40 protein-coding genes and 1 tRNA gene (2 of these 41 running past the window's edge) are annotated in these 57,671 nt (G+C 58.0%); 31 read left to right on the top strand and 10 right to left on the bottom strand.

Translation table 11 applies throughout. The features are described from left to right. From AC13DD_RS07925 to AC13DD_RS07890, 8 genes are all read left to right on the top strand, one after another. Positions 1-4,345: the 3' end of a DUF6603 domain-containing protein gene (locus AC13DD_RS07925; protein ID WP_286803148.1), read on the top strand. It extends 5,483 nt beyond the left edge of the window; 4,345 of the gene's 9,828 nt are visible here — the last part of the coding sequence; its start codon lies beyond the left edge, outside the window; the stop codon is at positions 4,343-4,345. 57 nt (positions 4,346-4,402) lie between these two features. Further along, positions 4,403-6,439, top strand: coding sequence for a hypothetical protein (locus tag AC13DD_RS07920; protein WP_039881920.1), 2,037 nt, complete (start codon positions 4,403-4,405; stop codon positions 6,437-6,439). Continuing rightward, on the top strand, positions 6,436-7,398 hold the full coding sequence (locus tag AC13DD_RS07915) for a hypothetical protein (protein WP_039881919.1): 963 nt from the start codon (positions 6,436-6,438) through the stop codon (positions 7,396-7,398). Before AC13DD_RS07920 ends, AC13DD_RS07915 begins: the two co-directional genes overlap by 4 nt. Positions 7,399-7,407: 9 nt before the next feature. Beyond that, positions 7,408-11,202 carry a hypothetical protein gene (locus AC13DD_RS07910; RefSeq protein ID WP_008172098.1) on the top strand — a complete coding sequence of 1,265 codons (3,795 nt, stop codon included), beginning with the start codon at positions 7,408-7,410 and terminating at the stop codon, positions 11,200-11,202. Continuing rightward, on the top strand, positions 11,199-15,044 hold the full coding sequence (locus AC13DD_RS07905) for a hypothetical protein (RefSeq protein WP_008172097.1): 3,846 nt from the start codon (positions 11,199-11,201) through the stop codon (positions 15,042-15,044). The genes AC13DD_RS07910 and AC13DD_RS07905 overlap by 4 nt, the downstream gene beginning before the upstream one ends. A gap of 14 nt (positions 15,045-15,058) precedes the next feature. Then, positions 15,059-15,775 carry a sulfite exporter TauE/SafE family protein gene (locus AC13DD_RS07900; protein ID WP_008172096.1) on the top strand — a complete coding sequence of 239 codons (717 nt, stop codon included), beginning with the start codon at positions 15,059-15,061 and terminating at the stop codon, positions 15,773-15,775. 311 nt (positions 15,776-16,086) lie between these two features. Then, the gene (locus AC13DD_RS07895; protein WP_008172094.1) at positions 16,087-17,316 is read left to right on the top strand and encodes a hypothetical protein; all 1,230 of its coding nucleotides are present in this window, start codon (positions 16,087-16,089) and stop codon (positions 17,314-17,316) included. A gap of 183 nt (positions 17,317-17,499) precedes the next feature. After that, positions 17,500-17,772 carry a hypothetical protein gene (locus AC13DD_RS07890; RefSeq protein WP_199185522.1) on the top strand — a complete coding sequence of 91 codons (273 nt, stop codon included), beginning with the start codon at positions 17,500-17,502 and terminating at the stop codon, positions 17,770-17,772. Positions 17,773-17,852: 80 nt separating this feature from the next. Here AC13DD_RS07890 and AC13DD_RS07885 read toward each other — a convergent pair whose 3' ends face one another. Together AC13DD_RS07885 and AC13DD_RS07880 are read right to left on the bottom strand one after the other, a co-directional pair. Further along, positions 17,853-18,893 carry a M14 family metallopeptidase gene (locus AC13DD_RS07885; RefSeq protein WP_227497787.1) on the bottom strand — a complete coding sequence of 347 codons (1,041 nt, stop codon included), beginning with the start codon at positions 18,891-18,893 and terminating at the stop codon, positions 17,853-17,855. Further along, on the bottom strand, positions 18,890-20,374 hold the full coding sequence (locus AC13DD_RS07880) for a glutamate-cysteine ligase family protein (RefSeq protein WP_008172091.1): 1,485 nt from the start codon (positions 20,372-20,374) through the stop codon (positions 18,890-18,892). The genes AC13DD_RS07885 and AC13DD_RS07880 overlap by 4 nt, the downstream gene beginning before the upstream one ends. Before the next feature lie 256 nt (positions 20,375-20,630). Between AC13DD_RS07880 and cysP the strand changes: the two genes are divergently transcribed. The 7 genes from cysP to AC13DD_RS07845 all read left to right on the top strand — a co-directional run bounded on the left by cysP (position 20,631) and on the right by AC13DD_RS07845 (position 28,635). Continuing rightward, the gene (cysP, locus tag AC13DD_RS07875; protein WP_008172090.1) at positions 20,631-21,665 is read left to right on the top strand and encodes a thiosulfate ABC transporter substrate-binding protein CysP; all 1,035 of its coding nucleotides are present in this window, start codon (positions 20,631-20,633) and stop codon (positions 21,663-21,665) included. An 18-nt stretch (positions 21,666-21,683) separates the two neighbouring features. Next, a complete protein-coding gene (gene cysT / locus AC13DD_RS07870) occupies positions 21,684-22,556 on the top strand; it encodes a sulfate/thiosulfate ABC transporter permease CysT (protein WP_482931045.1) in 873 nt (290 codons plus the stop codon). Positions 22,557-22,559: 3 nt separating this feature from the next. After that, on the top strand, positions 22,560-23,390 hold the full coding sequence (gene cysW, locus AC13DD_RS07865) for a sulfate ABC transporter permease subunit CysW (protein WP_053114946.1): 831 nt from the start codon (positions 22,560-22,562) through the stop codon (positions 23,388-23,390). Between the two features lie 9 nt (positions 23,391-23,399). Next, positions 23,400-24,491, top strand: coding sequence for a sulfate/molybdate ABC transporter ATP-binding protein (locus AC13DD_RS07860; protein WP_405419213.1), 1,092 nt, complete (start codon positions 23,400-23,402; stop codon positions 24,489-24,491). Between the two features lie 130 nt (positions 24,492-24,621). Further along, positions 24,622-27,021, top strand: coding sequence for a Lon protease family protein (locus AC13DD_RS07855; RefSeq protein WP_482931044.1), 2,400 nt, complete (start codon positions 24,622-24,624; stop codon positions 27,019-27,021). Continuing rightward, positions 27,014-27,880 (top strand): universal stress protein, encoded by an 867-nt coding sequence (locus AC13DD_RS07850; RefSeq protein WP_482931043.1) that lies wholly within the window; start codon positions 27,014-27,016, stop codon positions 27,878-27,880. The genes AC13DD_RS07855 and AC13DD_RS07850 overlap by 8 nt, the downstream gene beginning before the upstream one ends. A 35-nt stretch (positions 27,881-27,915) precedes the next feature. After that, positions 27,916-28,635, top strand: a complete 720-nt coding sequence (locus AC13DD_RS07845; RefSeq protein ID WP_062784806.1) for a ZIP family metal transporter — start codon at positions 27,916-27,918, stop codon at positions 28,633-28,635. Positions 28,636-28,650: 15 nt separating this feature from the next. Here the strand turns inward: AC13DD_RS07845 and ftsH are convergent, their stop codons facing one another. Genes ftsH through ggt form a run of 3 tightly spaced genes read right to left on the bottom strand, consistent with a single transcriptional unit; the run spans position 28,651 to position 32,613 of the window. Then, positions 28,651-30,564, bottom strand: a complete 1,914-nt coding sequence (ftsH, locus tag AC13DD_RS07840; RefSeq protein ID WP_104271406.1) for an ATP-dependent zinc metalloprotease FtsH — start codon at positions 30,562-30,564, stop codon at positions 28,651-28,653. Beyond that, a complete protein-coding gene (locus AC13DD_RS07835; protein WP_014576785.1) occupies positions 30,561-30,809 on the bottom strand; it encodes a thiamine-binding protein in 249 nt (82 codons plus the stop codon). Before AC13DD_RS07835 ends, ftsH begins: the two co-directional genes overlap by 4 nt. A gap of 40 nt (positions 30,810-30,849) precedes the next feature. Next, positions 30,850-32,613, bottom strand: a complete 1,764-nt coding sequence (gene ggt, locus AC13DD_RS07830; protein ID WP_008172072.1) for a gamma-glutamyltransferase — start codon at positions 32,611-32,613, stop codon at positions 30,850-30,852. Positions 32,614-32,756: 143 nt separating this feature from the next. Between ggt and purU the strand changes: the two genes are divergently transcribed. The 12 genes from purU to pyrF all read left to right on the top strand — a co-directional run bounded on the left by purU (position 32,757) and on the right by pyrF (position 47,212). Further along, on the top strand, positions 32,757-33,611 hold the full coding sequence (gene purU / locus AC13DD_RS07825) for a formyltetrahydrofolate deformylase (protein ID WP_008172070.1): 855 nt from the start codon (positions 32,757-32,759) through the stop codon (positions 33,609-33,611). Positions 33,612-33,737: 126 nt separating this feature from the next. Next, entirely contained in the window at positions 33,738-36,368 is a 2,631-nt protein-coding gene (gene gyrA, locus AC13DD_RS07820) for a DNA gyrase subunit A (protein WP_008172069.1), read from the top strand. Between the two features lie 51 nt (positions 36,369-36,419). Continuing rightward, positions 36,420-37,502, top strand: coding sequence for a 3-phosphoserine/phosphohydroxythreonine transaminase (serC, locus tag AC13DD_RS07815; RefSeq protein ID WP_008172068.1), 1,083 nt, complete (start codon positions 36,420-36,422; stop codon positions 37,500-37,502). 2 nt (positions 37,503-37,504) lie between these two features. Beyond that, complete coding sequence (gene pheA / locus AC13DD_RS07810; RefSeq protein WP_008172067.1) at positions 37,505-38,602, top strand: prephenate dehydratase; 1,098 nt, start codon at positions 37,505-37,507, stop codon at positions 38,600-38,602. Positions 38,603-38,647: 45 nt separating this feature from the next. Continuing rightward, positions 38,648-39,772 carry a histidinol-phosphate transaminase gene (gene hisC, locus AC13DD_RS07805; RefSeq protein WP_008172066.1) on the top strand — a complete coding sequence of 375 codons (1,125 nt, stop codon included), beginning with the start codon at positions 38,648-38,650 and terminating at the stop codon, positions 39,770-39,772. Between the two features lies 1 nt (position 39,773). Then, on the top strand, positions 39,774-42,002 hold the full coding sequence (locus AC13DD_RS07800; RefSeq protein WP_286801289.1) for a bifunctional prephenate dehydrogenase/3-phosphoshikimate 1-carboxyvinyltransferase: 2,229 nt from the start codon (positions 39,774-39,776) through the stop codon (positions 42,000-42,002). After that, a complete protein-coding gene (gene cmk / locus AC13DD_RS07795; RefSeq protein ID WP_014576793.1) occupies positions 42,002-42,682 on the top strand; it encodes a (d)CMP kinase in 681 nt (226 codons plus the stop codon). The genes AC13DD_RS07800 and cmk overlap by 1 nt, the downstream gene beginning before the upstream one ends. Positions 42,683-42,812: 130 nt before the next feature. After that, positions 42,813-44,507 carry a 30S ribosomal protein S1 gene (gene rpsA, locus AC13DD_RS07790; protein WP_014576794.1) on the top strand — a complete coding sequence of 565 codons (1,695 nt, stop codon included), beginning with the start codon at positions 42,813-42,815 and terminating at the stop codon, positions 44,505-44,507. Positions 44,508-44,641: 134 nt separating this feature from the next. After that, on the top strand, positions 44,642-44,938 hold the full coding sequence (locus AC13DD_RS07785) for an integration host factor subunit beta (protein WP_008172061.1): 297 nt from the start codon (positions 44,642-44,644) through the stop codon (positions 44,936-44,938). 59 nt (positions 44,939-44,997) lie between these two features. Then, positions 44,998-45,300, top strand: a complete 303-nt coding sequence (locus AC13DD_RS07780) for a LapA family protein (RefSeq protein WP_008172060.1) — start codon at positions 44,998-45,000, stop codon at positions 45,298-45,300. Beyond that, on the top strand, positions 45,300-46,469 hold the full coding sequence (lapB, locus tag AC13DD_RS07775) for a lipopolysaccharide assembly protein LapB (RefSeq protein ID WP_008172059.1): 1,170 nt from the start codon (positions 45,300-45,302) through the stop codon (positions 46,467-46,469). Before AC13DD_RS07780 ends, lapB begins: the two co-directional genes overlap by 1 nt. Before the next feature lie 32 nt (positions 46,470-46,501). Beyond that, complete coding sequence (gene pyrF / locus AC13DD_RS07770) at positions 46,502-47,212, top strand: orotidine-5'-phosphate decarboxylase (protein ID WP_053114953.1); 711 nt, start codon at positions 46,502-46,504, stop codon at positions 47,210-47,212. 498 nt (positions 47,213-47,710) lie between these two features. Here the strand turns inward: pyrF and AC13DD_RS07765 are convergent. Then, a tRNA-Asn gene (locus AC13DD_RS07765) sits at positions 47,711-47,786 on the bottom strand. 70 nt (positions 47,787-47,856) lie between these two features. Beyond that, positions 47,857-49,041 carry a pyridoxal phosphate-dependent aminotransferase gene (locus tag AC13DD_RS07760; protein WP_008172055.1) on the bottom strand — a complete coding sequence of 395 codons (1,185 nt, stop codon included), beginning with the start codon at positions 49,039-49,041 and terminating at the stop codon, positions 47,857-47,859. A 183-nt stretch (positions 49,042-49,224) separates the two neighbouring features. Here AC13DD_RS07760 and uvrB point away from each other — a divergent pair, with 183 nt between their 5' ends. Further along, the gene (uvrB, locus tag AC13DD_RS07755) at positions 49,225-51,285 is read left to right on the top strand and encodes an excinuclease ABC subunit UvrB (protein WP_053114954.1); all 2,061 of its coding nucleotides are present in this window, start codon (positions 49,225-49,227) and stop codon (positions 51,283-51,285) included. On the opposite strand, the gene rimI is transcribed toward uvrB, so the two are convergent. Continuing rightward, the gene (gene rimI, locus AC13DD_RS07750; RefSeq protein WP_053114955.1) at positions 51,286-52,404 is read right to left on the bottom strand and encodes a ribosomal protein S18-alanine N-acetyltransferase; all 1,119 of its coding nucleotides are present in this window, start codon (positions 52,402-52,404) and stop codon (positions 51,286-51,288) included. A 201-nt stretch (positions 52,405-52,605) separates the two neighbouring features. Here rimI and AC13DD_RS07745 point away from each other — a divergent pair, with 201 nt between their 5' ends. Next, positions 52,606-54,105, top strand: coding sequence for a RimK family protein (locus AC13DD_RS07745; protein ID WP_053114956.1), 1,500 nt, complete (start codon positions 52,606-52,608; stop codon positions 54,103-54,105). A 19-nt stretch (positions 54,106-54,124) separates the two neighbouring features. Here the strand turns inward: AC13DD_RS07745 and AC13DD_RS07740 are convergent, their stop codons facing one another. After that, a complete protein-coding gene (locus AC13DD_RS07740; protein ID WP_053114957.1) occupies positions 54,125-55,285 on the bottom strand; it encodes a cation diffusion facilitator family transporter in 1,161 nt (386 codons plus the stop codon). 409 nt (positions 55,286-55,694) lie between these two features. Between AC13DD_RS07740 and AC13DD_RS07735 the strand changes: the two genes are divergently transcribed. After that, entirely contained in the window at positions 55,695-56,714 is a 1,020-nt protein-coding gene (locus tag AC13DD_RS07735; protein ID WP_053114958.1) for a quinone-dependent dihydroorotate dehydrogenase, read from the top strand. Between the two features lie 172 nt (positions 56,715-56,886). Here the strand turns inward: AC13DD_RS07735 and rmf are convergent, their stop codons facing one another. Continuing rightward, positions 56,887-57,099 (bottom strand): ribosome modulation factor, encoded by a 213-nt coding sequence (gene rmf / locus AC13DD_RS07730; RefSeq protein WP_008172042.1) that lies wholly within the window; start codon positions 57,097-57,099, stop codon positions 56,887-56,889. Positions 57,100-57,418: 319 nt separating this feature from the next. On the opposite strand from rmf, the gene rlmKL reads away from it, so the two are divergent. Then, positions 57,419-57,671, top strand: partial view of a bifunctional 23S rRNA (guanine(2069)-N(7))-methyltransferase RlmK/23S rRNA (guanine(2445)-N(2))-methyltransferase RlmL gene (gene rlmKL / locus AC13DD_RS07725; RefSeq protein ID WP_273073072.1) — the 5' portion only. 1,922 nt of this gene lie beyond the right edge of the window; only the first 253 of its 2,175 coding nucleotides appear in the window; it begins with the start codon at positions 57,419-57,421; the stop codon falls past the right edge of the window.

Below are 57,671 nucleotides of genomic sequence, written 5' to 3'. Positions count from 1 at the left end.
CGGTTTCTCCCGAATGGCCGCCCTTGGTCTCGTCACCGATGGTGCGGGTGACCAGTCCGTTCAGTTCCGGTGGGCTTTGAATCAGACGCCGCCGCGGGTGGTTGTTGTTGAAGAGTCGCCGTCCGGTGAAACAGAAGACAGCGAGCCCGCAGCTGTGGCCCTGGCGCTCCTGTCCCAGGCTGTTTCCATGGCAGCGGGTGTCACCTTGGAAGCACTTGGTACATTGGGAGCGGATGCGGTTGATGCCCTGCAGGATGTCCTGTTCACCGGTGGCACACCAACTCTTGATCCCACTTTGTTTGACGACATCGTCGACCCGGAAGCATTGTTGAAGCGCCTGTTCCAGCTCGGCTTCAACCTGGCCGACCACAACCTGAAAATTACCATTGATGGCAAAGTGGATGTCGGCTTCACCCGCAACGGCGATCTTGCAGGCATCTTCGTGTCTTTGCCCCCGGGCGAGCGTATTTCGCTCGGCGGCAGCGACCCGACGGTGGATCTCGAAGTGGTCGCCAACTGGGTGACGTCGCCCGGAATCGCGCCGGGTTTGTCGATCTTGCTCGTTGAAAAGGTCGGCAGCGATTTTCAACTGAATGCGGGTTTCTCCATCGCTGGTCTGGGCGTTCGCGTTGGCAAAAATGCAGGGCCTTTGCTGAACCTGGGTATTATGAGTATCGACGCCATCGGCGTTCATTTATACGGCGAGGCGGTGCCGGCAGGGTTAGGTGGCGGCGTTCAGGTTCAGCTTGATGGGCTGGCCATCGTGCCCTCGGCGGCTGGCGGCGACAATGCGGTTGCCAATAACATCATGAGCGACGCCGGAAACGATGCGTCGCCCTCGGCCCGTCCTGCCTTCAGCCCGGCGTTGGCGATTCAGAAGAACCCGGGCGGCGACCTTGGCATTTCATTGCGGGCAGGGGATCCGCCTGGCCCCTGGTGGCTGGCGATCCAGAGACAGTTAGGCCCGCTTTATCTCGAGCAATTCGGTTTTGATGTCACCGAAGTTGATGGGTCCGTTACCGGGATTTCGCTGCTGTTCGATGCGCGCGTCTCACTGTTCGGGCTAACGGCATCGGTTGAGGAGCTTGGCCTGCACTGGCTCGGTGGGGACGTTTTCGAGTTGACCAACTGGGCGGTCGATTTGAAAGGCCTGGGTGTTTCCGGGGACTTCAGTGGTCTGTCTATCGCTGGTGGTCTTCTGAAAACAGACCTGGAGGGACAGATCGGCTACGTCGGAATGCTGATGGGTCGCTTCGGGGTGTATGGACTCTCCTTGTTCGGCGGATACAGCGACGACAAAGGGCTGCCTTCGTTCTTTGTATTCGGTGCCATTCAAGGCCCCATTGGTGGTCCTCCCGCCTTCTTCCTGACTGGTATTGGGGGCGGTCTGGGTATCAAACGGGGGCTACGCGTTCCGGATGACCTGTCAAAGTTTGGCGAATACCCCTTCATCAAGGCTCTGGATCCCGCGGCGAGCGTGTCCTCCGATCCATTGGAGGAGTTGCGAAAGCTTGCCGAATACTTCCCTCCGGAGCCGGGTAACTTCTGGTTTGCCGCCGGCATCAGTTTTACCAGCTTTTCTCTGGTGGACGGTGTCGCGGTGTTGTCGGTTTCCGTGGGCAACGGGTTGGAACTCAATCTCTTTGGTCTGGCTCGAATGGCTTTGCCCAGGCCCCAGGCCGCACTGGTATCCATTGAGCTGGGGTTGCTAGCCCGGTTCTCGTCCTCGGAGGGGCTGTTCCTGATTCAGGCGCAGCTTACCGACAATAGCTGGCTGTTGTACCCCGAAGTCCGACTGACGGGGGGCTTTGCTTTTGCTACCTGGTGGCTCGGCCCCAATGCGGGCCAGTTTGTTCTGACCTTGGGTGGCTATCATCCCAGCTTTCAGCGTGACGGGTATCCGATTGTTGCCAGGTTGGGCCTGCAATGGCGGGTGTCCAACGCCATTGTGATCAAGGGTGTCTCTTACTTTGCCCTCACATCAGAAGCCTTGATGGCAGGGGTGGCAGTGGAGGTCAGTGCCGACTTTGGCTTCGCCTGGGCCCGCATAGCCTTTGGTGCGAATGCCATTGTCTATTTCGATCCGTTCTACTTCATGGCGGACGCCTACGCCCGCATTTCCGCCGGTGTGAAGATAAAAACCTTCCTGGGTACCATTCGAATCAGCATCAGTCTTGGTGCTCGCATTGAGGTCGAGGGGCCTGATTTCCTGGGCAAGGCGACCATCGAAGTAGGTCCTTGCGACATCAAGGTGAAGTTCGGCAGTTCCCGCGAGATTCGCGGCATATTCGTGGGTTGGGATGAGTTCGTACCCAAGTATCTGGAAGAAACCTCGCCGGGCCGGGCGCGGACGCTCTCGGGGGCAGCGGGTAAGGGGGCATTGCCCGCGTCCACGGAGGGTGAAACCTCGGCACCCTCCAGTGACGGTAGTTATGAGCGGCCCTTCGAAGTCTTCGCAGAGTTCGAAGTGTCGGTTGTCGCAACCGGCCCGGTCACCCGGTTTGACTTCAACAACCCGGCCATCGACAAGGACATTACGCCCAAATTGCCGAGTGGCGCCGCGGTAGCGATGGGGCTGAGCCCAATGAACGCCGCCGGGTTGAAGGGTGAGTTGGAAATTCGCCTTGAGCGCAGGGTTGGAAACACATGGACGGATCGCACCTCGGACCTGCGCCCCTTGGTGGAGGGCATGAAGGACGAAAAGACTGCCGAGGAAGGTCCTACCTATGGCCTGGAAGCCTTCCCGATCGGTGTTTGGGGGCCGCCAGAAGATCCCGAGCAACCCTCCAGTCCCATTCCGAAAGGCGAGGTTATTTTCGCTGGCAGCCGGTTAAAGATGGTTGCCGAGGCGGACATGAGTTCGCAAACCGGCCCGGAAATCGATTACTACCGGGTTGAAGCAGGCCGGCGCCCACTTCCGTTGTCTGCCGCCGGTACGTTGCGGGCCGACAACCTGAACCGGGCCACCGCTTTGGGAGTTGTTGCCGAGAGCGCGAGCATTGATGAAGCCTTTATTGAAGCCCGGAAGTATCTGTTTGCGGACGGCACCGGCGCGTTACCCGAGGGGCTTCTGGCCACAGGGCAGCGCAGTGCCAAAGCGCAGGCTATCTACGAGAGCTCCCGCACCGCGCCACCCATGTTTGGCACACTGATGGATGGCCTGGAGGCGTCGAATGCCAGCAACGGATCGACCGCCTTCATGTCTCTGGATGAGAGCCCCCGGGTCATCAAACCAACGAAGCCGTTCGTGACCGGATTCATGAGCAACGGGGCGGGCGTAGCCTTGCGGGATGCGACCACAACCGTTGCGGATAAACGCATCAAGCGCCGTCCGGCACCGTCCACCGAATCCGTTCGCGGCCGACTGGGCCGCAGTCTGCCGATCAAACTAAACACAACCCATGCTCCGTCCAGCTTCAACGATCTGACGGTCGTTGTTCGTGGCTCTGTACCTCGCACCAGCGTTACCAGCGCCAGCCAGACGTATCTCGGCGGCCGGGTTGGCTCGGGTGCGGGGGCCGCCTATGTGAAGGGCCTCGGAACAGGAGCTGGACCGGTCCCCCAGGCGCCCGGTAGCAAACTGCGCCCGGGAGATATAGTCACCATGCGATCTCCGGATGCCGCAATTGATGGGGAAGATACCCGGCCTGAACTCAAGATCACCGGCGCGGCACGAGTGGTCATGTTATTGGGCAATGGTGCTGTGGTTGCCGATGAGCAGGTTCAGGATCGTCAGATCGCCGTTCCGAAACACACTGCGACAATTGCCGTGCAGGCCAGTGGTGGAGGCGATGGTCGCGCCACTGGTCTGAGAATTGTGGGCTGGCACGATCAATCCAGACTGGTTCGCCTGACCGGTCGATCAGCGCTGGGGGCCGGATGCGTTCTGTCGCTGAACGGCACAGCCGGAAGAGCCTCCGTGGGGTGGCATCTGGCCCAGAATGTGGTGCGTGGTGCGGCTGCCGTGTCTACCCGGTTTGATCACACGGTTACCTGTGTTGGTGTGATTCTGAAAGCCGGTGAGGGTCGGTCTGCCAGTGATGTGGAAATAGAGCTGCACGGTGCACGGCACCTCAGGCAGCCGGTTCAGCCGGTGGTTGTTCAGGCAGGGGCGCGCTCGGTGCTGCTGTTTGAAATCAATTCCCTTGCCGGTTATTCCGGTGTTTCCGTTCGGGCCCTGCAGGGCGGCGCCCGTGAAATTGCGGGAATGATTGGGGCGGTCGCCTCGGCTGAGGCGATGGCCGAATTGATTGCGGAAAAGGGATTGCCCGCAACGGTTTCAAGGCTGCGCGCCGTTGGCGGCAGCAACTGTGAGATCGAATGGGTGCCGGCACAGGACGATTAACGCCGGGCAGATCCACGCAGAGACCGGCGAAAGAGGATAGCAAGAAGGAAGCAAGCGATGCCTGTTGGTGAAGGAAAATTCAAGCTCTACGCCAAACTGAATCCGCCTCTTGAGGCGGGACTGTGGCGTATAAGGGCCAACCAGAAATTCTCAGCGCAAACGCCGGAGGCCAGTCTGGATGCCAGTGCGCTGAAGGTGGACGAGGAGAATATCCACCTCAGGATTCGGTCGCCGCGCTACATTCTGCCGCCTGATCAGATTCTGTCGACCTATCCACCGGCCAATTCTTTTGGTAGCTATGGCAGCCGCCTGCCACAGGTGGTCATCAAAAGGCGGACTCTGCCATGGGAGCGCCGCCTTGACGGTGCACCCGCCAATACACCCTGGTTGGCACTTGTGCTCATCGCCGAAGGGGAAGCCAGGCTGGAAACCGGCGTTGATGTCGCGAATTGCGTAACCGAGGGCGTTGAACTCGACGGATTAAAAGAAGCCGCCAAGGGCAACTGTCTGGCCATCAGAAAATCAATCATCGATAAGGTTTTTCCCACCAAAAACGACGTGGACCTGCTGGCTCATGCCCGGGAAGTAGACATCCACGATACCGAACTGATGATGGGTGATGATGACGGGTTTCTTGCCGTTGTCATCAGCAACCGACTGCCTGTGCCGGGTAAGGACGAAGACGGCAATGATGCCCCGGTGAAGTATCTGGCCTGCCTGGTGAATCTTGAGGGCCAATACGATGTGCTGTTGGATCGGTCCCCGGATCCGGTGCCGTCGTTCGTTACACCTTTCATGGTCAAGAGTACCGTTCACCAGAGTATGGCCAGTTACGACGACCATCAGGTGATGGGCACGGCTCTGGCTCCACGGGCCGCGGGAATCAATGCCGGTGACCTTCAGAATCTGACTCAGCCGGTGCCTCTGGCGCCGGGCGTCAAAGGCTCCCGATCGACACAATTCAAGTCCGGTGCTGCGGCAACTGCCGGCGCGGTCCCATATTCCGGCTCCGGTACCTGGGCCATCAAAAAGTCCAAAGGCTCCACTTCGGCAGACATTGCTCTCAATATGGCCGAGCCCTTTCGGGTGATTCAAACCTTCGAGGTCCTGCCTTTGGACCCCGAATATCGGTTCCCGGTTTTACTGCACTGGAGTTTCACCACGACCGGCGACACCACCTTCCGATCATTGATGGAAAACCTGGACTCCCGTCTGCTTGGCGATGTTGGGCCAGGTCAGAAATCCGTGAGTGGCCGCCTGCCTCTGGAGGTTGCCGAAAGTGGGCATGTCGGTCTGGGCCACCAAACCCGTGAGGGTGACAAGGTACGGTCCTGGTACAGAGGACCGCTGGTGCCGCATCCCACCCGAAATTCCAGTGCTGATCGACTGAAGCTGGCACACAGTTCAGACCAGCTACGAGTGGTTATACCGGATGGCCGGGAAGATCTGTCACTGGCCACTGCCTTTGAAACGGGCCGTCTTCTCACACTGTCTCAACCGTCCATCATCGCTTCGTTGATGCGGTGGCGACAAAACGACTATCACGCTGCCCGACTGAAGTCCCTGCTCATAAAAAACAGAACTCTCTGGGAGGAGGTGCTCGGGGCAAGCATTGATCAAATCGACATCCGCCATCTGGGCCGGCTTTCAGGGCGTTTCTTTGCCGATGCTGTTGTGAGAACCCCTGAAAAGTTTCTGGGAAATCCAATGCCCCAAGTCGGACCGGGACGGCCTCTGGAATTCAATGGTCAGCCCACCACCGTGCTTGCTCGGGGGTTGGGGCTGCCGCCGGCCTTATTCGTCGGCGACCTGAACAAAGTTTTCGAGGGTTTGCGGGGTGTCCAAGTGCCCAAAGAAGACCTGCTTACACGTGAACTGGGCAAAGTCGATTTGCGGGACACCCTGGAGGCGGATCTGGACCGGCAGCGTGTCGATCTGGTGTCCAGCACGCTGTCGAATGAACTGATCAACGAACACCTGACCGGCCCTGCATTTCCGGTCACAGATCGCCTGATCAGAGAGGGCTTGAATGACAATCTGGATGTGATCCTGCGGGACCGCCCCAGAGATTTCACGGATGAGGACGAGTCATGATCAACAAAAACCAGGACATCCTCGAAAACCTCGGCCAGGAGCTGGAAAAAACCGCACGGGCTCCGCTCAGCGAATTCAGGATTGACCAAAACACCGCGATGCCCGCGGAGCTGAGGAACTGGTTAGTCAGCTTGCGGCTGCTCAACGGGGTTCCATTTGCCAATCTGGTGGCGGACTCCGAACTACTCCCGCAAGAATCGATTCGCTGGTTTTACATGGATCGGCGTTGGACGGATGCGTTGGTCCAGGGCGCGCTCAGCGTTGGCACGGTGAATAGTGACGACCGCATCCAACTGGATGCCCAATACAACGCCATCCGCGCCGAACTGGATACCGAAGAGCGCAACGTACGTCGTCGCACGCTCGCCCCACGTCTGACTGGGCAAACGGGTCCCATTACCGGATTTCTGCTTCGCTCCGCCGCCGTATCCGGGTGGCCGGGCATGCATGTTCGGGCTTTTGATGTAGACCCGGAGGAGGGCGACGAAGCCCGGTTCGAAGAGGACGATCCCCGACGAATCCGGCTGCTGCGTCTGGAAAGGTTGGCCCCCGCCGTTTTGCTCTGCCTGTTTGATGGTGTTCCCAAAGTTGTTCACCTGGAGGAACCGCGCCAGGGCGTCCAGTTTGGCTTCAAACACGAGGATAACGGTAACCAACGCTCAGCAACGCTGACTCCCCGCAGGAAGAGCGACTTCAGCTACCTCGACGTGGAGGACATAGATGTGCCGTTTCGCGTGGGGTCATCCGGTGTTGTTGATATTCGGCGGCTATCCGCGGCTCTGGCTGAGCATGATGAAACCGGCGCGGGCGATGGTCTGGATAGCGCGGAGTACGCCTTGCAGTTAATTCGATTCCCATGGCGGCAGGTGTTTGGGGAGGTTCAGGTTCCACCGATATCTGCCATGTTCCGGGCGACCGTGGCTTATGAGCCCATGGTTAACGCCACATTCAAGCTGTGAGGGGGCGCTATGTTCAAACACCTGTTGAAGAAAAAGACCCTCACGAAAGCGGTCTATGACGAACGATGGGCCTGGCTGGTTCGAGCGGATACTGACCTGGCCGCCGTCAATACCTGGGACCCGGATTTGCGGCGGAACAAACGCATCCTGGTTCCCATCGATGTTCAGGCCTATGTTGCAAAAGAATCCAACCCGGAGCCGTTGGTGTCCGTGACCGGTGGGCCTGGCGACCCTGCGCCTTTTGCTGAAGGGCAGGTGCCGGAAAATGGTGTTCACCTGCACTGGGCACTTCCCGATGCGCTCCTGAGGGGGGGCGAATCAGCTGCAGGCGGCGAGCTGGAAATGACAGAGCTTCCCAACCACTGGGTTGTGGTGCGAGCGCTTTTCCCCGTCGGGATTAAACGGCCCATGATAAGAGGCTGGGTGATCGATGCAAAAACCGCGAGCATTCGGCCTCTGGGCTCCTTTAACGGATCGAATTTCGGTACCTCGGAACAGCCTACCTATGAACCTCTGGACGGGACCGTAGGCGGATCGCCCCTCTGGACCGCGTCTTATCATGCCAGTGCCAATCGTTTCGCTTTCCATGATGCCCTGGAAGATCTGCCAGAACTTCGAAAGACCGCGAAAGACGGTTTTGAGAAAGATGCCGGTACCTACACCGTTGCGGGCTGGTATACGGACATGGACAAAGATCCGCTGGCGGTGGTTAGCAAAAAAGACTTGCTGGATGTGATGGCCGACCTTGGATGGTATCTGGATCCGGAAGCCGAGCCGCCCAGCAACGAACCGGATCTGGCCGTGTTGGAACGTCTGTTATCGAAAGGGGAGATGAAGCAGCCAGCTGAGGCAACTCCAACCAGTTTTGTGGCAAAAGGTCGCGTTGAATCTTTCACATACGCCGACATGACTCCGGAAATGGGCCTGCCGGTTGATAAAGCCTCCAAGTTGTTTATTGCCCAGAAATCTCCCACCTTCATGTCGCTTTTTCACGGCATGATTTCAGGCGTCCCCATCGGAGAGAACATGCCTGTCATTGACGAGCGCCCATCCTCAGAGGCGCTGTCGGTCGCGGCCGGGTTTGATACGGATGATCTGGTTACCGCGCTCGGCGCAGATGCCATTGGCGATAGCGTTTCCCAGAGGCGTGCCGCTGAAATGCTGGCCGCTGCCTTCACCAGCGATTTGATGGACCGTATGGGCACTCAGGACGGCCTGCGGGATATTGCCGAGCGAGAGCACGACGACATGTTCAGCTCTCGTCCGGGCAAACCCTTGCCTGCAGCCAAACTCGATCATCTGCGCGTTGAGGACTCCGCGTCGGTTAACGCAACTTCGGTCGGGCGAAAAGGGCGAGCCAGGATGAGCAAGGAGAGCACCGCCGAACGGGTGTCGCCGCTGCCTCGTTGGCGTGACAAAGTTGTCTTCAGCGAGGAAATGCAAGCGCCCAAAGCTCCACCAATCGAGCTCAAATCCGATGCGATTCGGGGTGCGCTCAAAGACCGGCGCACCGTTGAACGACCCGCACCCCGTCTTTTCATGCCCCAGCCCCCGTCGCTGGCCATAAAAGGTGCCAAGCCAAGCCTGCGCCATCATTATGACGGGCTCCACGATGATAATGGCCGTTTACGGTGCCGTTACCCCAATGAGGCGGTGAAAGGCATCAAAGGCGTGGTCAAGGCGAAAGACCTGGTGCCCACGCTGGGATCGGGCGCAATCCCGCCCGAAGTGTTGACCATCGTACGTGAAGCTCTGGTTCTGAATCCCTACTGCAGCCGCTGGCTGGCCAACGCTGCCACCGACAAGGACGAGGTTCGCCCGAAGTATCAGAGCCGCATTGAAGGAGAGATGCTCCGGCTCTACTCCGCAGATGGTCGCTACGACGGCAGCGGGGCGTACACCTTGTCTGGCAGCCTTGCGGATCCGCAAGCGCCGGGAAAGGAAACCTGGCAGCAATTCTCTTTCCGGGAGACGTCCCTGAAAAAGCAAATCACGGCTGAGCTGGCTGTTGCCTCTTACCTTGAGGGGCTGAGCCCGAGCCCACTGGGGGTTACCGCCTGGCGACAGCCCTGGGTGCCGCTTTGGCTGGAATGGCGGATTGAATTGGAGGGCTCGACTTCTTTGACTGATTGGCAGCTCGATGAACTGGACATGGTTCGAAAAACCGACGCCAATGATGTCCAGATGATTGAGATTGTTGGCCGTAGCCCGCTGCATCGGGGCCTGGGGACGGCTCTTCAGGCAGGTATCAGCCGCTGGATTGCGGCGGAGCAGGAGAGGGAGGCCACAGGCGATACGCTGACGGCATCCCAGGAAAACACATTGAATACCCTGGCGGATTTCATCAAACCCCAGGATCTGGCGTCGGCCTCTCTGGATGGGGTCAGGGAACAACTCCTGGGCCTGAACTATCTGGGCGGATTCTTCTCCACGCCTGGCGCCGATGACCGGCCAGAGGTTATTGCCGATCCTTTGACCTTGTTCGGGGGAACCATCTCCTTTAAGGCGCTTCGTTTGGTGGATGCATTTGGCCGTGTCCTTGACGTGCCTACCACGGACATTCAAACCACCACACCCCTGGAAATACCGGATGATACCTCTGCCATGAAGATGCCACTGCGCATCCAGGGGGGCGGGCGCTGGCTTTTTCGGTTGGTCGATCCGGCCTACCAGGGCGACCCGGCACTGGCTCCTGAAGCCTTTGTGAATCAATTGGAGCCAACCCTGGCGGTTAACCCTGTTGCCGGCTTTCTGTTACCTGACCACATTGATGAATCTCTCGAAGCTTTCGATAAGAGGGGTAATCCATTGGGCCAGATCAGTCATCATGAGCTGACCGGAGCGGTCCGCTGGGAGCCAGCTCCGGGGAGGCCCTTGCCCCCGGGCGCTGGGCCTATGGCCGATCTGCCGCCCGATGCAACGCCCGTGGGCAATCTTGTTTCCGGGGTGATCAGAACGGATGTGCAGCATCGGAAGGGGGAGCTACCGACTACCGAAAGCTCGCTGACAGGTTTGCTGAGGGCAATCGACACCACACTCTGGACAGTGGATACCTTCAGTACCTTGGGGTCATCATCGATTGCCGGCCTGGTGGGGCGTCCCATCGCTGTGGTCAAGGCGACACTGAGGTTGGATGTACCCGACGATCTTGACGATGTGCGAGTGGATTCAATTGAAACGGCGAATACCCGCAAGGCCGCGTTCGAGGCGCTCCGGGATCAGGCGTTTCCGGTACGGCTGGGCGATCTCCAGCGCAGCGACGATTCACTGCTCGGATATTTTATTGATGACAACTACGACCAGTTCCATCTCGTCGACAAGTCCATCGGTGCGCTGGCTAGGGAGAGCGGTCGTCGCCGAGGGCAGTTGGGTTTGCTGGGCAAGGTTCATGTTCCGGATGTCCAGCCACTGGACCATCCTTATCTGGTTGACGAGGATCTTTTCTACGTCCGGCCCGGTACCTGCCATACGCTGACGCTGTTGATGCTGCCTGCTGGCAAGGTTCACCTTACCTCCGGCGTTCTGCCGAGAAAGTCACTGGCTCTCAATGACGCCTGGATCAATGATGGCCTAAAGCGGGTTATCCCTTCTGTTCGGGTAGGTCCGGTGCTTGTTGATCCTGAGGAGATTCGGTTACCCAAGGTCAATCTTCTGGGCGAGAAGCAACAGTTCACCCGTCGGACCGGCCCCTTGACCTGGCGAGACGACCCCATCGTTGCCGCGACGCAGTCAGCACTTCTGCCAAGAACGCCTCACGAATTCCAGGAGGGCTGGATTCGGATCATTGAGGAGGATCAGTCATGAGTGATGTACCGGTTGATCCTACTCTCGCTCAGGAACGAGCGCTTGCACGGCGCCGCAAGAGGAAAGCCGAGAAGCGAAAAAACGCGGTCGCGAGGGATAGCTTCTTAACATCAATTTCGGGTTCACCCGACAAACAGGCGTTGGCGGCCTCCATGAAGGCGTTAATGGAGCGCGAGGGTATTGGTCCATTCGGCGAACCTCCGGCCCGAACGTCTGCCCGTTCTTCGGCTGGCCTGGGGCCCGCCCCCATGGCGTTTCCCGCCAACAATACCAATCGGTGGGTGCCGATCGGGCCCTCGGTGGTTCGTCAGGGGCAGGCTGAGGGTAGGCCGCGAGTGTCTGGCCGGGTTCGTGATCTGGCCGTAAGCCCTGATGGCCAACGCGCCTACGCAGGCACGGCCAAAGGTGGCGTCTGGTATACCGGCGACGGTGGCGCTACCTGGGAACCCCTGGGGGGCTGGGCCAACGAGCCCAGGCGGTTCGGTGGCAACACCAGCGCATTCGCCTGTGGGTGTTTACTGGTGAACTTCGGTGCCAACGCCGGTGCTGATTTTGTGATGGTGGGTACCGGTGAATTCGACGCGATGCAGGGTGTTGATGGCGCTGATGCAATTCGCGGGGTTGGCATTCTCGCCGCATCAGGACCCGCCGCCGGTGCGGTCAGTTCGGACCCCTGGGAAACTGCGACGGGCATTGCCGCTCTGGAGGGCGTGTCGATAACACGCATGGTACGCGTTCCCGGCTCCGCACCCGGAGCTGCCGGAGATCGTGTGATCGCAGCCACTTCAGGTGGTCGGGATCTTGGCTGGAACATCCAGGGCGGCGGACTTTATCTGGGCACTCGATCCATGGTTGGCGGTAACCTCTCGTTTACCTGGTCAGCCCTGCCGTTGCCTGCCCCCGCGCCATCGCCGCCCGCAAACGGGGCCGCCATGGCCCCGGTCAATCGTGCGCCGACCGATTTGTGTTATGTCGGAAATCGTCTGTTTGTGTGTTTTCGAAGCTCAGGCATTGCGTTCTCAGACGATCACGGCAACACCTTCAACTGGATTACGCAGAACTTTCTTCCGGCACCGACTGTCCCGGCCACGGGAAGGTTGGATGGAAGAATGAGCATGGCGGTGAATGATGACAACACCGCTTTGTATATTCTCGGTGAGGTGACCACTAATCCCGCCGGTGGGAATCCTGTGCCCCATATCTGGCAAATAGCAAATCCGGGTGATGCTGCGCCCATTGCCAACCCATTGAATAACATTCCATCCGCCGCCAATCTCTGGCCCGGGCAGCGTGACTATGATCAGGCCATCGTCGTTACGACCCGGAATACGGCTCTGGTTCCACCGCCGGTACGGACAGACCGGGTCTATATCGGCGGGTCGCTCATTCAGGTCAATAACTGGAACGCGTCCATTTGGGCTTTCGACGTGAATGGCAACAACCTCGTACCGTCTCCGGGCGTTTCCGATCAGCCAGTCGGCACGAACTCAGGAGCCACACAGCCTGGTCTGATCGGCGATGCAGTTCACCCGGACGTTCATTCTCTCAGGAAAGCCACCAATGCAGATGGATCCCGGCAAATCTGGGTGGGTTGCGATGGCGGCGTGTTCGTTTCCCTGCGCGATGGCCAAACCAATACCTTCAGCAGCCGAAACGTGGGTCTTGCGTCCATCGAATCTATCTTCAGTGCCAGTCATCCCACCTCCAGCCATTTTTCGATGCTCGGTTGTCAGGACAATGGCCGACAGGTCCGGGTGGGAAGCACCGTCTGGGAGATGAAGACGTCGATGCAGGGCGACGGTGGTGGGGTAACGTTTCACCCGGTTCAGTCCCACTACGTGATGGGGCAATTTGCCAATGCGGATTGGGCCTGTGACCCGGCGGGCCGATACCGAGCGCCGTGTAATCTGATCAACAACGATCCGGAGTCCAATGCCAGTAACTTCTATTCGGGTATCGATACTGTTCGACGTGCGGCAGGGAACCTGGGAAGGGTAGCGCTGGGGACCAACAGGGTTTGGGTGACCGACAATCTGGGTACCAGCAACCCGAACACGTGGAGAGTATTACCCATAACCGCCGCTGGCACCTTTGTGCAGTGGCGGGATGGCCGTCCGGGCAACCGAACCCCGAGCACTGCAGCCAACATGGCCTTTGGGGTACCGCCAGCAGGTTTTGGGCCGGTGGTCACGGTGAAATGGGTCGATGAGCGCACCCTGTTGGCCTTATTTAATCAGGGGGTTATCCGTTACAGCGAGGATCCCGGTAATGCGGGGCGTTGGACGTCAACCGCGTTGATCGGCCCGGGCGTTGCGGCGCCGGCTGCGCCACTGGTAACACCGCAGGCTACGTTTTTCACAGATATTGCTCCAGTTCCGGGAACCAGCGATTTCTATCTCGTGACAACCGGCCAGACCAATACCTGGACACCGGCGGTTCCAGCTACGCCAACATCCGCAGCGGTGGCGGCCGTTTCGCCAACCGCTGCTGCAGACTCCTGTTTTTATTACGATGACGCTGCTGGCGGTTGTCGGCTGACAGGCCTGGGTCAGGCCCTGCCACCCATGCCCCCTCTCGCAACCAGTCCGATCGACCCGGCGTATTCGGTTACGGTTGACCCGGCGAATCCCAATACCGTGTACGTTGGAACTTCGACTGCGGTGTGGACGGCAACCAGAATTGCGGGTAACGCCCACGGACCGTGGCAGCTGTTCGTGAACGGTCTGCCGGAAGCGGTCGTGCAGGACCTTCACATCTGGCAAGATCCGTCCGGCGCGGGCACGTCGCCGAGGTTGATGAGGGCCACCTTGCAGTCCCGAGGCGTTTGGGAGGTCAACCTCGCTGCAGCTGAGCCCGCCCGAACCTATGTGCGCGTGCACCCGAGGGATGACCGTCGCATGTTCCCGACCCCCATGCAAAATCCGCGTCTTCGTCCCGGGGCAGCGGCAGAGCCTTTCTTCTCAAGTCCGGATATCGTCGTGCGGCCCGAGGCCCCAGTAGGGACAACGCCATCGTTCCGGGGAACCAACATCTGGAACGGAAACCTGCGCTACCAACTCTGGACGTTCCAGACCGCCTTCCGGTGGATTTACCCCAGCGTCATCCCAAATGGTGAGTGGAGTGATCAAATGGGTGATCTCGTTGAGCGCCACCGCCGCTTGAGAGGCATCGCAAACCCGGGCGCAAGACGAATAGATGCAGCCTTGTGGGCTGACGTCATGGCCAACGCACTTGACGAGAACGGCTCGCCGGGTGTTTACAGGGCACCCTGGCAAAACGCAGCCGTACCAGCGTTACCCGGTTCGGAGATTGACCTGATGGAAACAGTGGTACCCCGGCGAGTCAGGAACTCAGTCTGGCAGGTATACCGCGAGCGAAGCACCGTTGATGTGTTGCTGCACCATCGAGACACCCGGCCGGTGGCAGCAAACGGAGCGTTTGTGGTGCTGTTATGGCGTTCCGGAGCCTCTCAAAACACATTGCTGGGAACCGATTGCACAAACCTCGTGCCCTTTGTCCGCAGCCTGACCGGCGGAGCGCCGCAGCCAACACCTCCGGGATGGAACGTGGCGCTGGCGGCTGACGGCACGCCATTGAACCGTTTGTCGGTTGACCTGGCTGCTCGAATGCCACGAGCCGTGTCAATCAACGTGGACCTTTCCGGCGTTTCGACCGGTCATCGGATACTGCTCCTGGCTGTTGTCGGCTCAACAAACGATGTCTTTTCGGCAGTACCAACGGGTCCGGTTACCTCCGTGGAAAATCTGGTGCGCAACTGGCCCCATGCTGCGGCCCGGGTTGTCAGCGTCTGGCCTCGACCCGGCAATCAACTTTTCCCTTAAGCAAGGACGCACCGATGGAACTTGATGCGATATCTCTGATCCTTCTGGCCCTGGCCATCCCGGCGTCGTTTATTGTCTCCGCTGCAGCGGGCCTCGGCGGTTCCCTGATTCTGGTGCCCGCCATGATGATGGCCATCGGTACCAAAGAGGGGATCGCCGTGGCTGCTTTGTTGTTGGCCTGCAACAACGTTGCGAAGGTGACGGTTTACCGGAAAACCCTGCCCTGGAGGGCCTCCGGCGCCGTCATCATCGCAGTTCTGCTGGGCACCGCACTGGGCGCGACTCTGATGCTCAAACTGCCAGAGCTATGGATTCGGTATGCCGTTGCGCTGGTGATTGTTGTCACCCTCGTGTGGGAGTTTTCGCCCTATCATCGCGCGAAAAAAGCCTGGGGGGTTGGGCTAGCGTTCTGTTCTGGCGCTACCTCAGGTATTTCAGGTACTTCGGGGCCGCTGAAGGGCGTTGCACTTCGCAGCCTGCAGCTTGAGCGTTTTTACTTTGTGGGCGCCGCCTCTCTGGTGTCCCTGGTCGGCGACACGACCAAGGCCGTGGTGTTCAGTCAGTCCGGCTTGCTGCAAATCGAGCATCTGGTTCTGGCAGGTACTCTGGTCCTTGTTATGGCGGGTTGTACCTTGCTGGGAAGAACCATCAACAGGAAACTGGGAGAACGCTGGTATAGCGTTCTGTTCTGGACCGTAATGGGCGGCTATATCTTGCGACTGGTGACATAAATGGCGGACCCAAAAGAGAAGAAGGGAGTGGGAAAACACCATTCCTTGACTGACCAGGCACCTGAAAAGCAACCTGCACGAGACGCAGCCGAAAAGGTGGCCTCCGGACAACCGGCAGAAAAACCTGATTTCGATCAGAAAGATCAAAACATTTCGCCGCGTCGAAAGGCGCCGGGGCCCGGCAAAATCTCTCGTCCGTCATCGGAAAGCCAGCCGGAGCCGGAAGCCGAGGGAGGACCGGGTGAGCAAACATCGGCACTGCCTGAGGCCGTCATCGACGAGGGTTCAAAAGGCCGGAAAGGCAAAAAGCCATGACAGCTATCGTCGATACCAAGCGGTTGAACAGTGGCGACACCGGGGGACAGGCAGCTACAATCCTGGAACCTGCTCTTGCATGCTCCGGCAAACGCATTATCGTCACGGGCAACTGGTTCTGTTCCCGAACCACCGACGGTGGCGACAACTGGGTGTTTGTAGACCCCTACACGGAATTGCCTCCCGCAGGCGCTGGATTCTGTTGCGATCAGCTCATTCACTACTGCTCTGCCAGACGGCTCTGGATCTGGCTTCTGCAGTTTTCCAAGACCACCCAAGGAAACCTGATTCGTGTCGCTGTCAGTTCATCCGGCGCGCCTGGTACATGGACCTGGTGGGATACAACTCCGACGGACATTGACGAACAGTGGTCGGGGACCTGGCTGGATTACCCCGATCTGGCCGAATCAGATAACCACCTCTTGCTGTCGTTCAACGTTTTCAGCACAACCACAGACCGCTGGCAAAGAGCGGTGGTGTTACGACTGTCCCTGGATCAATTGAAGGCGCGTGAAGCGATCTCCCGGGAAGCCTGGTCAACGGAAGAATTCGGATCTCTCCGTTTTTGTCGTGGCATGGGAAGTACGGCGATCTTTGCCAGCCTGAGCTATTTTCAGCCATCTATCGAGGTGTTCCGATGGCCTGACGACGAAGAGGATGTCTCGCAAGTTTCCGTCGCTGTGAGGCATTGGCGCGACGGCCCTTACGCAAAACCTGATGATGCGACAAGTCAATGGATGAATCGCATGGATGATCGCGTTCTCGGAGCGTGGGAGTCAGGCGGTGTTCTTGGTTTCGTCTGGGTGGCCTCGGCGGATGTTCAGCACCCTTTTCCCTTCGTACGCGTGGTGAGAATCAGGAAGAGTTCGAATGAGCTGATTGATGAGCCCGATCTGTGGAATTCGGACCGGGCCTGGGCTTATCCGTCAGTTTGCCCGAACCAACGGGGCGATGTGGGCATAGTCGCGGTGTGCGGTGCCGGAGGCCGCCACCCAACGCTGGGGGTCGGGTGGCTGGATGACAGAGAGTCGAATGCTTTGCCAAACTGGCAGATGGCCCTGGGCGATGCCTCTAGCCACCAGCCCCACGCTCGAGCATGGGGAGACTACCTCGATATCCAGCCAGACCCACGCCGTAAAACCTACTGGATGGCGTCCGCCTTTACTCTTCAGGGAGGTGCGGGAAGGGCAAATATTGTTCCGCAGGTTCTTACATTCAAGCCATAAAACCATTGGCTGTCTGAACGTTATTTTTGTGGGAGGAGCAATGCCATGTATCGCTGCGAGTATTTTGCTATTCACGAGTTGGTGCCACCCAAGGTCTTCCAAGAATGGGGGGAGAAAGCCTGGGAACTGTTGGACGAACGGCTCCTTATAACCCTTGACCGTCTGAGGCGGAGATACGGCCCCATGACGGTTAACAACTACTACTGGGGCAAAGAAAGAGAGTGGAGCGGGCTGCGTACCAAAGACAGCCCATTTTACTCACGCTACAGCCAACATACTTTCGGTCGTGCGGCAGACTGTCTCTTTGCTGAACGAGCCGCTGAAGAAGTACGCCAGGACATTTTGAGCCATTCAACAGACCCTGATTTTGAGATGATTGGAAGCGTTGAGTTAAACGTATCGTGGCTTCACTTTGATGTTCGAAATTGTCACAGGATAAAGACGTATCAGCCATAGATAACGAACGGTTTGTGCTTAATGGGCGAGTCCATGCCATATTGGAGGGACGAAAGGGTCGCTTGCCTTATTGTTTCTTGTCAGAAAATGGGCTCACCAGTCGCCTTGACCGCGTAGAAGAGGCAATCACTCTTCGCAATCACCGGATTGGTGGTGATCATAAAGGCTTTGATGGCCTGCGCGGGGAAGATTTGCCCCTCTCTGACCTGAAAAACCTGCCCCATGTTCTCGGTCCGGTTATGGCCGATGGCGTTGAGTACGCTGAGGCCTTTTTTTCCAATCCATCCCAGCGGCTCATTTGGCGATACGATCCCGAAATTTCGGTGTTCGATGTCTGGTGGTAAAGTGAGGTCAGCCCGGCCGGAGGGTTCAGGAAGATATTCTATGGTTGCTTCCGGAACCAGCTCCACCCGAATCGGATTTCTTAGTACCTCCACGTCCCACTCCGCCTTTTCGAGTGATAACACGTCTGGCCTTGAGGCATACCGCACGAGGCCCTCATACGCCAATTGATGGGCCTGATCATCTTGGGACCCACCACATTCGATGGTTACCGTTGGGACTTCCTGCTCGGAGTATTCCATCAGGGCGCCGAGGCGAAGATCTGTCATTATGAGGCGGTCTGTGAACAGAGAGGTCAACGCCTGGTGGGCCGCATCATTGGTGATGGTCACCGCGAAGGAGGGGCCCGTGCCTGAGGTGTTGTGTACGTCCAGCAGGCACTCTGGTTTCACTTTGTGCAACTCTGCCAGCATGGCCTTTGCGATCGCACCTTCTTCTCCCTCAAACGGCTCTTTGAAACACCGGTTCAGATCACGTCCTTCCGACAACTGGCGCAGTGAGAGCATGGGTGGGATCTTCGCCGGGTAGACGCCTCCCAGCAGAAACAGCATGTTGACATCGGGGGTATGCTGCTCAAGTAGCCACCTGTGAAGGGCAAACAGACCTGAAGGCTCATTGCCGTGAAGCAGCGTTGCCATGGCTCGGGTCCGGGAGCGATCACGACCGGCAACACGAATAATCGTGGGCTTTTGTAGCTGGTCCAACCACTCAAGGGCGGAGCGGCCCAGGGTCCGGGGCGAGGGATCATTCAAATAATCAAGGACGTTCGAGTTACTCACGGCGACAATGTCCATTCATGGAGCGGCGTATTTGTCTTCTGGTTGGCCATGTACAGGGAGAGCATGGTCTGGAAGGCCTCGTCGGGGCTCAGGGATTTGAACAGGGATTCGGTGATTTGGCGTTGCCACCGGGCGCCCGACATGGCGGTTTCAATGCGGCCTTCGATAATTCCCAGCAAGCGGTGAATTTCTGACTCGTCCACGGCTGTTTGTGCCAGTGCGTCCCGGGCGCGGGGTAGCAGATCCCGGGCCACGTTTAACAGGGGCGTATCCTGCAACTGAACCTGATTCTTGTGTGGCCATATGATTTCTGCGCCAACGCCATATTTCGCGGCGCGGTAGAAGTTGTGTTCCGTGTAATGGAAGGGAAGTATCGACGTCAGATGATGAATATCATCAAGGACTGCCAGCGCAGCGCCAATTATGAACAGCCCGTTCGCACACATATCAGCAGCCGTAGGGCCTGCGGGCATTGAGCGAATCTCGATGCGCAGGTGGCCGCCTTCGGTATGGTCGTAGATGGCACGGTTCCAGGGCCAGGTGGTTCCCTGGTGCAGTCGCAGTTCAGCCAGTTTCGGCACATCACCGCGATCAATCACCGCCATCGGGTCTTCCTCCGACATCAGTGGAATGATGGGCGGATAGAGCGATGCCGAGGCGGCAAAGAGTTCCCAGGCGCTGCGTGTCCAGCCATTGCCGTAGTATACCCGTGGCGGATGGCGCCAGGTTTTATGGTTGGGCGATCGGCTGTCGATGGATTGCTTGAACAGGGCAATGCGGGTTTCGTCCCACAGGTGGTGGCCGAACAGGCTGGGTGAATTGCTGGCCAGAGCGAGGACAACCGGCGTGACCAGTTGGACCGCATTGAAGTAATCGGCAAAACGGTGTGCGGGCACCCGCCAGTGAAGCTGGAAGGACGTGTTTGCTCCTTCCATATAGACGTCGTCAGCTTCCAGATTGATAACGTCGTTACCACCAATATGGATGCTGAATGGCTCTCCCCGTTGCTGGATCAGCGCTTTGGATAACGCATGATAGCGGGGCTCGTCTGTCATTGCCTTCGCACCCATATCAGACTGGCGAAGCGTGGGCAGAATGCCGATCGGCACCAGTTCTCCATCCAGTGATGCGGCGTGCTGGTTGATCCGTTGGATCGCAGAGAGCAACTCCTGCTCTGTTCTGGCGAAGGGAGAGCCCTTGAAAGCCTGGGGGCTGAGATTGTATTCGAGATTGAAGCGGTTAAGCTCAACCGTCAGTTGAGGGTCCTGAACGCGGGCGGCGATTTCGGTGTTGATAGGTTGAACGCGCAGGGCCGGGTTTACGATGTAGAACTCTACCTCGGCTCCGATGGAGCTTGCGCCTTCGCCAAAGCCGGGCCTGTTCAGAAGACGAGTAAGTGCCTTGAGATCCGTCCTGACCTTGGCGGCAAAACGTTCAAACTCTTCCGGCGCAAACTCTGTTGTCTTGATCGACAGTCCCACGGCAACGTCTTCTCTAGCGCTGACTTACCTTGATAGTAGTGGAAGATGCGCTGTACACCACCTCAGCGACGCTAAATCATCGGTAGGGTTTTCAATGGTGATTTATATAGCTCAAAGTTATTAAAGGAGTTATAAATCATCTAGGTGGAGTATTGTTGTTCCTAGGTGACTACTTTATCTTTGCGTTCTAAGAAAACGCCGACCTATTCCTCTGGCGTATATAAAGATTCCGAGTTAACTGGGAGCTCTGCCGACTATGCCGAATTCGATTTTTTCCGGTTCCAAAGCCCGTAAGGGCCTGTGGTTCAGTGCGCTGGCACTGGCGTTCTCGCTAACAGGGCCGGCTTCTGCCCAGGAGCGTGAGCTTCTGAACTCCTCCTACGATATTGCCCGCGAGCTGTTTGCCGAATACAACGTTCTGTTCCAGGACTACTGGAAAGAAAAAACCGGCGAAACCGTCGATATCCAGCAGTCACACGCTGGCTCTTCCAAGCAGGCGCGCGCCATCCTGCAGGGGCTGGGTGCGGATGTGGTTACCTACAACCAGGTCACCGACGTAAACATTCTGGCCGAGCGCGGCAACCTGATTCCCGAGGACTGGGCATCACGCCTGCCAAATAACAGCTCTCCGTACTATTCCACCATGGCGTTCCTGGTGCGCGAGGGTAACCCCAAGAATATCCAGAACTGGGATGATCTGATCCGCGAAGATGTCGAACTGATCATGCCGAACCCGAAAACCTCCGGTAACGGCCGCTATACCTACCTGGCGGCGCTGGGTTTTGCCCAGGACAAGTTCGGTGACGACCAGGAGAAGATTGATGCTTTCCTCAGCGACCTGCTGGGCCAGGTTAAGGTATTCGACTCCGGCGGTCGTGGTGCCACCACCACGTTTGTGGAACGGGGCCTGGGTGATGTGCTGCTGACCTTCGAATCCGAAGTGAACAACATTCCGGCCCTGAACCCGGACAAGAATTTCCAGGTTGTGGTCCCGAGAGTGAGTTTCCTGGCCGAGTTCCCGGTGACCTGGATCGACAAGAACATCGAGAAGAAGGGCACCGAAGAACTGGCTCAGGCCTACTTGAAGCATCTGTACTCCGAAGAAGCCCAGCGCATGCTGGCTGGATTCAACTACCGGGTGCACAACGAAACCGTGAAAGCGGAAGTGGCTGACAAGTTCCCCGAACTGAAGCTGATGCCGATTCAGGACATCGCCGGCAGCTGGGAAAATGCCATGGAGACCCACTTTGCCAGTGGCGGCAAACTGGACCAGTTGCAGCGTCGCCGCTAAGGGATGCGCAGCTGATTCATGGCCACCACTGACGTTTCGGAGCGCCCGTCAAAGCGGCTGAGCGCTCCCGCCACCCAACGCGTTTTGCCGGGGTTCGGACTGAGCCTCGGCATTTCGCTTTTCTTTATCAGCCTGGTGCTGCTTCTGCCCATCAGCGGCCTGTTTATCCGTGCCGCCGGCATGGGGTGGGAGCAGTTCTGGTTTGTGATCACCGATCCGCGGGTGGTTGCGTCCTATAAAGTCACCGCGCTGGCAGCCCTGGCAGCGTCTCTATTCAACTGCGTGTTCGGCCTGCTGATGGCCTGGGTGCTGGTGCGTTACGAGTTTCCCGGCAAGCGGCTGCTGGATGCGATCATGGATCTGCCTTTCGCGCTGCCAACCGCCGTGGCCGGCATCACACTGGCAACCCTGTTTGCCGAGAACGGCTGGTATGGGCAGTATCTCGCCGATCTGGGTATTGAAGTGGCATTCACACCGCTGGGTATTGTGGTGGCGATGGCCTTCACCAGTGTGCCGTTTGTGGTGCGCACGGTTCAGCCGGTACTGGAGGAAATGGCGCCGGAGGATGAAGAAGCGGCCATGAGCCTGGGTGCTTCGGACATGACGGTCTTTCGGAAAATCCTGTTCCCGACACTCTGGCCGGCTGTGGTGACCGGTGGTGCGCTTTCGTTTGCCCGAAGCCTGGGTGAGTACGGCGCGGTTATCTTTATTGCCGGCAACTCACCCTACATCAGTGAAGTGATCAGTCTGATGATCTTTGTTCGCCTGGAGGAATACGATTTTCCGGCGGCCAGTGCCATTGCCGCAGTGGTGATGACGGTATCGCTGTTGCTGCTCCTGGCGATCAACGTCTGGCAGGGGCGCTATCTCAAGCGCCTGCACGGAGGTTAGGGTATGGCTGCGCGTAAACATCGCCGCGTTGGCGACAGCCCTCTGGTTCGTCGCACTCTGATCGGAATCGCCGTCGGCCTGACGGTGCTTCTGCTGTTCATGCCCCTGGTGCTGATTTTTGTGCAAGCGTTTGCCGAGGGCTGGGCCGGTTACGTCAGCAATATTCTCAACGAGTACACGCTTCATGCCATTGGCCTGACGCTCGTGGTTGCGCTGCTCACGGTCCCGTTGAATATGGTGTTCGGCGTGTTTCTGGCCTGGCTTGTGACCCGCTTCCGGTTCCCCGGGCGCAAGTTGCTCACCACATTGATTGATATCCCGTTCGCCGTTTCGCCTGTGGTTGCCGGCCTGCTTTTCCTGCTGCTCTACGGCAGCAATGGCTGGGTGGGGCAGTGGCTCGGTGAATACGACATTCAACTGATGTTCTCCTGGCCCGGCATCGTGATGGTCACCGTGTTTGTGACCTGTCCGTTCGTGGCCAGAGAACTGATCCCGCTGATGCAGCAACAGGGTCGGGAAGAGGAAGAGGCCGGCGTGGTGCTGGGCGCGTCCGGCTGGCAGCTGTTCCGGCGGGTGACCCTGCCGAATATCCGCTGGGCGCTACTTTACGGCGTGATCCTCACCAACGCCCGGGCTGTAGGCGAGTTCGGTGCCGTGTCGGTGGTCTCGGGCAACATCCGGGGCGAGACCAATACGCTGCCGTTGCAGGTAGAGCTGCTTTACCAGGATTACAACACCGTGGGCGCCTTTGCAGCTTCTTCGCTGCTTGCAGGCATTGCGCTGATCACGCTTGTCGTCAAGGCCATCGTTGAATGGCGTCAGAGTCGTAACTAAGGGTTTCCAATGAGCATCGAGATACAGGGTATCAACAAGTTTTTCGACAAGTTCCAGGCCCTGCATGACATCAATCTGACCATTCCGGATGGCCAGCTCACGGCGTTGCTGGGCCCTTCCGGTTCGGGCAAGACCACGCTGCTGCGGATCATTGCCGGCCTGGAAACTCCCGAAGAGGGCAGAATCCGGTTCAGCGGCAAGGATGTGACCGATCTGCATGTGCGGGACCGGCGTGTGGGGTTTGTGTTCCAGCACTATGCGTTGTTTCGTCACATGACAGTGGCCGAGAACGTGGCCTTTGGCCTCAATGTGCTTCCGCGCAAGGAGCGCCCCGGCAAGCCCGAGATCCGCAAGCGGGTAAAAGACCTGCTGGAAATGGTTCAGCTGGAACACCTGGCCGACCGTTACCCCGCGCAGCTTTCAGGTGGGCAGAAGCAACGCATCGCCCTGGCGCGGGCCATGGCCATGCGCCCGGAGATTCTTCTGCTGGATGAGCCCTTCGGGGCGCTTGATGCCAAGGTGCGAAAAGACCTTCGCCGCTGGCTGCGCAGCCTCCACGATGAGCTGCATTTCACCAGTGTGTTCGTGACCCACGATCAGGAGGAGGCCCTGGAGCTCTCCGATCAGGTGGTTGTGATGAGCAATGGCCGGATTGAGCAGGTTGATACACCCCTGGAGCTTTATGGTCGCCCGGACAGCCGGTTTGTATTCGAGTTTCTGGGGCAGGTTAATGTGCTGTCTGGCAAGATCCGCGATGGTGTCATGCGCCAGGGTGACGCCTGGATTCGACTGCCCGAAGGCTGTGAAAACGATGACGCGCAGCTCTACCTGAGGCCCCACGAAGTGCGCCTCACCCAGTCTGCCAGTGACGAGGCCCATCTGCCTTTCCGGATCGAGGCAATCAACCTGATCGGTGCGGAAGTTCGCATCGAACTCAAGCCCGATGGCTGGGAGTGCGAGGAGCTCTGGGAGGTTGGCATCAGCCATACCGAGTTTAACGCCCGTCAGCCCCAGCGGGGTGACCGCTGCTTCGCCGTGCCGGATGTGGGGCATCTGTTCTGCGAACATGCGGTGGAGCCCAAGACCCTCGAGTGGCGTTAGTGCCCTGATCGTTGGAGCAGGGCGCCAGCCATCATCTATAGTTTCCTGATGAGGGGCCGTTGCCCCCGGATTACTCGTTCGACGTAATCGGCGTATCCCACTTTCGGGTGGGAACCATCAGGAGGATGTAATGCCACTACCCGCCCCGTTAACGGAAAACCAGGTCTACCACGGTTGCCCCGAAGACAAGCTGGATTTCATCACTACCGAAGACCTGCAGGATCTTGAGCGTCCGTATGGTCAGGACCGGGTACTGCGGGCGCTGGAATTTGGTGCCGGTATTCAGGCAGACGGTTTCAATCTCTTTGTTCTCGGACCCTCCGGTGCCGGCAAGCACGAGCTGGTCGAACGCTTTCTTTGCCTGCATGCGGCAAGCCAGCCGGTCCCGCCGGATTGGTGCCATGTCTACAACTTCCAGTTTTCAGAGCGGCCACGCGCCATTCGACTGCCGGCCGGTGAAGGGCGGCAATTCAAGAAACACATGAATGAACTGGCAGAGGAGCTCCGAACAGCAATCCCTGCTGCCTTCGAAAGCGAGGAATACCAGGCCAGGTTGCAGGAACTCCAGGAAGAAATGGCCAAGCGTCAGCATCAGGGCCTGTTTGATATCCAGGAAGAGGCGAACCGGAACAACATTGCCATGATCACCACGCCGGCCGGCTTTACCTTTGCCCCGATGCGCAAGGGCGAGGTGATCGACCCGGAGGAATACAAGAACTTCTCGGACGAGGAGAAAGCGCTGGTCGAATCCAAGGTTGAGGAGCTTCAGAAAAAGCTTCAGCAAACCATCCAGCAGATACCCAGGATGCGGAAGGAGGTCAGGGAAAGAGTCCATGCCCTGAATGAAGAAATGGTGCAGCTGACCCTGGGCGGCCCGATTGGGGAGTTGAGGGAAAAATGGTCCCACCTGCAGGATATCGCCGAGTACCTGGATGCCGTTCGTGAGGATGTGGTCGAGCACGCCGAGGCTTTTCAGGATACCGATAACGGGCCTCCGGCGGGCCTGTTGGCAAGGTACAAGGTCAATTTGCTGGTCGATAATGCCGAGACGGCCGGAGCGCCCGTTATCTACGAGGACCTGCCGAACCATCAGCATCTGGCGGGGCAGATTGAACATCGGGCCCGGCAGGGTAATCTCTATACCGATTTCACGCTGATTCGTGGCGGTTCCATGCACCGGGCCAGTGGCGGCTATCTGATCATTGATGCGCGCAGGGTACTGACACAGCCGATGGCGTGGGAAAGCCTGAAGCGGATCCTGTCCTCCGGTGAGGTTCGAATCGAGTCACTGGAGCGGCTTTACGGGTTGGTGAGTACCGTCAGCCTGCAGCCGGAGCCTATTCCGGTGTCGGTCAAGGTGGTTCTGCTCGGGGACCGGATGCTCTATTACCTGCTGTCCCACTATGATCCGGACTTTCTGGACCTGTTCAAAGTAGAAGCGGATTTCGAGGACGACCTGGACCGCAATGAAGAATGCTACGAACTCTACGCGCGCATGATCGCCACCATGGCCCGGGGCCTGAAAATGCGACCGCTGGAGCGAAGCGCCGTGGCCCGGCTGATTGAACATGCCAGCCGGCTGGCAGCAGACCAGCGCAAACTGACCGCCCACGACCGGGTGCTCCGCGACATTCTGAGCGAGGCAGACCACTGGGCGGGACAGGCCGGGGCCGATACGGTTGAAGCCAGCCATCTCCAGCAGGCCATTGATGAACGGGAATACCGGGCCAGCCGGGTCCGGGAACGAAGTCGCGAGCAAATCAGCCGGGGTGTGGTGATGATAGCCACCACCGGCGAGGAGGTGGCTCAGGTAAATGGCCTTTCGGTGCTCAGACTTGGGGCGTCGATGTTCGGGCAGCCTACCCGGATTACCGCCACGGCCCGTCCCGGTAAGGGGCAGGTGGTGGATATCGAGCGGGAGGCCAAACTCGGCGGCCCCATTCATAGTAAGGCCGTGATGATATTGTCCCGATTCCTGGCGAGCCGGTATGCAGGCGATGGTGAACTGTCGCTTTCGGCGAGCCTGGCCTTCGAGCAATCCTACGGTGGTGTCGAGGGCGATTCCGCTTCGGTGGCAGAAACCTGTGTGTTGCTGTCTGCCATTTCCCGAGTCCCACTCAAACAATCCTTCGCGGTGACAGGGTCCATGAACCAGCATGGTGAAGTTCAGGCTGTGGGTGGCGTGAACGAGAAGATCGAAGGCTTTTTCGATGTCTGCAAGGGGGCCGGCGATGTCCGCGGGCAGGGCGTTCTGCTGCCCGCAAGCAATGTTGAACATTTGATGCTGAGAGCCGATGTAAGGAAGGCGATCGCTGAAGACCGGTTCCGGATCTATCCGATTTCAGGCATCAATGAGGCAATTGAGCTGCTAACCGGTCTTGAGCCCGGAGAACCGGATAGTAATGGCGAGTTCCCCGAGAACAGCTTCAATCACCGGGTTGCCGAACGCCTGGAGAAGTTCGCGGAGGCCAGCAAGAAACGGGACGAGAACGGAGAAGCGAACAGCAGCGGAGGCAAGGATCGTGACTGATAGTCCAGCAGACCAGGCTGATCCCGGCACCACAACCGGTCGTGTACTGGTACTTCTCGATGGTTCCAGGATGAGTTACGCCGCCTTGCAGGCTGCGGTCGGGATTGCCGCGAATACCGGTGCCGATGTGCTCGGTGTGTTTGTTGAGGAGCTGAATCAGCTGCGAAGCGCCGGCTATGGTTTTGCCCGCGAAGTGGGCGGTTCGTCCGGTATCAGCCGCCCCCTGGCTGCTGGCGACGTTGAACAGCGCATGCAAAGGTTGGCGAGCGAAGCCCGCCGTGCTCTTGCCGGTGCCGTCGCGTCATACGGTGGCAGGCAATCCCTGAGTGTCGCCCGGGGCCATGTGATTGATGAGGTGCTGGCGCTCGCCGGCCCTCAGGATCTTCTGGTGCTGGGCCGCGTTGGTTGGTCCTCCGAGCCCGGTGCGCGCTTGGGCTCGACGGCAAAAGGGCTGGTTCGTCGTTCCCGGGGAAGGGTCTTGCTCTGGTGTGAAAGTCGGGCCGAACCTTTGGGCAGGGTTGTGGTGTTTCTCAATGACCATCATGGCGCTAACGGCCGCGCTGTCCAGGCAACCGCTGAGGTGGTTCGTCATTCCCACCGGCCCGTGACACTACTGTTGGGCGCTGACTCGACGGTCTCAGCCGACGATCTTAAAGGCGTCGCGCAGGACCTGGGTATTCAGGAATCGGAGCTTCGTGTAAGGTCTCTGCCCTCAACGGATCCGGCTGTTGTGGCCGGAATTCTACGACAGGAAAGGGCGGTAGAGCTGGTGCTAAGCCGGGAATGCACACTGCTCCAGGAGCCCGGCGCAGAGCGATTGCTGGTGGCCCTGAACCTTCCCGTCACGGTCACGCCCTGAATCCCATCGGTTGCTCCATAGGTCTTTATTAGCTGATGTTTATAGATGTTCTCTCCATTGTTGGACTGACCGTCCTTGCCGGCGCCTGCATTCCACTGGGCGGACTGCTCGCCAGCTTTGAACGGATCCGACCCAATTGGCTGGAGCAGGAGTTTCGCCATTTCGTGATCGCGCTCGGTGGCGGCATCCTGCTTGGCGCGGTCGCTGTGGTTTTTATTCCGGAAGGCCGATCCAGCATGGGAGGATCCCTTCTTGCGATTCCGGCTATTCTTGCGGGCGGGCTCATATTCTTCCTGATAGAGCGGGTTCTCGGTTTGAAACGCCGTGAATCTCCGCAGCTCCTGGGCGTGATGCTGGATTTTATTCCGGAAGCTGCCGCGCTGGGCGGGCTCGCCGTGGTGAACACCGAGATTGCGCTGCTCATGGCGTTACTCATTGCCTTGCAGAACTTGCCGGAAGGGTTCAACGCCTATCGGGAGTTGCTTTACCTGAAAGGCCATAGCTCACGAAAGACGCTGGTCTTTATGAGTAGCCTGGTGATCACAGGTCCGGTGGCCGGCCTGTTTGGCTATTTCTTCTTGTCGGAGCGCCCCGTATTACTGGGCTCACTGATGCTGATGGCTTCCGGGGGTATTCTGTACCTGATTTTCCAGGACATCGCTCCTCAGTCGAGGCTTGACCGGCATTGGGGGCCACCTCTGGGAGCGGTCCTTGGGTTCTGTATTACCCTGTTCAGTCATGACCTGGTGATCTAGGCCATGACTTGAGTATCAGGCAATCTTCCGTGCATCTTCCTTGCGCAGGATTTCCTCGACGTCCTCTGCTGACAGCGTTTCCTTTTTCAGCACGGCTTTGGCCAATGCGTCCAACTGGTTTCGGTGCTCGGTCAGGAAGTCGAGGGTTGCCTTCTCGAGGGCCAGGAGCTGGGACTGGATTTCCTCGTCAATCATTTCAGCCATCTTTTCGCTGAACTCCCTCGGCATGCCCATCTCCCGGCCCAGGAAAACATGTTCCTCGCCGATGTTCAGGCCCAGCGGGCCGATCTTTTCGCTCATGCCCCACTGGCCGATCATCTTGCGTATCAGCGCGGTGGCCTCCTTGAGGTCGTTCTGGGCGCCGGTACTGACTTCTCCGTAGATCAGCTTTTCCGAGCAGCGACCGCCAAGCATCACCTTGATGCGATCCTTCAGGTAGCTTTCGGTGTAGGTGTAGTGATCTTCCCGGGGGGTTTGTTCCGTCACTCCCATGGCCATGCCGTGAGGAATGATGGTCAACTTGGTAAGCGGGTCCGCGTTCGGCATATAGTAGGCCATGATGGCGTGGCCACACTCGTGGTAGGCAACGGCCTCACGCTCCTGCGGGTTCAGCTTGGTATCCCGTTCTTCACCGAGAATAATTCTGTCCCGGGCCAGATCAAAGCAATGGGCATTCACCTCATGCAGGCTTTCGCGGGCTGCGGTGAGCGCCGCTTCATTTACGAGGTTCTTGAGATCCGCCCCGGAAAAGCCGATGGTGCGTGCGGCCAGTTGATCCAGGTCGACATCATTCGCTAGGGGGACCTTTCGCACGTGAACGGCCAGGATCGCCGCGCGGGCCTCCTTGTGGGGGCGGTCGAGAGTGATCTTGCGGTCAAAACGGCCCGGGCGGAGCAGGGCACTGTCGAGTACGTCCGGCCGGTTGGTGGCAGCCAGTACCAGAACATTTTCGTGAGCCTCGAAACCGTCCATTTCCGTGAGGATCTGGTTCAGTGTCTGCTCTCGTTCATCATGGCCACCACCCAGGCCCGCACCACGTGATCGGCCAATGGCATCCAGTTCGTCGATGAAAATCAGCGCCGGCGCGTCTTTCCGGGCTTCCTTGAACATGTCCCGAACCCGCGCGGCGCCGACACCCACGAACATCTCGATGAATTCCGAGGCGCTGATGCTGTAGAAGGGCACTTCGGCTTCGCCGGCGATGGCCCGGGCCAGTAGTGTTTTGCCGGTGCCCGGCGGACCGACCAGAAGCACGCCCTTGGGCATGACGGCACCCAGTGCCCGGTATTTTTCGGGAGATTTCAGGAAATCGATGATCTCGGCAATTTCCCGCTTGGCGGATTCAATGCCGGCCACGTCATCCAGGGTGGCGGTAGAGGTTTCCTTGTGGGCCCGCCGTGCCTTGGAGCGGCTGAAATCAAACGGGCCGCCACCCTGTGTCATGCGTTTCTGCGCCGCACCCCAGAACCAGAACATCAGCGCCAGCAGCAGGATCCAGGGCAGGAAGCCGCGAATCATTTCCTGCCACCAGGGCAGACCTGATGGCGTGGCCCGAATGGTGACACTGTGCTCTTCAAGAAGGTTGAGCAGCGACGGGTCTTCCATGGGCGGGCGGATGGTATGGAAACCGGGCGTGCTGGTGTGGGGTGGGCTGTCAGAGCTGAAATCGGCTGCACCGCTGTCGGTGAACAAGCCGGTAATGGCTTCTTCTTTCAACGTGACTTCTGCCACCTGATTGTTCACAACAGCCGTCTTGAATTCCGAGTAGGCGAGGTCCTGAAGCCGCGGTTGTCCGCCATCCTGCAGCCAGAGCACCATCAGGAAGATGGCAGCGCTCAGCCAAAGGAACGCATACTGGTTCGGAATGACCGGTTGTTGGTTCTGATCCGGTTTCTGTTGCTGGTTGTCTGGCCCACTCGGTGCTGTCATTTCGGTCTCCGGTCGCCCTCCATGATCTTCGCCACGAAGACAGATTTGCCGTAGGTCTCGAACGACCATTTCATGGTGTCCGAGAGCACGCCCATAACCTCATCATAGTCGCCGAAAATCTCGGTGCTCATTCGCCCCGGATAGACTTCCAGTCCGGTCTGCTCCAGGCGCGCGATCAGGTCTTTGATTGGCTGCTTGTACTCCTCTTTCAGGGGATAGCAGCTCAGTTGTACAGAAAGATACATAAAGCCTCCATTCAGGTCAGTGACCCTGGTCAATTGCCCGTTAATAGCCCATGGCCGACGAAGTGCTCCTCCTCGGGTCCGCGCCACCATTGAGAACACCCTCTTCGTCAATCAGGATGCTCTGGATGGCGCCCATGGCTGATCCACCGACCACCGTGTGCCCCCGCTCCTGCAGAAGCCGGATGGTGTCGGGGCTGATGCCCTGTTCGATCCGGATTTCATCCGGCAGCCACTGGTGGTGCATGCGCGGAGCGCTCACGGCGGTCTGGATGTTCATTCCATGATCAATCACATTGAGGATCACCTGCAAGGTGGTGGTAATGATCCGGGAGCCTCCGGGGCTGCCGGTCACCAGAACGTTCTTGCCATCCTTCTTAACGATAGTGGGCGACATGGAGCTCAGCATGCGTTTGCCGGGCTCGACCTTGTTGGCTTCGCCACCGATCAGGCCATAAGCGTTGGGCACACCGGGCTTGGCACTGAAGTCGTCCATTTCGTTGTTAAGCAGGAATCCAGCGCCTTCCACCGTAATGCCGGATCCATAACTGAAATTGATTGTGTAGGTGTTGGACACGGCGTTGCCCCATTTATCCACCACGGAAAAATGGGTGGTTTCAGGGCTTTCCCAGGCAGCTGGCTGGCCGGGATTGATGTCGCTGGCCGGTCGTGCCCTGTCTGGATCAATGCCTTTGCGCAGTTCTTCTGCGTAGCCTTTGCTGGTTAACCCCGCCAGCGGCACCTCCACATAATCCGTGTCGCCGAGGTATTTTGAACGGTCCGCGTAGGCCAGTTTCATGGCTTCGGCCATGTGATGAATCGCATCAGCGGAGTTATGGCCAAACTCGGCCATCGGGAAGCCTTCCAGGATATTCAGGATCTGGACAATGTGCGTGCCGCCGGAGGAGGGCGGCGACATCGAGAAAATATCGTACCCGCGATAGTTGCCGTGAACCGGCGCCCGGACAACCGGGCGATAGTCTTTCAGGTCCTGGTGCGTGATGAGGCCGCCATTCCGTTCCATTTCGCTGGCAATCAGATCGGCGGTTTCGCCTTCGTAAAAGCCTTTCACGCCGTTGTCGGCAATGCGCTGGAGTGTTGCCGCCAGTTCCGGCTGTCGAAAGCGTTTCCCGGGCTGCCAGGCGCTGCCGTCTTCCCTATAAAAGGTGTCACGGGTGGCGGGCCATCGCTCGAGTCTCTCCCGGGCCTGCTCCAGACCTTCAGTAAAACGCTGGGGCACTACGAAACCGTCTTGGGCCAGTTTGATGGCCGGCGCCAGTGCCTGCTTGAGGGTAATGGTGCCGTGCCGCTCCAGCGCCAGTGCAAGGCCGGCAACTGTGCCCGGAACCCCTGCGGCCAGGTGGGTAAAACGACTGCGGTTCCTGACCACCTCGCCGGATTCGTCCTGGAACATGGTTTCTGTGGCGGCAGCGGGCGCTTTTTCGCGATAATCAATGGCTTCCGGATCTGATCCGTCGCCCCTGGAAATCAGCATGAAACCGCCACCGCCAATGTTGCCGGAACGGGGCTGGGTGACAGCGAGTGCAAAACCGGCGGTAACGGCTGCATCGATTGCATTGCCGCCGTTTTTCAGCACTTCCAGAGCCACCTCGGTGGCCAGTGTATGGCTGGTGGCAACCATGCCCTGGGTTGCGGTAACCGGGTGAAACCGCTCACCCTCGAGAATGGCCTGTCCGAAGGCCGGCGCGGTGGTGATGAAAAAGGTCAAGGCGGCCGCAATCGAAAGGCGGCCTGAGCGCCCCGTGGCGAGGTTTTTGATTGTGCGTTGGTAGAGGCCTCTGTCCATATCTCCATTCCTCGTTTCTGGCGTTCAGATAGGCTATGATAGCCGGTCATTTTCATAGGTGCGTACCGTTAACCTGCCGTTAATGTCGGCGGTGATTCCCCGACGCACCTGCTTTCCCGGATTTCAGTTAAGGAAAGGCTTTCATGGAGCATACCTATCGTCTTGTGATTTCCTGCCCCGACCGGGTGGGAATTGTCGCCAAGGTGAGTAATTTTCTGTCGACATACAATGGCTGGATTACCGAGGCGAGTCACCATTCCGACACGCAAACCGGCTGGTTTTTCATGCGGCACGAGATCAAGGCCACCTCGATTCCGTTCGGTCTGGACCAGTTCCGCGCCGCGTTTGAGCCGATTGCCCGCGAATTCAATATGAACTGGCACATTGCCGACTCGGCCCAGCCCAAGAAAGTCATCCTGATGTGCAGCAAGGAATCCCATTGTGTGGCTGATCTGCTGCACCGCTGGCACAGCAAGGAGATCAATGCCGAGATCGTGGCGGTCATCTCCAACCACGACGACCTGCGCCGGATGGTGGAGTGGCATGAGATTCCCTACCACCACGTGCCGGTAAGCAAGGAAAACAAAGAGGAAGCTTTCGCCCATATTGATGAGCTGTTCCAGAAATATGAGGCCGATGTGGTGGTGCTGGCGCGCTACATGCAGATCCTTCCTGGCGAGCTCTGCGAGAAATACTCCGGCAAGGTGATCAATATCCATCACAGCTTCCTGCCGTCTTTCGCCGGTGCACGCCCCTATCACCAGGCCTACAGCCGCGGTGTTAAGCTGATTGGTGCCACCTGCCACTACGTGACTCAGGACCTCGACGAGGGCCCGATCATCGAGCAGGACGTTATCCGGATCACCCACAGCGACTCTATCGAGGATATGGTTCGCCTGGGTAAGGATGTGGAAAAGAACGTGTTGGCCCGGGGCCTGCGCTCACACATTGAAGACCGGGTGATCACCTACGAAAACAAGACAGTGGTGTTTGATTAAGGCTGCCTCACAGTTGCCCCGGAAAGGGTGCGACTGTGGTAGACTTGGCGGCTTGTTGAAGAATAACTATGGGGCCCGGAAACGGCCCCGATACGACTTCCAGATAACGCAAAGGAACCTTTCTCGATGGGTGAGTTAGCCAAAGAGATCCTGCCGGTCAATATTGAAGACGAGTTAAAACAGTCCTACCTCGATTACGCCATGAGCGTGATCGTCGGGCGGGCGCTTCCGGATGTGAGGGATGGCCTCAAGCCGGTTCACCGCCGCGTTCTGTTCGCCATGTCCGAACTGAACAACGACTGGAACAAGGCCTATAAGAAGTCCGCCCGTGTGGTGGGTGATGTTATCGGTAAATACCACCCCCACGGTGACTCTGCGGTATACGACACCATCGTACGTATGGCCCAGCCGTTCTCCCTGCGGTATCCGCTGGTTGATGGCCAGGGTAACTTCGGTTCCATCGACGGTGACAACGCGGCTGCCATGCGTTACACCGAGATCCGCATGGAGAAGATCGCCCACTCCCTGCTGGCGGACCTGGACAAGGAAACGGTCGATTTCGTCGATAACTACGACGGTACCGAGCGGATTCCCGAGGTTCTGCCCACCCGGGTGCCCAACCTGCTGGTGAATGGTTCCTCCGGTATTGCCGTGGGCATGGCTACCAACATTCCGCCCCACAACCTGACGGAAGTCGTAAGCGGCTGCTTGGCGCTGATTGATAATCCGGATCTGACCATCGATGAGCTGATGGAATTCATTCCGGGCCCGGATTTCCCGACCGAGGGCATCATCAACGGCCGTGCCGGCATCGTTGAGGCCTACCGTACCGGCCGTGGTCGTATCTATATTCGTGCCCGCCACGAGATCGAGCACGACAACAAGACCAATCGCGATGCCATCATCATCACCGAGCTGCCGTATCAGCTGAACAAGGCCCGCCTGATCGAGAAGATCGCGGAGCTGGTAAAAGAAAAGCGTCTTGAAGGTATCTCCGAGCTGCGGGACGAATCCAACAAGGAAGGTATCCGGGTGGTGATCGAACTGCGTCGGGGTGAGAACCCGGACGTTGTGGTCAACAACCTGTTTGCCCAGACCCAGCTGGAAACTGTATTCGGCATCAACATGGTTGGCCTGATCAACGGTGAGCCGAAAACCCTGAATCTGAAGCAGCTGCTGGATGCGTTCGTTCGTCACCGCCGTGAAGTAGTGACCCGCCGGACCATCTACGAACTGCGTAAAGCCCGTGAACGTGGCCATATTCTGGAAGGTTTGACGGTTGCCCTGGCCAACATCGACGAGATTATCGAGCTGATCAAGGCCTCGCCGTCCGCCGCCGAAGCGAAGGAAAAGCTGATTGCCAAGGGCTGGTCACCGGGCGATGTCATGGCCATGCTGGAACGTGCCGGTCAGGACGCCTGCCGTCCGGACGACCTGCCAGAGATCTATGGGCTGCGTGAAGGTCTGTATCATCTTTCACCGGAACAGGCCCAGGCCATTCTGGACTTGCGTCTGCACCGCCTGACCGGTCTGGAAACCGAGAAGCTCCAGAACGAATACAAGGAAATTCTCGACAAGATTGCCGATCTGCTGGACATCCTGGGCGACCCCGAGCGGCTGCTCCAGGTGATCCGGGAAGAGCTGGAAGCGATCGTTACCGAGTTTGGTGACGAGCGTCGTACCGAAATCACCAGCTCCCGTCGCGACCTGACCATCGCCGACCTGATTGATGAAGAAGACCTGGTGGTGACCATTTCCCACAGTGGTTACGCCAAGACCCAGGCAGTGGAAGACTACCAGGCCCAGCGTCGTGGTGGTCGGGGCAAGGCAGCAACCTCTATGAAGGACGAAGACTTCGTTGAGAAGCTGCTGGTGGCCAACTCCCACGATACGATTCTGTGTTTCTCCAACCGTGGCAAGGTGTACTGGCTGCGGGTGTTCGAGATTCCACGCGCCAGCCGTGCCTCCCGCGGTCGGCCCATGGTGAATATCCTGCCGCTGGACGAAGGCGAGCGTATTACCACGTTCCTGCCGGTTCGGGATTATCCGGAAGACCAGTTCGTGCTGATGGCCACCTCTGCCGGTGTGGTCAAGAAAACGCCGTTGCCGAACTTCTCGCGTCCGCGCAGCAGCGGCCTGATTGCCCTGTCACTGGATGAGGGCGATACCCTGATCGGTGCAGCCATTACCAAAGGCGATGCCGAGGTCATGCTGTTCTCGACCGCTGGCAAGGCGGTGCGCTTCAACGAAGAAGCCGTTCGTCCCATGAGCCGGACAGCCCGTGGTGTTCGCGGTATCAAGATGCCGCAGGGTCACCATGTGGTGTCGCTGATCATCCCGCAGGACGGTGGGGTTATCCTGACTGCCTCCGAAAACGGCTACGGCAAGCGTACCGCCATTGACGAGTTCCCGACCTACAGCCGTGGCAGCCAGGGCGTTATCGCCATGCAGTGCTCCGAGCGTAACGGTAACCTGGTGACAGCCCTGCAGCTGTTCGACGGTGACGAAATGATGCTGATCTCTGACAAGGGCACGCTCGTGCGTACCCGGACAGACGAAGTGTCGGTTCTTAGCCGGAATACCCAGGGCGTGCGCCTGATCAAGCTGAGCCAAGAAGACGAGCGGCTGGTTGGCGTTGAGCGGATTGCGGAAACCGACGACGAAGAGCTCGACAGTGAAGGCAATCCGATTGTTGCCGACGAGAGCCCGGAAGAAGGCCAGCAAGGCCAAGAAGGCGAGAGTGCCGGCGACGAATAAGCCGGCACTTGCCACGGACAGATTCAGCAAGACTTGAGAGAAAGCAGCAACATGAGCAGGGCGTATAACTTTTGTGCAGGTCCGGCCACCTTGCCGGAGAGCGTGCTTCGTCAGGCGCGGGATGAAATGCTCGACTGGCGCGGTACCGGCATGTCGGTGATGGAAATGAGCCATCGCAGCGACGAGTTTGTCCAGATTGCCGAAACTGCAGAAAAAGATCTGCGTGAACTGGCCGGCGTGTCGGACGACTACGCGGTTCTTTTCATGCAGGGTGGGGCGTCCAGCCAGTTTTCCACCATTCCTCTGAATCTGCTGGGCGAAAAAGGCTCTGCGGACTACGTGAACACTGGCATCTGGTCCAAGAAGGCCATTGCCGAGGCCAGTCGCTATGGCAAGGTGAACGTGGTGGCGAGTTCGGAAGACAGTGGCTTTACCACGATTCCGGATCAATCCTCGTGGCAGACCAGTGCCGACGCGGCTTATCTGCACTACACGCCCAACGAGACCATCGGTGGCCTGGAATTCGGTTTTATTCCGGATAGCCCGGGCGCGCCGCTGGTTGCCGACATGTCCTCATCAATGCTGTCGAGGCCGGTGGACGTCTCCAGGTTCGGTGTGATCTATGCCGGTGCCCAGAAGAACATCGGTCCCTCGGGATTGGTAGTGGTCATTATCCGCAAGGATCTCCTGGGTAAGGCCCGCCAGGAGACCCCGACCATGATGAATTATCAGGTGATCGCAGATAACGGCTCCATGTACAACACGCCGGCGACCTATTCCTGGTATCTGGCCGGTCTGGTGTTCAAGTGGCTGAAAGAGCAGGGCGGTGTGAAGGCCATGGGTGAAATCAACCTGCGCAAGGCCCGCAAGCTCTACGATTTCATCGATACCAACGAGTTTTACGCCAACCCGATTGATCCGCGCTTCCGCTCCTGGATGAACGTACCATTCACGCTGGCGGATGATGCCCTGAACGGTGAATTCCTGAAGGGTGCCAATGCCCGTGGCCTGCTGAACCTGGCCGGCCACCGGTCGGTTGGCGGAATGCGTGCGAGCATCTACAACGCGATGCCAGAAGCCGGTGTCGATGCACTGATCGACTACATGACCGAATTTGCGAAGGAGCGTGGCTGATCATGAGTGATGAGCAGGTTCGGCTCGGAGAGCTGCGGGACGAGATCGATCAACTTGATCAGAAGATCATGGAGCTGATCAGTGCCAGGGCCGCCTGTGCCCAGGAAGTGGCGCACGTTAAAATGACCGCCAATCCGGGGCAGGACGTCTTTTTCTATCGCCCCGAGCGGGAGGCCCAGGTGCTTCGCCGCATCAAGGAACAGAATCCGGGGCCGCTGTCGGGTGAGGAAATGGCCCGTCTGTTCCGGGAAATCATGTCGGCCTGCCTGGCGCTGGAAAAGCCCATGCACATTGCCTTCCTGGGTCCGATTGGCACCTTCACACAGGCGGCAGCGCTCAAGCATTTTGGTCACTCGGTGGTCAGCGTGCCTTTGCCGGCCATTGATGCGGTATTCCGGGAGGTCGAATCCGGCGCGGCCCATTACGGGGTGGTGCCGGTCGAAAACTCGACCGAGGGTATGATCAACCACACCCTGGATATGTTCATGTCCTCGCCGCTGAAGATCTGCGGCGAGGTTCAGCTTCGGATTCACCATCATCTGCTTGTGTCTCCGAAGCATGGCGACCAGGAAATCACCCGGATTTATTCCCATCAGCAATCGTTTGCCCAATGCCGGCAATGGCTGGACACCCACCGCTACGGCATCGAGCGGGTTACCGTCTCCAGCAATGCGGAAGCGGCCCGGCGCGCAGCCGAGGAGCCCGGCACGGCGGCCATTGCCGGTGATATGGCGGCGGAGCTTTACGGCCTGCAGAAGCTGGCGAACAGCATTGAGGATCGCCCGGACAATACCACCCGCTTCCTGATCATTGGCCGGGAGGAAGTGCCGGCCAGTGGCCACGACAAGTCGTCTATCCTGGTGTCCATGCGCAACAAACCTGGGGCTCTTTATCAGCTCCTCGAGCCGTTCCATCGTCACGGGCTCAGCCTGACCAGAATCGAAACGCGGCCCTCGCCAAGTGGCACCTGGGCCTATGTGTTCTACATCGATTTTGAGGGACACATGGAAGACGAACAGGTCCGGAAGGTGCTGGCAGAAGTGGATGAAGAGGCCGTTGAGCTCAAACGCCTGGGTTCCTACCCGATTGGCGTTCTATAAGTATCTGCACCTGCGTTTCTGAGCAAAGAGTGTCGAGGACGATTTATGGCTATTGATTACCAGAGCCTGGCGGTTCGCGGCGTACAGGCCCTCTCACCCTATCAGCCGGGCAAGCCGATTGAAGAGCTGGCCCGTGAGCTTGGCCTCAATCCGGCAGAGATCATCAAGCTGGCGAGCAACGAAAACCCGCTGGGGCCGAGCGAAAAAGCGCTGTCGGCCGCGCGGCAGGCCCTCTCCGAGCTTTGTCTGTATCCCGATGGCAACGGATTCAACCTGAAGCAGGCGCTTTCGAAGCGTCTGAACGTCGGGATGGATCAGATTACCCTTGGTAACGGCTCCAACGATGTACTGGAAGTCATTACCCGTTGTTTCGCCGATGCAGATTCCGAAGTGGTTTTCTCCCAGTACGCGTTCGCTGTCTACCCCCTGGTGACACAGGCCATCGGTGCCAGGGGTGTGTCTGTGCCTGCCCGGGAATGGGGGCACGATCTGGACGCCATGGCCGTAGCGGTTACTGATCGCACTCGCCTCGTGTTTGTCGCCAACCCGAACAACCCGACGGGTACCGTTCACACGGCGGACGCCATCGAGGCGTTCCTGAAGAAAATCCCCGAGAACGTGCTTGTGGTTCTGGATGAGGCCTACTGTGAATACCTGACCGGTGATCAATACCCGGACGGTGTCGAGCTGTTGGCCCGTTTCCCGAATCTCATCGTTTGCCGCACGTTCTCCAAAGCCTGGGGGCTGGCGGCTCTGCGGGTAGGTTACAGTATCTCCTCGCCGGCCATCGCAGACATTCTTAACCGGGTGCGTCAGCCATTCAACGTGGATACGGTTGCCCTGTCTGCGGCCACGGCTGTGCTTGAGGATGAAGACTATCTCCAGCGTTCCCGGGATGTGAACACAGCCGGTCTGCGTCAGTTGCAGGAGGCATTCGACCGGATGGGGCTCAGTTACATCCCGTCAGCCGGGAACTTTGTTGCCGTGGAAGTGGGGGAGCAGGCCATGGGCGTGTACCAGTCCCTGCTGGCCCACGGCGTGATTGTTCGGCCCATCGGCGGTTATGGTATGCCCCGGCATCTTCGGGTTTCTGTCGGGCTTCAGGAAGAAAACGAGCGCTTTATTGATGCACTGGCGCAGGCCCTGGCGGCCTCGGGGTTGAGCGACTGATATGGCGCCGTCCGAGCCTCTGTTTAAACGGGTAGCGGTGATTGGCCTGGGGCTGATTGGCGGCTCCCTGGCCTGCGCGATCCGACGTAACGGGCTGGCGGGCACAGTTGTTGGTACAGATCAGCGCGATGAAGAGCTGCAACTTGGCAAAGAGCTGGGTGTAATCGATCAGGCGGCGTCAACGGTGTCTGATGCAGTTCGTGGCGCGGACCTGGTTGTGCTTGCCGTTCCGGTACGAGCAACACGCGCGGTTCTTGAGCAGATTCGCCCGTCTCTGGAGCCGGACGCGATACTCACCGATGTCGGTAGTACCAAATCCAGCTTCGTAGCCGATGTTGAGGCCGTGTTCGGCGGCTTGTCGCCTCTGGTTATTCCCGGTCATCCCATTGCCGGTTCCGAGAAGAGTGGCATCCGGGCGGCAAATCCCGAGCTTTTCGCCAACCACAAGGTCATCCTTACGCCGCCGGACAATGTCAGCCAGCCCCACCTGGCTCGCCTGCAAGGGCTCTGGGAGGGCTGCGGTGCCACGGTGCTGACCATGTCGGTGGCGTATCACGATGAGGTGCTGGCAGCCACCAGCCACTTGCCTCACCTGATCGCGTTCTCCCTGGTAGATACCCTGGCGGGTGAAGATGAGAACATGGACATCTTCCGGTACGCCGCCGGTGGCTTCAGGGATTTCACCCGGATTGCGGCCAGCGATCCGGTGATGTGGCACGATATTTTTCTGTCGAACCGTGATGCGGTTCTTCGTGTCATTGACCACTTTACCCACGACCTCGAACAACTGCGCACTGCCATTGCCAATCAGGACAGTGCCACGTTGTTGCGGGTTTTCAGTCGCGCCAAGGCGGCGCGTGAACATTTTTCGAAGATGCTCTCAGGACAGGCTTACGTGACAAACAACAGTGAAAAGCAGGTAACGTTCCGTCTTCAGTCCGGTGGCGCGATCACCGGTGATATCCGGGTGCCCGGCGACAAGTCAATGTCGCACCGGTCCATCATGCTGGGTGCTCTGGCAGATGGCGTAACCGAAGTGAAAGGGTTTCTGGAGGGTGAAGACAGCCTGGCGACGCTCCAGGCATTCCGGGATATGGGCGTTACCATTGAAGGCCCGGACGACGGCTTTGTTCGCATCCATGGTGTTGGCATGCACGGGCTTCAGGCCCCCCGCGGGCCTCTGTATCTGGGTAACTCGGGAACCGCCATGCGGCTGTTCGCCGGTTTGCTGGCGGCCCAGCCCTTTGATTCCGAGCTGACCGGCGATGCGAGTCTCTCCGGTCGCCCGATGGGGCGGGTTGCCGATCCTCTCAGGGCGATGGGCGCCGTTATCGATACCGCAGAAGGGGGGCGCCCGCCACTGAAAATCCGTGGTGGCCAGAAGCTGTCCGGTATTCACTATGAAATGCCGGTGGCCAGTGCCCAGGTGAAATCGTGTCTTCTGCTGGCCGGGCTTTATGCCGAGGGCAGTACATCGGTGACCGAGCCCGCGCCTACCCGTGATCATACCGAACGCATGCTCGCGGGTTTTGGCTATCACGTTCACCGCGATGGTGCGACCGCCAGTGTCAGTGGTGGCGGCAAACTGACGGCGACCAATATTGATGTGCCTGCCGATATTTCGTCGTCTGCGTTTTTCCTGGTCGCGGCCAGTATCGCCCCGGGCTCCAATCTGATCCTTCGCCACGTTGGAATGAACCCGACCAGGGTTGGTGTGATCAACATCCTGAATCAGATGGGCGCCAATATCGAGATTCTGGACGAGCGCGAAATCGGTGGTGAGCCGGTTGCTGACCTTCGGGTCCGCTCCGCGGAGCTCCAGGGCATCGACATCCCTGAGGATCAGGTGCCCCTGGCCATCGACGAATTCCCGGTGCTGTTCATTGCCGCGGCCTGCGCCAATGGCCGTACGGTGCTGCGGGGCGCAGAGGAACTTCGGGTCAAGGAAAGCGACCGGATCCAGGTGATGGCAGATGGCCTTGCTGCACTGGGAGTCGAGACCACCGTCACGCCTGACGGCATTATTATCGATGGCGGTCAGACCATCGGTGGCGGTACCGTGAACAGTCATGGCGACCATCGCATCGCGATGTCCTTTGCGGTCGCTTCCCTGCGCGCTGCGGGTGACATTACGGTGAACGACTGTGCGAACGTGGCTACGTCTTTCCCCGGTTTTGTGGAACTTGCGCACGGAACGGGGATCAATATCTCAGCCGAGGGGGCTGAATAATGGTTGTTAGCAGTGCGCCGGTGATTACCGTTGATGGTCCCGGAGGTTCCGGCAAAGGCACCATCACCCAGATGCTGGCCCGAAAGCTCGGGTGGCATCTTCTTGATAGTGGTGCCCTTTACCGGCTGACGGCGCTGGCCGCGGTCCGCCAGGGTGTGTCTCTGGATGACGAGAACGGCCTGGTAAAAGTCGCCGCCGGTTTGGATGTGGCCTTTGAGCCCACTCCGGAAGGTGAGCCGGTAAAAGTGATTCTTGCCGGCCAGGATGTAACAGCAGATATACGTACAGAATCGGCTGGCGACAACGCCTCGAAGGTGGCGGTCATGCAGCCGGTCCGGGATGCGCTATTGCAACGCCAGCGGGACTTCCGGCAGGCGCCGGGCCTGGTGGCCGACGGCCGTGATATGGGAACGGTGGTTTTTCCGGATGCACCGGTAAAAATCTTCCTGACGGCAAGCGCTGAGGAGAGGGCCCAGCGGCGCTATAGCCAGTTGAAGGACGCGGGTGTCGATGTTAACATTGACGCCCTTTTAGAGGAGATACGGGTTCGTGATGAACGGGATATGAACCGTTCCGCAGCCCCTCTCAAGCCCGCAGATGATGCGCAAGTCATTGATTCTACGGGGTTGAGTATAGAAGAGGTGTTGGACAGGTGTATGGCCGCAGCAGGTCAGGCCTGACTACACCTTTTTGTCGTTGAAATGCCGGATGTAGCGCTATCTGCCAGCCACAGGCTTAGTCCGGAACTTGTTAACAGACCGTGTTGCTGGTGGCACGGAGTACACTTGCGTTGATCATATAGGACTCATAATGAGCGAGAGCTTTGCGGATCTTTTTGAAGAAAGCCTAAAAGAAATTGACATGCAACCGGGTTCCATCGTCCAGGGAACCGTTGTAGACGTCGATAACGACTGGGTCACCGTTAACGCCGGACTGAAGTCCGAAGGCGTTATCCCCGCCTCCCAGTTCCTTAACGAAAAAGGTGAGTTGGAAATTGCTATCGGCGACGTTGTCGATGTAGCTCTCGACGCTGTTGAAGACGGCTTCGGTGAGACCCGTCTGTCCCGTGAAAAGGCCAAGCGTGCAGAAGCCTGGAAGGTACTCGAGAAGTCCTTCGAAGCTGAGGAAGTGGTTAAAGGTATCATCAACGGTAAGGTCAAGGGTGGTTTCACCGTCGATCTGGCCGGCATCCGTGCCTTCCTGCCTGGCTCGCTGGTTGATGTTCGTCCGGTTCGCGACACCGCGCACCTGGAGAACAAAGAACTCGAATTCAAGGTTATCAAGCTCGACCAGAAGCGTAACAACGTGGTTGTTTCCCGCCGCGCCGTTCTGGAAGCTGAAAACAGTGCTGAGCGTGAAGCTCTGCTCGAAACCCTGACCGAGGGTATGGAAATCAAGGGTATCGTCAAGAACCTGACCGACTACGGCGCGTTCGTGGATCTGGGTGGTGTTGACGGCCTGCTGCACATTACCGATATGGCTTGGAAGCGCATCAAGCATCCGAGCGAAATCGTTAATGTTGGCGACGAAATCAGCGTTAAGGTTCTGAAGTTTGACCGTGAGCGTAACCGTGTTTCCCTCGGCCTGAAGCAGCTGGGCGAAGATCCCTGGGTTGATATCAAGGGTCGTTACCCGGAAGGTTCCAAGGTCAAGGCACGCGTTACCAACCTGACCGACTACGGCTGCTTTGCTGAGCTGGAAGAAGGTGTTGAAGGTCTGGTTCACGTTTCCGAAATGGACTGGACCAACAAGAACATCCATCCGTCCAAGGTTGTCCAGGTTGGCGACGAAGTGGACGTGATGATTCTGGATATCGACGAAGAGCGTCGTCGGATCTCCCTGGGTATCAAGCAGTGCGTATCCAACCCGTGGGAAGATTTCTCCAGCAACTTCAACAAGGGCGACCGCATCTCCGGCAAGATCAAGTCAATCACTGACTTCGGTATCTTCATCGGACTGGATGGCGGCATCGACGGTCTGGTTCACCTGTCTGACATCAGCTGGAACGAGACTGGCGAAGAAGCGGTTCGTGAATACAAGAAGGGTGACGAAGTTGAAACCGTTATCCTGTCTGTTGATCCGGAGCGTGAGCGTATCTCCCTGGGTATCAAGCAGCTCGAGAGCGATCCGTTCGCCGAGTTTGTACAGCTGAACGACAAGGGCTCTATTGTTAAGGGCACCGTGTCTGCAGTTGATGCCAAGGCAGCTACCATTGCTCTGAACGACGAAGTTGAAGCGGTACTGAAAGCCTCTGAAATCAGCCGTGACCGTGTTGAAGATGCACGCAACGCGCTGAAGGAAGGCGAAGAAGTTGAAGCGAAGATCATCAGCATCGACCGCAAGAACCGCATCATCAACCTGTCTGTGAAGTCCAAAGATGTTGAGGACGACAAGCAGGCACTGGAAAACGTGCGGACCAAAACTGCGGAAACTTCCTCTGGTGCGACCACCATCGGTGATCTCATCAAGGAGCAGATGCAGCAGCAAAACGCCAACAAGGACTAATCTTCCGGTTGGTACGAAAAAAACGGGCTCTAAGAGCCCGTTTTTTTTGTGTTTTTTTCTGGTTTGGCTAAACTAGGTAGTCATGGGAATTCGGTAACCGACGGCCGAATAAAAATGAAAGAGGGAAACGCCTCATGACGAAGTCCGAACTGGTCGAGCTGATTGCTTCCAAGCAAACTCAGCTCTCCGTTAAAGATGTCGAACTGGCTGTAAAAACCATCATCGAGCACATGTCCCAGTCGCTTGCCGATGGTCAGAGAATAGAAATCCGGGGATTTGGCAGTTTTTCCCTTCATCACCGGGCCGCGCGTACCGGGCGCAATCCGAAAACCGGTGAGGCTGTTCAGTTGCCAGCCAAATATGTGCCGCACTTCAAACCCGGCAAGGAATTGAGAGAGCAGGTCAACGACAGCTTGAAGAAAGGCTTTTAACAGCTGCTCAGGGAACGCGTATAATTCGGGCATAAAAGCCCTTTGGGAGTGCTATTGCTATGGCAGGATTGCAGAAGATCCTCATTATTCTGTTGGTTTTGGTCCTGGTTCTGCTGGCATTGGTATTCTCGCTCAACAATCAAATGGCAGTCTCCCTTAACTTCCTGCTGTTTGAAACCCAACCTCATGGTGTCGCTGTCTGGATTATCATGGCATTTGTTGTCGGTGCCCTTGTTGGCGTGCTGATGACCATGCTGGCCACCGTTCGCAACTCGGTGTCCCGGCGAACCCTTCAGAAACGACTTGATCGCGCCGAGCAGGCATTGGAGAAATCCAGGGCCCAGAACGACCGGACTCTTTAATGGATATCGTATTACAGTGGCTGCTGCTGACAGTTGCAGTCGCCGTTGGCTGGCTTGTGGGCCGGCTGGGAAGCGGTGACAGGCGATCCGGCAAAACGATTTCCGATGAGGAATCGGTGAAGGACCGTCTCCAGTTCCTGTTCACGAACTACTCCGACCAGGCGGTTGAGAATTTCGTCCAGTCCCTTGCGGTCAACAAGGATACTGTCAGTCTCCACCTCTCCATTGGCAGCCATTTCCGCAACAAGGGCGAAACCGATCGCGCCATACTGATCCACCAGAACCTACTGGCCAGGCCCGAATTACCCCCGAGATTCTCCCCGCAGGTGACTCTCGAGCTTGCCCGCGATTACCTGAACGCGGGGCTGCTTGACCGCGCCGAGGCATTGCTGCACCAGTTGATGGGCGACAAGGATTACGGGCGGCACTCCTCCCAGCAGCTCATCGACCTCTACCAACAGGAAAAGGAATGGGCAAAGGCTGCCGAAGTGGCCCGAACGCTGACACGTGGGGACGCCGACCCGGCAATGTTCAAGGTGCTGGCCTACCTGACATGCGAGCTGTCGGAAGAGTCCCTGAAACAGGACGACCGTTGGGCTGCCCAGAAACTGGCCAAGGAGGCGCTTGAGTACGATCGCTCCTGCGTGCGAGCCAATCTGATTATGATGAAGCTGCTGGTTCGTCAGGGCAGCTATCGCGAGGCAGGCAGCCAGTGCCTGAAAGTATTCGAACAGAACCCCGAGTTTGGGCCGGAAGCCATCGACCGGCTCATGAAGCTTGAGCACGAGCACGGCGACATTGGCCGGTTGGCGAAAAAACTGCGCAAGCTTTACGAAAACTACCCGAGCACCAGTTTGTTGCTGGCTCTGGTGGAGTCTGTCGAGCGCGCCTCGGGGCGACCGGCTGCTATCGACTTGCTCAGGCAGGAACTGGAAACCCGCCCGAGTGTCCGTGGCTTGCTCAGGCTGGTGGAAATGGCCGGCTATGAGAAGGGCATGACCACTGATGAGGGCAGGCTGGTGAGCCGTATTGGCCACCTGATTCTCGCCAATCGTCCCGTCTACCGCTGTGTCAGCTGTGGTTTCTCTGGCCGTCAGCTGCACTGGCTTTGCCCAAGCTGCAAGCAATGGGAAACCGTGCGCCCGATCCAGGGTGTTGAAGCCGAATAAACCTTTACTGAATTTCTGCAGGACAAGTGAACGTGCAAACCGCTAACGATCCCAAGATCATCGTCGCCCTCGATTTTCCCTCCCAGAATCCTGCCCTTGAGCTGGTCGACAAACTGGACCCGGGTAAATGCCGCCTGAAAGTGGGTAAGGAACTGTTCACCCGTTCCGGCCCGCAATTGGTGGAAGGGCTTCAGAAGCGTGGATTCGACGTATTCCTGGACCTGAAATTCCATGACATCCCGAACACCACCTCAGCTGCAGTTGCTGCCGCTGCCGATCTCGGTGTATGGATGGTCAATGTGCATGCCTCTGGTGGCGAGAAAATGATGACCGCCTGTCGGGAACGTCTGGAAAGCTTTGGTGCGGATCGCCCGCTGTTGATCGCCGTCACGGTCCTCACCAGTATGAACGCCGACGACCTCGTCGGCATCGGCATCACCGATTCCCCGGAAGCACAGGTGTCCCGACTGGCAACCCTCACCAAAAATTGCGGCCTCGACGGCGTCGTCTGCTCCGCCCAGGAGGCACCGAAGCTTAAAGTCGAGCAGGGCGCCGACTTCAAACTGATCACACCGGGTATCCGCCCCCTGACGGCCGATAAAGGCGACCAGCAGCGCATCATGACGCCCACAGATGCCCTCAAAGCCGGTTCCGATTACCTCGTGATCGGCCGTCCGATTACTCAGGCGTCTGACCCGCTGGCTTCCTTGGAGGCTATTCACTCTGAGGTTATTGGCGCCTAGTTTCTAGGTTCTTGTCTGATTTGGGCTCCTAGCTTGCATGGTTTGGAGTCTGGTGGTGTGGGGCCTCCCTCCCAAAAACCGCTACGAGCACATCCATGTGCGCTTGGCTGTGGCCATCCTTGGCCACAGACATTTTTGGGAGGGAGGCCCCACACCACCTCTTCTAACTTCCTCAGATATATCTTGCATCAGAGTTCGGTGGGCTACTGCAATCTGCTGACTATCTGCTTTCTGTGAGAGTTTTGTCTGTTTTGCGGATACGTACACCGTCGAACGGTGTGGCTGTCATGGCTTTCCAAAACTGTAGAGGGCCATGGACGGCCCGAAACAAGCGCACACGGACGTGCTTGTAGCGTGTTTTGGAAAGCCATGACAGCCGCACCAGTCCCGCCAACGAGCAGGCTAGGGCAGGAGTAAACCTCAAAAACAAAAGATAGAATCAAAAGCGGGGCAATAAAAAACCCGCTAACTCAAAGAATTAGCGGGCTTTTAGAATAGTGGCTCCCCGAGCTGGGCTCGAACCAGCGACAAACGGATTAACAGTCCGTTGCTCTACCAACTGAGCTATCGGGGAACGTCGTCGTGTGACGAGGCGCGTATATTAAGTTGGCAATACCGCCCCGTCAACCCCTGGCCAGAACTTTTTAGCCAAGCGCTTTCTGAAGGCGTTCGACAGCCTTTTCCAGGTTTTCCATGCTGGTCGCAAAGCTCAGGCGCATGTGGCCAGGGCAACCGAAGGCGGAACCCGGGACCAGTGCCACGCCGGCGTCGGTCAGCAGTTTCTCGGCGAATTCAACGTCAGTGCTGACGCTGGAATCCGCATCGATGGCGCCCTGGAAGCTGGGGAACACATAGAAGGTACCGTCGCCGTTCAGGCATTCAACGCCTGGCAGCTTGTTCAGTGCTTCTACCAGCCAGTCGTGGCGTTCCTTGAAGGCCTTGACCATCTCGCCCACGCAGCCCTGATCGCCATCCAGCGCAGCCTGTGCCGCTGCCTGGGAGATGGAGGCCGGGTTGGAGGTGCTCTGGGACTGGATCTTCTTCATTGCACCGATGATTTTCGCCGGGCCCGCGGCGTAGCCGATACGCCAGCCAGTCATGGAGTAGGCCTTGGATACGCCATTCAGGACGAAGGTGCGGTCATACAACTCAGGCGTGGCGTTCAGGATGTTGCAGAACGCTTTGCCGGTCCAGAGGATCGGCTCATACATATCGTCGGTGGCGATCATGATGTTCGGGTGCTTCTTCAGCACCTCGCCGATGGCCTGCAGCTCTTCGAGGGTGTAGGCCATGCCGCTCGGGTTCGAGGGGCTATTGATCACGAACAGGCGGGTACGCTCGGTAATCGCGTTTTCCAGCTGCTCCGGAGTGATCTTGAAGCGGGTTTCAGCACCGGTTTCGATAATCACGGGTTTGCCTTCAGCCACCAGCACCATATCCGGGTAGGAAACCCAGTACGGGGCAGGGATGATGGCTTCGTCACCCGGGTTCAGTGTGGCAAGTGCGAGGTTGAAAAAGCTCTGTTTGCCACCACTGCTTACCAGTATCTGGTTGGCTTCGTAATCCAGGCCGTTGTCCCGTTTGAACTTCGCAATAATCGCTTTTTTCAGGGCTGGCGTACCATCCACGGCAGTGTATTTTGTCTGGCCGTTATTGATGGCTTCAATGGCTGCCTGTTTGATGTGATCAGGTGTGTCGAAGTCCGGCTCGCCGGCACCCAGGCCGATAATGTCCTGGCCTGCTGCGCGGAGTTCCGCGGCCTTGTTGGTGACTGCGAGGGTGGGAGAGGGCTTGATAGCCTGTACTCGGCTGGAAAGTTGAAGGTCCAAACTTGCGCTCCTTAAAGCTGCGTCTGATAGGGCTGCGACCGCCGGGTGCCAGAGCTGCTGGCTGATTTACGCCCAGCCGTCGATCGCACTGATGGTATCATGAAGCCAGTGTATCGCTAAATTTCTCGAATGGCAGGGGCTGTTTCGCCCGTGCGTCGGTTTTACCGGAGGTTTCCGCCAGTTATGGCCAGTAATCAGGCAAACGTTTCCGCCAGAGAGGGTGTGTTCCAGGTTGATTCGCCGTTCCAGCCAGCGGGCGATCAGCCCAAGGCAATCGAAGGGCTGGTGGATGGTATCCAATCCGGTCTGGCACACCAGACGTTGCTGGGGGTAACCGGCTCCGGTAAAACCTTCACCATCGCCAATGTCATCCAGCAGGTCCAGCGGCCCACCATCATCATGGCCCATAACAAGACCCTGGCCGCCCAGCTCTATGGTGAGTTCAAGGAGTTCTTTCCCGACAATGCGGTGGAGTATTTCGTTTCCTACTACGACTACTATCAGCCAGAAGCTTACGTGCCCTCGTCGGACACGTTTATCGAGAAAGACGCTTCTATCAACGAGCACATTGAGCAGATGCGTCTATCTGCTACCAAGGCATTGCTGGAAAGACCGGATGCCATCATTGTGGCGACGGTGTCGTCTATCTACGGCCTCGGTGACCCCCAGTCCTACCTGAAGATGATGCTGCATCTGGACCGGGGCGATCAGATCGATCAGCGATACATCCTCCGGCGCCTGGCCGAACTTCAGTACACCAGGAACGATATCGAGTTCCACCGGGCCAATTATCGGGTTCGGGGCGATGTGATCGATGTATTCCCGGCGGAATCCGAGAAGGAAGCTATCCGCATCGAGCTCTTCGATGACGAGGTTGAGAATCTCAGCTATTTCGACCCGTTGACCGGTGAGGTCCTGCGCCGAGTGCCACGGGTCACCATCTACCCGAAATCGCACTATGTGACGCCCCGGCAGACGGTGTTGGATGCGGTCGAGCATATCAAGGTTGAGCTGGATGAGCGGCTGCAGCAGCTGCGGGACAACAACCGCCTGGTGGAAGCACAACGCCTGGAAGAGCGCACCCGGTACGACATCGAAATGATGCTGGAACTGGGCTATTGCAACGGCATCGAGAACTACTCGCGCTATCTCTCGGGTCGCCGCCCAGGTGAGGCACCGCCGACACTGTTTGATTACCTGCCGCCCAATGCCTTGCTGGTGGTGGATGAATCTCACGTGACCATTCCCCAGATCGGCGCCATGTACAAGGGCGACCGGTCCCGGAAGGAAACCCTTGTTGAGTACGGTTTCCGCCTCCCATCGGCGCTGGATAACCGACCCATGAAGTTTGAAGAGTGGGAGCGAATTGCGCCCCAGATGATCTTCGTATCCGCAACCCCGTCCACTTACGAGGCCGAGCATGCGGGTCAGGTGGTGGAACAGGTGGTGCGCCCCACCGGCCTGCTGGACCCGGAAATCGAGGTGCGTCCCGCGTCTACCCAGGTGGACGATCTGCTCTCGGAAATCCACACGCGGGTGAAGGTAAAGGAACGGGTTCTGGTGACCACGCTGACCAAGCGTATGGCCGAGGATCTGACCGACTTCCTGATGGAACACGACATCAAGGTTCGCTATCTGCACTCGGACATCGATACCGTCGAGCGGGTGGAGATCATCCGGGACCTCCGGCGGGGGGAATTCGATGTGCTGGTGGGCATCAACCTGCTGCGGGAAGGTCTGGACATGCCCGAGGTTTCGCTGGTGGCCATCCTGGATGCAGATAAGGAAGGTTTCCTGCGCTCCGAGCGCTCACTGATCCAGACCATGGGTCGTGCGGCGCGGAATGTTCACGGCAAGGCCATTCTCTACGGTGACCGGATTACAGGCTCCATGCAGCGGGCTATTGATGAGACAGAGCGTCGCCGGGCCAAGCAGGAAGCTCACAATCTGGAGCAGGGCATTACCCCGCAGGGCCTGAACAAGAAAATTGCCGACATCATGGAAGGTGCCGGAGGCGGCGGCCGTGGCCGTCGCAAGGCCGAGCGCCCGGGGCAGAAAGCAGCCGAAGAGGCGGAACAGTATCGGGCCAAGGCTGGCAATCGATCGCCGGAGGAGGTCCTCAAGGAGGTGTCCCGGCTTGAGGATGAAATGTACAAGGCCGCTTCCGAACTGGATTTCGAGACGGCTGCGCGTCTGCGGGATGATATCGCCGAGCTGAAAGAGGCGGCACTGCGGACCGGCTGATCAGGCCGGTCGCTTGGGCCCTACGATGATCGCAGCCTGCAATGGCTGGTTCCTGCCGTACCGTGAAATCTGGCTGAACACCCGGCGGTCGACTGGCAGGTACTGCTTGTCGGCCACGGTTTCGCCGAGTTCTGTATCAATTTCCGGGTCGTGCAGGTACACGAACTGGTCGTCAATCGCGCAGACGGTGACCCAATGGGGAACGCGGCTGCGATTCAGTTGCCAGGTGCTGATCAGGATGACCGGAATTCTGCCTTCGTGAAGGGCTTCTTCCATCGCTTCAAGGGTCAGCGGGTCATGGTGTAGCTGAATGCCTGTCTTGCCGATGTCGTGTAAAAAGCCCTCGTGTACCAGCTCCAGTACCCGCTTCTTGTCCTCGCTTCTGACGGTGTCCTTGAAAAGGGCTCCTTCCATGCTGATCCAGGCGCTGGCTTCAAAACCCCGATTCCACGCTGCGAGCGCCAGTCCATGTGGGCCGCAGCCGCCGTGGCCGGCGAGCATAAATATGGTGGTCGCTTCCCGCCAAAGCCTGAGTTCTTCCAGGGTTGTGAGTGGTTGCTGTTCATCCAGAGCGGCCATCGCCATGATCAGCGCCGCCGGCCCGCAGGAGAAATCCGTGGTCTGCGGATAGTAGGGAACGGCCGGAAATTCTCTTGAAGGCTCGTAGAACAGAATCCGTCGCTCGAAGCGAAGGGCGTCTCCGTGGTCTTCGTAATAGTCCCGGTAGGTGCCGAACTGGCGATAGCCCAGGCGCTTGTAGAGGTTGATGGCGCCTCTGTTATCCTCGCGGACTTCCAGGCGCATGATGATACGGCCAGCGTCCACCGCCTCAGATTCTGCTTCCCGTACCAGTTTTTCGCCCACGCCCTGGCCACGCACAGCCGGAGACACCGCAATGGAGTAGATTCGGGCGAGCCGGGTGGCAGCGCTCATCAGAATCAGGCAGTAGCCCACCAGCTCGCCATCGGCCTCGGCCACAATCAAGCGGTCTCTGGGCATCTCCAGAAAGCGGCGGAAGCTACGCCTGGAAAGCCGGTCTTCGGCGAAGCACCGGTTTTCGAGCAAGACCAGGGCGTCGAGATCCTTGCTGGAGGCTTGTCGGAGCTGGAAATCAGGCATTGAGAGACGGCCTTGAAAAACGCGAGGAGGGCATGCTGTTGGGCTTCCCGTACTCCGCTATTATGTGTGAGAGTCAGGGTAACGCAAAGACCACAAGGATGCGTAAAAGCACGCATTATGCGCCGATTGTGCAGCGATTGTGACCGGCGTATTGTGGCCTCAATTACTACAGGCAAGACCTTTCAGGGAGGAATGCCTTCAATGTCCCGATTGCTTATCGTAGTGGACCGCGCCAAAGACTGGGCGCCTTATTACCCCAGTGAGGACGTGCTGACGTTTGATCAGTACCTCCAGTTCTCAGCTCCGCCCGCCAGCCGGGTGAGGGTCATCAACCTGTGTCAGAGCGCCCGTTACCTGAGCAAGGGGTATTATTGTTCACTCCTGGCGGAAGCCCGTGGTCACCATGTCGTACCCTCGGTGATGACGCTCAATGATCTCGGCCGCAAAGGACTGTTTTCACTTGAGCTGGAAGAGCTTGATGAAAGCGTCATCAACTGGCTGGAAGCAGCGGGTTCCGCTATTGACCCTGCCAGTGATGAGCGCGCGGCCACCCATGAAGTGCGCATTCGGACCTACTTTGGCCAGGCCGAGCACCCGGATCTGAAGCCGGTCGCCCGGGCGCTGTTCGAGCGGTTCCCTTGTCCGATTCTTGAAATTGTTTTCAAGCGCCGCAAGCAGTGGCAGATCGAGTCCATGAAGCCGGCGGCTCCGGCGGATCTGGGCGAGCAGGAGCAGGACGTGTTCGCGGCGGCCCTGGATCGTTTCAGCAGCATGGTCTGGCGTAAGCCACGGACCCGACGCCGTTACCGCTATGATCTGGCGGTGCTGGTCAATCCCGATGAGGAGATGCCGCCGAGTGACAAGGTTGCCCTGAAGCGTTTCGAGAAAGCCGGTCGCAAGCTGGGTATCAACGTTGAGCAGATTACCCGGCGGGATTATATGCGCCTGCCGGAATACGATGGGTTGTTCATTCGTGAGACCACTGCCATTGATCATCACACCTACCGGTTTGCCCGCAAGGCGGCCGCTGAGGGCATGGTGGTCATTGATGATCCGGTGTCGATCCTCAAGTGCACCAACAAGGTGTTCCTTGCAGATCTCCTGAAGAACAACAAGGTTCCCACGCCCAAGACACTCATCCTGTCGAAAGATCAGAAGAACGCTGTCGAGCAGGTCATCAGTGAGCTGGGTTTTCCGGTAGTTATCAAGATCCCGGATGGTGCGTTTTCCCGAGGCGTAACCAAGGCCGAAGACGAGAAGACCCTCCGTGCCGGGCTGAGAGACCTGTTCAAGCAGTCCGCCCTGGTGCTGGCTCAGGAATACCTTTACACCGATTACGACTGGCGTATTGGTGTGCTCGGTGGGCGGGCCATCTACGCCTGCAAGTACATGATGGTGAAAGGCCACTGGCAGATCTATCAGCACAGCGAATCCGAGAGTGAGAGCGGTGGCTTTGAGACCATGCCCACGTATGAGGTGCCAAGGAATGTCATTCAGGCGGCCCTGAATGCCACCAGACTGATCGGCAACGGGCTGTACGGTGTGGATATCAAACAGTCAGGCAACCGGGTTGCCGTCATCGAAGTCAACGACAACCCGAGCATTGATGCGGGCGTGGAAGACCGCTTCCTGGGGGGCGAGCTCTACACCCTGATCATGCAGGAATTTCTTTCAAGGATGGAAGAGAACAGGCGTCGCTAGGTTATATGGCCGGCGGCTTTCAGGGGCCGGCCACCCATACCCGGACACTCCCAAACCAGGGGTAATCACCGAGCTCTTCCCTGATGTTTGAGGATGAGAAGACGGTTTCACCCTCGGGGCTGTCCAGGAACAGCTCCAGATGCACCTTGTTTTTCAGATAGTGCAGCCGGAGCCGGCTGTGTTGCGGCAACTCTCCCAGGTGTCGGGCCAGGATGGCCCGGATGTCTTCACGGGAGGGCAGGCGCTCGGAGGTCAGCGGCTGATCTTCGTCGTTTTCGGCGTCGATGTGGAAGTTGATGTCCCGGATGTTGTCCAGGGCATCCCGCATTCCCGAGACAACCTGCATGCCGATCTGATGCCCTTCCGATACGCTGATTTCCGGACGAACCACCAGGTGAATATCCAGCAGAATGTCGTGCCCCATACGACGGCTGCGAAGCTCATGCACGTTGCGCACTCCGTCCGTGTCCCGGGCGATACTCTTGAGCATCTCCGTGTCCTCCTGGGAGAGGCCGGTATCCACGAGTTCCTTGACGCTGTCCCAGGTAAACTTCCAGCCAATGTGGATAATGATGCCTGCGATCACCACCGCCGCGAACACATCAAGCCAGACCATGCCGAGCATGGCGCCGGCCGTGGACACCAGAACCACGACTGAGGAGAACGCATCGGTTCGGCTGTGCCAGGCGTTGGCGATAATCAGATCCGAGCGGATCCTCAGGCCGACGTGGCGTGTGTATCGGAAAATCCATTCCTTGCCCGCAACAGACGCTGCAGCTGCCACCAGAACTGGCCAGCCAGGCACAGTATCCACGCCACCCTCTATCAGGCGTAGGGTATTTTCCCAGGCCAGGGCGGCGCCAACGGCAATCAGGATGCTGCCCAGAACCAGAGTGCCGAAGGTTTCGATTCGCTGATGGCCGTAAGGATGGTCGTCATCCGGCTCCTGGCGGGATACCTTCATGACGCCAAGAACAACCAGATCAGAGGCAACATCCGTAAAGGAGTGAATGCCATCCACCAGCAGGGCCTGGGAGTTAAAAAGAGCACCACCAATGACTTTTATGACCCCGAGTACGGCATCGAGAATCATTCCGATAATGGTCACGCGCGAGGCCGCCTTCATTTCGCCCGCGAGGTTTTCCCGGTGCTGTTGGGCGGGGGAAATCGGCTCTTGCATTGATGCACTCCAGATCAGAAGACAGGTGCCAGTATAACGTTATTCTCAAGGGCTTTGGCAGGGGTGGCTAAAAGAGGGGATTTCAAGTGATTTATGCACATCATTGCAGAACGATGACTGGGTAACATTTTGTTTAGTATTTGTCGACAGCCATGAGAAAAATATATAACCTATTGAAAATAAACATAAAAATAACTGGTCAAAAAATAATCAATTTGTAGATTGGCGCAGTTATCAAGGGATGGCAACCGTTGCCCCGCGATTTTCAACAGGTTTATCCACAGATTCCGTGGAAAAGGTCATGAGAGTGCCATGATACAGTCATTTACAGCTGATTTGGTTCTATCCCGGGATGCTGTGGAAAACTTCCGGTATACTCCGCCCACTTGGATCAGGGGAGTTTTTTCAGATGTACGGCGTTATCCGCAATCTGCTTTTCCGTCTTCCAGCGGAGCAAGCTCACAATGTTGCATTGAATGGTCTCGATCTTGCGCACCGATTAGGCGTTTTGAGCGCTTTTTCACCAAAGATAGATTCATTGCCAGTGAATGTTATGGGGCTGGATTTTCCGAACCCCGTCGGGCTTGCCGCAGGTCTGGATAAGAACGCCGATCACCTCGATGCGCTTGGCGCCCTGGGCTTCGGTTTTATTGAAGTTGGTACCGTGACGCCTCTGGCGCAGCCCGGCAATCCCAAACCACGGATGTTTCGGCTGCAGGAGCATCAGGCCATCATTAACCGGATGGGTTTCAACAACCAGGGGCTGGACCACTTGCTGGCCCGTGTGGATCAGCGCCGCTACAAGGGCGTGCTTGGAATCAATGTTGGCAAGAACAAGGACACGCCCAACGAGCAGTCCGAGTCCGATTACCGGAAGGGGATATCGGCAGTTTACAGTCGGGCCGATTACATAACGGTGAATGTGTCCTCGCCCAACACGCCCGGTCTTCGGGATTTGCAGTTTGGAGACTCTCTGAAGGGCCTGCTGGAGGCCATCAAGGACGAACAGCTCCAGTGTGAGAAGGAGCATGGCCGGTACGTGCCTGTGGCTGTGAAGATCGCCCCGGACATGGACGATGACGGTATCCGGTTCGTGGCATCCGCCCTGCGTGAGACGGGCCTTGATGGCGTGATTGCCACCAATACAACGATCAGTCGGGATGCCGTGGCAGGTCATGCCCATGCCGATGAGGCTGGTGGCCTCAGCGGCGCACCGGTGCGGGAGGCTTCTCTCAGGGTCATCCGGGAGCTTTACGCGGAACTGGGGGAATCACTACCGATTATTGGTGTCGGCGGCATTATGGACGGTGAAAGTGCAGCCGAGAAAGTCCGGGCCGGTGCCAAGCTGGTCCAGATCTACACCGGTTTTATTTACCGGGGGCCTGAACTTATTAAAGAGGCTGTTGAGGCTATCCGGCAGGTCAAGTGATTTACCGCGCCCCATAACGAAGGTGGGCCCGCTTAGCGGGCCCGAGCGGGGAATGAACCCCGTGGCGCTTCATCGCATGGTACGGGGCGGGAGGCCCCGTTTGGGTTGCTCTGAGTACTGCGTCAAATTGTATGTAAAAAGATCAGATTAAGAATCGGGGTTAGTTGAGGCGTCACGCTGTCGTAACGTTAGCCAGTTTATGGATGCCGGATACGCCGGTCATGCCCTCCCATTGATCTGTGCGGCCTTCTCGCCACCCGTTCAGCCATTCCTGGCGAACTTCCGCCTGTTCAATCGGGCAGCTGTCTTTGGATTTTCCGGACACGCCAGCGAGATAACCCCGCTTGAATGCACGAGCGTACATGTCTCTTTTCTGTCTTTTCATGCCGTTCCTCACTGATGGATTAACAGAACAAGCGTGTACACATCTGCAGTGGCTGCGACCAGTGTTATCCGCTCCGGGATAACCCACTATTGTCAGCTCAAGCCAGAGCAGTCAGGATCCTGTTAACGGAAGGTTTGCACCCTTCCGGAACGACGCGTCACTTACAAGGTAAGTCGAACCTTTAGCCGATGTACACTAATTATTTCATCTATGTGACGCTTTTTTTATAGTTATATGAACTAAAAATTTTACTGCGATTTTCGGAATAGCCTTTATTCCGGAAACTTACCTCAAGCCGTCCAGCAACCAGGAGTTGAACTTGTCCAAATCTGTATTTTTCGTAACCTGCCCGAAGGGGGTGGAATACCTACTGGCGGACGAGCTCAGCACCTTTGGTCTGGATACCGTACGCAATGCCCCGGCCGGGGTCTGGGTGGAGGGTTCTCTGGAGGGTGGTTATCGCGCCTGTCTATGGTCGCGTCTCGCCAACCGGGTGATCCTTCACATTGATGAAGTGGACGCCAACAGCGGCGATCAGCTCTATGATGGCGTTGTTCACATGGACTGGCAGC

The sequence above is a fragment of the Marinobacter sp. L-13 genome (genome assembly GCF_056857715.1).
This window is presented reverse-complemented; position numbering and strand designations above follow the sequence as displayed.

What these genes read in the sequence shown, in the direction of transcription:
- AC13DD_RS07920 (WP_039881920.1), top strand. Translation starts at nt 4,403, where the DNA reads ATGCCTGTTGGTGAAGGAAAATTCAAGCTCTACGCCAAACTGAATCCG.
- AC13DD_RS07915 (WP_039881919.1), top strand. Translation starts at nt 6,436, where the DNA reads ATGATCAACAAAAACCAGGACATCCTCGAAAACCTCGGCCAGGAGCTG.
- AC13DD_RS07910 (WP_008172098.1), top strand. Translation starts at nt 7,408, where the DNA reads ATGTTCAAACACCTGTTGAAGAAAAAGACCCTCACGAAAGCGGTCTAT.
- AC13DD_RS07905 (WP_008172097.1), top strand. Translation starts at nt 11,199, where the DNA reads ATGAGTGATGTACCGGTTGATCCTACTCTCGCTCAGGAACGAGCGCTT.
- AC13DD_RS07900 (WP_008172096.1), top strand. Translation starts at nt 15,059, where the DNA reads ATGGAACTTGATGCGATATCTCTGATCCTTCTGGCCCTGGCCATCCCG.
- AC13DD_RS07895 (WP_008172094.1), top strand. Translation starts at nt 16,087, where the DNA reads ATGACAGCTATCGTCGATACCAAGCGGTTGAACAGTGGCGACACCGGG.
- AC13DD_RS07890 (WP_199185522.1), top strand. Translation starts at nt 17,500, where the DNA reads ATGACGGTTAACAACTACTACTGGGGCAAAGAAAGAGAGTGGAGCGGG.
- cysP (WP_008172090.1), top strand. Translation starts at nt 20,631, where the DNA reads ATGCCGAATTCGATTTTTTCCGGTTCCAAAGCCCGTAAGGGCCTGTGG.
- cysT (WP_482931045.1), top strand. Translation starts at nt 21,684, where the DNA reads ATGGCCACCACTGACGTTTCGGAGCGCCCGTCAAAGCGGCTGAGCGCT.
- cysW (WP_053114946.1), top strand. Translation starts at nt 22,560, where the DNA reads ATGGCTGCGCGTAAACATCGCCGCGTTGGCGACAGCCCTCTGGTTCGT.
- AC13DD_RS07860 (WP_405419213.1), top strand. Translation starts at nt 23,400, where the DNA reads ATGAGCATCGAGATACAGGGTATCAACAAGTTTTTCGACAAGTTCCAG.
- AC13DD_RS07855 (WP_482931044.1), top strand. Translation starts at nt 24,622, where the DNA reads ATGCCACTACCCGCCCCGTTAACGGAAAACCAGGTCTACCACGGTTGC.
- AC13DD_RS07845 (WP_062784806.1), top strand. Translation starts at nt 27,916, where the DNA reads ATGTTTATAGATGTTCTCTCCATTGTTGGACTGACCGTCCTTGCCGGC.
- ftsH (WP_104271406.1), bottom strand. Translation starts at nt 30,564, where the DNA reads ATGACAGCACCGAGTGGGCCAGACAACCAGCAACAGAAACCGGATCAG.
- AC13DD_RS07835 (WP_014576785.1), bottom strand. Translation starts at nt 30,809, where the DNA reads ATGTATCTTTCTGTACAACTGAGCTGCTATCCCCTGAAAGAGGAGTAC.
- ggt (WP_008172072.1), bottom strand. Translation starts at nt 32,613, where the DNA reads ATGGACAGAGGCCTCTACCAACGCACAATCAAAAACCTCGCCACGGGG.
- purU (WP_008172070.1), top strand. Translation starts at nt 32,757, where the DNA reads ATGGAGCATACCTATCGTCTTGTGATTTCCTGCCCCGACCGGGTGGGA.
- gyrA (WP_008172069.1), top strand. Translation starts at nt 33,738, where the DNA reads ATGGGTGAGTTAGCCAAAGAGATCCTGCCGGTCAATATTGAAGACGAG.
- serC (WP_008172068.1), top strand. Translation starts at nt 36,420, where the DNA reads ATGAGCAGGGCGTATAACTTTTGTGCAGGTCCGGCCACCTTGCCGGAG.
- pheA (WP_008172067.1), top strand. Translation starts at nt 37,505, where the DNA reads ATGAGTGATGAGCAGGTTCGGCTCGGAGAGCTGCGGGACGAGATCGAT.
- hisC (WP_008172066.1), top strand. Translation starts at nt 38,648, where the DNA reads ATGGCTATTGATTACCAGAGCCTGGCGGTTCGCGGCGTACAGGCCCTC.
- AC13DD_RS07800 (WP_286801289.1), top strand. Translation starts at nt 39,774, where the DNA reads ATGGCGCCGTCCGAGCCTCTGTTTAAACGGGTAGCGGTGATTGGCCTG.
- cmk (WP_014576793.1), top strand. Translation starts at nt 42,002, where the DNA reads ATGGTTGTTAGCAGTGCGCCGGTGATTACCGTTGATGGTCCCGGAGGT.
- rpsA (WP_014576794.1), top strand. Translation starts at nt 42,813, where the DNA reads ATGAGCGAGAGCTTTGCGGATCTTTTTGAAGAAAGCCTAAAAGAAATT.
- AC13DD_RS07785 (WP_008172061.1), top strand. Translation starts at nt 44,642, where the DNA reads ATGACGAAGTCCGAACTGGTCGAGCTGATTGCTTCCAAGCAAACTCAG.
- AC13DD_RS07780 (WP_008172060.1), top strand. Translation starts at nt 44,998, where the DNA reads ATGGCAGGATTGCAGAAGATCCTCATTATTCTGTTGGTTTTGGTCCTG.
- lapB (WP_008172059.1), top strand. Translation starts at nt 45,300, where the DNA reads ATGGATATCGTATTACAGTGGCTGCTGCTGACAGTTGCAGTCGCCGTT.
- uvrB (WP_053114954.1), top strand. Translation starts at nt 49,225, where the DNA reads ATGGCCAGTAATCAGGCAAACGTTTCCGCCAGAGAGGGTGTGTTCCAG.
- rimI (WP_053114955.1), bottom strand. Translation starts at nt 52,404, where the DNA reads ATGCCTGATTTCCAGCTCCGACAAGCCTCCAGCAAGGATCTCGACGCC.
- AC13DD_RS07745 (WP_053114956.1), top strand. Translation starts at nt 52,606, where the DNA reads ATGTCCCGATTGCTTATCGTAGTGGACCGCGCCAAAGACTGGGCGCCT.
- AC13DD_RS07740 (WP_053114957.1), bottom strand. Translation starts at nt 55,285, where the DNA reads ATGCAAGAGCCGATTTCCCCCGCCCAACAGCACCGGGAAAACCTCGCG.
- AC13DD_RS07735 (WP_053114958.1), top strand. Translation starts at nt 55,695, where the DNA reads ATGTACGGCGTTATCCGCAATCTGCTTTTCCGTCTTCCAGCGGAGCAA.
- rmf (WP_008172042.1), bottom strand. Translation starts at nt 57,099, where the DNA reads ATGAAAAGACAGAAAAGAGACATGTACGCTCGTGCATTCAAGCGGGGT.